The organism is Quyinboa sediminis, from assembly GCF_042219855.1.
GTDB lineage: Bacteria > Bacteroidota > Bacteroidia > Bacteroidales > UBA5342 > JBHJHP01.
Map to the genome: position 1 here is coordinate 1,211,097 of NZ_JBHJHP010000001.1, position 57,671 is coordinate 1,268,767.

The following is a 57,671-nucleotide window of genomic DNA, read 5'->3' on the forward strand; positions in this document are numbered from 1 at the left end:
TTTTGAAACAATTAAAGCCTCACTTTGGTATTTGAATTATTATACATTAAAAACCTCATATCGTATTCACCTGCATTTGACACTTAATATAACCGGGCAGACTTGAAACAGTCTGGTATTGAATTACGATGCTGTATGTTTTACGGCTACAAAAAACAAAACATTCAGACGTTGAGGCTGTAAGCACCATCCATCAATACATGCCCCTTATATTAACAGCAACAGAATTCATGCTCCAATATGCATTTGATTAGTGCTATATTATGGTTCTTTTCAAACGCTTTATGTAAACGCATATTTTACTGAGAATATTAATATTACATAACATGGTGTTAAAAAGTAATAACAGGATTCGGATTCAGGCAGAACTGAAAGATATACCCGGCATATACCGGGTTAGCCCTCCCAAGGGTACTTTTTTATATTAATCCATAACACTTTCATAAATATGGGTTAAACGACTCGTTATACAATTACTATCAAGTAAATTGCCCTGAAGTGGTGTCTGATGTAAAAAGTTGCAGTCAGACACCACTTTTAAAATTACAGTCCCCAGGAATCCGGTTCAACCTAAAAGCAAAAAACATGGCTACAGATACAGATACGAACAATGCTGATAACACACCTGAACGCAGTAAGCTGGACGAAATTCTTAAAGCAGCGGAACAATGCATGCAGGATAAAGACTTTTTAAAAGCCACCGAACTTTATGAGCAGGCGCTTGACGTGGACGGAAATACTTCTGATACGCACAAACCGGCAGGATTGGCCTATTATAGTTTATACAACAGTGTAAAGGATCAGAAAAAACAGAAAGAGTATCTTCAAAAAGCAATCTTTCATTATGAAGCTTATACCAAAACAACTGTTGATGCTGACCGGTTTACTGATCTGGGAAACTGCTATTATCATCTGGGGTTATTGGAAGACAATTCACAAAAAAGAGAAAATTTCGATAAGGCTCTTGAAAATTATGACAAGAATATCCGTCTGAATTCAAATGCAAGCTGGGCCTACTTTAACAAAGCACTTGTGTTTGTGGAGTTAAGCAAACTTGAAGCAGATCAGACGTTTAAAGCAAATCATCTGAGTGTTGCTGTTAAAAGCAATGAGAAGGGAATATCAGTTGTTGGGTATGATGCACTAAAACTGGCCAATAATATAGAATTGCAGCTTCGTCTGGCAGAATATGAAAGTGAACAAAAGGCAGAACTTGTAAAAAAAGCGGAATCAGACTTCAACCTAATATTAATCAACAGTAAGAATTCAGGACAAATACTAAACTCAGTAGCTCAACGACTGCAAACGGGATCCGAAAATTTTCAAACCTCTGAACACAAACTGATTATTTTAAACCTTGCCAAAACCGCATCCATGGCCGCAATAGAAACGGATGCGAAAGATACGCTTTTTCTCAATCAGCTTGGATTGATATTCTTTGCATTATCAGAAATATCAAAAGAAGAACAGCGTTCATACCTTGAAAAAGCATATAAAACGTTTCGCAGAGTTATTAAAGCAGACAAAAACAGAGCAGACAGTTACATCAATATTGCAAAGTATTATGAACGTCTTGCCTCTTCAGAACCAGACAGAACCCGAAAAACAGAATATTTACAACATGCAGCCAGCTATTTTGATGAGGCCTGTTTAAAAAATGGCGGCAAGCCAGAAACACTGAATGACAAGGGCAATGTTTATTTCGAACTTTCTAAATATGTTCCTGATACCCAAAAGGAACAAACGCTTTGCGACGCTATTGATATTTATGCACAAATTATAAAAAAGGACAAAACATATGTCTATTCATATTTTAACTCCGGTTTATGCTTTTTCAGGTTGAGTCTGCTTTACAGTGAACCGGATAAAAAACGCAACCATCTCCAGAATGCCATTGTGCACTATACCAATGCAAGCGCCGTTTCGCCGGATTATACTCTGGCAAAAACGGAAAAGGCGCAACGCCTGCTGGATCTGGCATTATATACAGAGATAAATGAAAGTGTAAGCCTAATAAATGAAGCATTAAAGATTTATACGGATTTATCTTCCCTTAAACCAGAACATGCAACCTATCTGATAAATAAAGGCGAATGCTATATGCGCCTGGCTCCGCTTGCTGATAAAAGCAATATGGAAGTTACACTTAAAAAAGGAATTGAACAGTTCAGAAAATCACTCGATACAAAAGAAAAATCGTTGGATGGATTATATTATTGGGGAATGAATATTCAATATCTGAGCTACAGGGATGATGAGGTTAAAGCCTTTGAAGAATTTGCAAAACAAAACCATTCTGCCCGGGGATTCTGGGAACTGGGAAATATGTTCTATTACTCTTTAAAAGATAATGAAAAAGCCGTAGGGGCTTTCCGGATGGCTCTGTCACATCTGCTACATGAAAGCATCACCGACTTTCCTAATATTAAAAGCTACATTCTTTTTGATCTGGGCAACGCCATGGTCAATCTTAACCGTTTTGAAGAAGGAATCCAGTGCTTTGAAGAAGCCTTGAACGCATTTGACGGAGACTATATTTATGCGTTTCACAATATCGCCCATTATACCGGACGTATGGGAAAGCACAAGGAAGCGAATGAAAAATGGTACCAAACGATGCAGATGTACCGTAAACAGTTAAACAACGATTTTAACTTTTCGGATCAAGCCATCAACTGGTATTATCTTGGTTCGCTCTATAACGAAATTGATAAAGATTTTGACCGTGCAGAAGAGATGTTCGCCAAAAGTGCGATGAGAGATCTTAATAACACGGCCATGCTAAAGGATTGGAATGCTCTTCTTCATGAAAAAAACCGCAAACTTTTGAAACCGGATCTTTCACTTCACTGGAAGATTAAAAAAAATATTAATGAAGCAGAACGTATCAGCAGGGTAAAGTTGTGTAATGAGGATACTTTTTTTGATCTTGCCTTTATGCACTTTTCTGACGAACAGTACCAAAAGGCAGAAGCCTGTGTCAGAAAAGCGCTTGCCATAAATCCGGAATCGACGGGTAATCTCAACCTGCTTGGCCTTATATGCATCAACAACCACAGTTTTGCTGATGCGGTGGAACATTTTAAATCGGCCCTTAAGCTTGATGCCTATAATATGGATATCAGAAATAATCTGGCCACGGTTTATATCAAACAAAAGGAGTTTGACAAAGCTGAAAACGAATATAAATCCATTATAAAAACTGACTTCTACAATGTGGATGCGCACATCGGCTTAGGTGATGTATTTCTGATCCAGGCTGAAGAACGTGAGAGTGACCAGGATTTGTTTGAACTTTCAGAAATGCATTTTCGAAAAGCAATCTCTTATGGAAAGTCCAAACAGGGATCGCGCCGGCTGGGAGTTCATGAACCACAAAATGGCAATAAACGTTTGTACAAGGATCTTGATCTGGCTGATATCTACTATTCTCTGGGTTATTTAAAGATTAAACTGTTTGAGAAAAAAAGTTTTCTTGAAAAGAGCGTTGACCGCTATCTGCTGAATGAAGCATACCGCTATTTTAACAAAGCTTTAAAGTCGAATCCGGAACACTATAAAGCTGCGCGTGCCAGAGCCAAAGTACGTGAAAAAATTACAGTGGGCCATAAAGATCATTTGATTGACAAATTCGGACCATGGCTCGTATCCGGACTTGCCTTCTTTATTTTTGTTTTTGCCCAGCTGCATTTTTATTTTCCGGAGACATTGTCAAATCCTGAACCTGAATATTATACCCTTAACGAGAGTTCTCTGAATTATCTGACAACTGTTCAGCCGGTTGATTCAGTCAGCCGGAACAAATTAAGCAGTCTAGCAGCCGTTCATTTCAGCGATAAGAACAGGTTGATTCAGGAGATATCCTCCATCCTTAAAAATCATAAGATTTCAGTTGATCAGCTGGAGAGCATAAATACAATAAAGCCGACATATTCTGATAAAGGGAATAAACTGACGACAGGTCACTATATCCTCATCTCGTTTTCAACACTGCTTCTTATTATTGCCGGTTTATACCTGCCACAGTTGCTGAAACTAAAGATCGGCTCCATTGAACTGGAGAAAAATGTAGCCAGTGAGACCACAGGAATAACCAGTTTTAAAATATCAACACCACATACCAAATAAAATTAATAGTATAATGATCCGTTTTAAATATAGCTATAACTTATCGGGATAAACCTCTGATTCAGGACTTACTTACTGGTTATTTATTACGATTATTTTTTTAACCTGTCTGTATTCACCTAAACTGAGTTGATAAAAATAAACTCCTGAGTTTAGTCTTGAACCATCAACATCCATTTCATGCATTCCAGCGGGCATGTGAGTATCAAGCAATGTCAGAATCTTTTGTCCCTTAATATCAAAAATTTCCAGGGTTGTTTTTCCGGAAACTTTGCTGTTCCATGCAATCATGGAATGATCCGAAAATGGATTTGGCCTGTTTTGAAACAAATGAATCAATTCCGACAGTTGAGTGGTTTCATCAAGTGCAGATGAAACCGATCGTTCAAATATGGGTCGCAAACCCCATGCATTCAGTATTCCGGTTTGTCCTTCTTCGGTATCCTTTACAGTTAAGGTCCATTCACCATTTGGATCCATGCCGTTAAAGGCAGATAAGTCATTATATGGTTTGAAATTTCCATAAAATGGCGCTGTTCCATCTGTAATATTATCCGTTTCTGAATCTGAGAGCTTGGTCCAAATGAAATTCTCACCCTGATCTGTGACATGATAAACAACCGGCACTTTAACATCATGGTGTGACAGGTATATTTCAAGATCACTCACTCTTGAATGGATAATAGAATCAAGCATCAGTTCCAACCCTGTTATCTGGTATTCCACAACTGAATTATTGGACTGTGACATAGCTTCACTCTTTATTATTGTTCCCACAACATCTAAATTAATGGTACTTGTTGTTTCTACATTATCAGGTATCATGAAACCTAAGCCATTTTCCATGAATGTTCCTGAAGGATGCTTAAATCCACCATTGGTGGTTTTCAGTATAGTTCCTGCTTCTCCTCCAACCCAACCCGTGTTTTCATCAAGAAAAAATACGGCACTCAAAAGATTGGAAGCAACACCGGTGATCTGTTTATGCCAGGTTTGTCCTCCATCCATTGAGTGTAGAATCATTCCCTGATCACCTACCACCCATCCCTGGTTCTGATCAATGAAAAAGATATCGTTGAATGATTTATCCACACCGCTCTCTACTTCCTGCCAGGTTTCACCGCCGTCTGTTGTCCGCATGATAACACCCAATACACCTGCCATCCATCCATGCATATCATCAATAAAAAATACGGATGCAAAACGAAATCCCTGAGATACATTGACATCATACCACTGCCAGGTTTCTCCACCATTTGTGGTTCGTATCACAGAAGAATCCAATCCTGCGGCCCAACCTATATTTTCATCAATAAAAAACACATCATGCATCGGGTTTCTGGATGGATTGGTCTGTGCAACCCAGGTATTACCACCATTAGTTGTATGGGCTACTTCACCCCAATTGTCTCGGCTCACGATCCAGCCGTTGTCTTCATCCACAAAATAAACGGACGTTATCAGTCCTTTAACGGGACTTGTTTGTGTCGCCCAGTGTTGCCCTCCATTGGTGGTGTGTAATATCATTCCATATCTGCCAACGGCCCATCCCTCATTCTCATTAATAAAGAACACATCATTGAAAGAGTTCTCCATTTCCTTTTGGATGGTCCAGGTATGACCGCCATCGGTAGTATGCAAAATATCACCATCATCTCTGGTATCCCACTGATAATCACTGGTAACGGCCCATCCTGTATCCTTATTTACAAACTGTACGGCTTGTACAAAGTTCCAGCACAAATCATTAACAATAGAAAAATCACTGTTCCAGCCATCATTTTTCAACATGATGCCATGATCCCCAACAATCTGATAGGTGTAATCCTCAAGGGAAATCTTATCAATATCCCACAGGCTGTAGGGAACTTCAGATTCCATTGGTTCCCACACCCCATCGGTACCTTTGAAAATAGTTCCGTAATCACCTACAGCATAACCCGGTTCCCCGAGTTGCTTAACAATACTGTATAATCTGAAGGCCAAAGATTCATTCTCGTTCGTCCAGCTTGTTACATCCCATTCTTTGCTTAAGATTGTGCCTGAATGGCCACACAGATAGGAAACAGATGTTTCTGACATATCTATGCCCGTCAAATCCCATGAAGTTCCTGCGAAACCATTTGTCCACAGCTGTCCCCCATTTGTGGTATAAATTAAAACACCCTGATCCCCAACCAACCAGGCTTCGTTGCAATGGTAAGCATTGATCTGATTAAAGTTTACCCTGTGTGGAGGACTAACGTTTTCCCATTCTGTTTCTCCGTCATAAGTGGATTTTATAACTGTTCCTTTATTCCCACAGGCCCATACACAAGCCTGCGATACAGCTGAAACAGAGTTTAGATTTTCGATTATACCACTGTTTTGCCTGATCCATGTTTCACCCTTATCCGATGTAAAAAAAACGATTCCTTTATCGCCTACTATCCAGCCATGACCGTCAATGGAATTGACATATATATCGTTCAGATTTTCTGTTGTACCGATATCAACTATTTCCCAATAGTCCCCCGGCATAACATGATGTATTACAGTTCCACCTGCACCGACAGCCCAATGTGACCCGCTCATCGAAACAGCATGCAGGCTGTTTCCCTGTGGTAAGGGATTCTGCCACATCCAACCGGATTGAGCAACTAAACAAAAGGATAAAATACACAGAAGAGGAAGGATAATCAGCCGTTTCATAACATGGGGATTTTGAGGTTAGACCAACTAATATCAGCATTACAATTTACGACATTTAATACTGAATGTCAATAAATTAACCTTTATACCCAAGGTATATTCAGAATACTTTAAAATGTGAATCATATGTCGTAAGACGTGAATCATTTGTCGTGAGACGTGAATCGTTGATCGTGAAACGTAAGATGTAAATCAGGTATTTTGTGTTTTGAAGTACAGCTGTATACAGCAATGAAAAACATACCAAATTGTTAATCCCTAATTTTTGTTGTCCGGATAAAGCCTCATAGATTCCTCGCTTCACTCGGAATGACAGGCATTTGATGGCTTTTGGCTGGAGGATGGGTTGATTTGCGACAAATTCGCAAACCAACCCATCCTCCAGCCCCATATGAACCTAAAAGACTGTCATTCTGAGCGCAGTAAAATGAAGCGAAGAATCTTTACGTAATATTGGTTTTTAGCCGGACAACAATGATTACCACTAATTCATGCTTCACTTCTCATTATTAATTGATTAAGAAAACCTGTCGGGATGCAGATAATCCATATTAAAATCTGTTTTGTTTCCAGCAATCACATCGTTGATTATTTGCCCTGTTACCGGCCCAAGACTCATGCCCATCATGGCATGCCCGGTGGCAAAAAGCAGGTTATGTAGTTTTTGGGTTCTTCCGATAAACGGTACACCATCAGGACTTAAAGGCCTTAATCCCTCCCATATATTCAGTTTTTCTGCTTCAGCAGAAGGAATGGAAGGGATGGCATGATGCGTCCTGTCCAGCATCGCCTGCACTCTTTTTAATCTTACATGGCCGGTCTCACCACTAAACTCCATTCCGCTACCCAGACGCAAACCATCTTTAAGCGGTGTTAAAGCCACCCGCGCTTCGGTCAGAATAACAGGAGTATGCAGTTTAACTGCGGAATCGACGAAGTCCATACTGTATCCCTTCCCTGCTATGACGGGAAGCCTTATCCCTGCCAGTTTAGCAAGGTCAGATGATTTGGCGCCGGCAGCTATCACATATTCATCGGCTTTGAACACTTTATCTTTTGCCATTATGGATTCAATCCGGCCTTTTGAAGTAAGAATACGATCGATCTGAATACCGTCTCTGATGCCAACACCATTTTCAAGCAACCTGTTCCTAAGCCACATCATATGCTTTTGCGGATGAATGTGAGCATCGCTCTTATATAAAACAGCACCGGCAATATTAAACTCAAGGTCCGGTTCAATATCCTTTAATTCACCCGACCTGTAAATTTTGGTTTCAATGCCCAGTAAGCCAGCCATCTCCGTCAGTTCGATCTCCTCCTTAAACCCTTCCTCGCTGACTGAAGCCATCAATAAGCCATTTTCAACAAGATCTGATTGTGCCTCATATTTTAAGGTCAGCAATTCATAGAGTTTTCTGCTCTGTTCGTTTAACTTATATAATGTGGGTGCAACTTCTCTGACCTGCTTTGAGTTAGCGGACCGGACAAATTTCATGAACCAGGGCAGTTTTTTAATATTCTTCGACAGGGGAAAGTAAACTGGGCCGGTTGGATCGAACAACATTTTCAGTCCCGCCTGCAACATGGATGGTGATGCCAGTGGAACAAAATGACTGGGCGTAATGTAACCACAGTTGCCGAATGAGCAGTTTGAATAATCATCTTTCGCCCGATCATCAATGACCTCAACTTCAAATCCTGCCTGATTCAGGAAAAAGGCACAGTGCAAACCCACTGTACCTGCCCCGATTATTATTACTTTCTTCTTCATATACACTTACAGTTTACCTGCCACACGAAAACCGTGTGCATACGGATCGTCATCATCAATAATTATATGGTTATATCCGGTAACCATGGCCCAGCCTTCTATTGATGGCACGATGGCATCGAACTCACCTATTTTCACATGTTCCTCTACCCGGCCTGTAAACTGACTGCCAATGATACTTTCATGTAAAAATGTTGAACCAACATCCAGTTTTCCTTTTGAAAACCACTGTGCCATCCGGGCAGAAGTTCCGGTTCCGCAGGGACAGCGATCAATGGCCTTTTCACCATAAAACACAGCATTGCGTGCATCGGCTTCCTTACTCATGGTATCTCCGGTCCACAATACATGGCTCAGACCCGAAATTTTCTCATTTTGCGGATGGACAAAGGTATAGAGCTCATTCAGCCGTTTACGTATATCGCGACTGAATGTGATCAGCTCATCTGCCGTAAAATTCTGCATCCCTGAGTAATTGGGCTGTTCATCCACAATGGCATAAAAATTTCCTCCGTACGCCACATCCACAGTCAGTTCACCCAAATGCGGACTCACGACCTTAAGGCCTGTTTTATATAAAAACGAAGGGATATTTACAATCTTTACAGATGTGACCTTCCCTTTTTCATTCTGCTTATAGTGAGCCAAAACCAATCCTGCCGGGGTTTCCAAACGCAATTTTCCGGGCGTTTGAGGAGTAATCAATCCCTCCTCAATGGCAATGGTCACGGTTCCTATGGTTCCATGTCCACACATCGGCAGGCACCCACTGGTTTCGATAAACAGAATCCCTGCATCGTTTTGCGGATTCTCAGGCGGAAAAATAAAACTGCCTGACATCTGCTCGTGCCCCCTTGGTTCAAACATAAGCCCGGTTCTGATCCAGTCGTATTCCTGCATAAAATGCTCCCGCTTCTCAAAAATGGACCGGCCTTTCAGGTTAGGTCCTCCACCGGCTACCACACGCACCGGATTACCGCAGGTGTGTCCGTCAATACAGAAAAATGTACGCCTTGCCATAAATTGAAATTAATTATTTTACCCCTCCAACCTCCCCTAAAGGGGAGGCTTTTAACCTTTTTACAGAGGGAGTTATATTTTATCTTTTGTCCAAACATTGTTCACGACCCGCATGATATTCAGCGGATTGCCATTTTTCAGTTCATCCGGCAGCAATGCATCCGGAAAATCCTGGTAACTGACAGGGCGGACGAAGCGCTTAACAGCCGATACACCAACCGAAGTAAAACGGGCATCCGTACTGGCCGGATAAGGTCCGCCATGCTGCATCGCTGCACAGACCTCAACTCCGGTAGGAACACCGTTCAGTAACAGTCTGCCGCATTTTTGCAACAAGACATCCACCACATCCTTCCGTTGAGCAAGCTCTTTTTCCGTCGCATGGACCGTTGCTGTAAGCTGGCCTTCAAGTGACTGTAGCACTTCTGAAAACTGTGCGTCAGTATCACAGGCCACAATCAGGCTGAACGGCCCAAAGACTTCTTCATGCAGCGTTGGCTTAGCCATAAAATCAGAACCTCTGACCATCGCCAGTACCGGCATTACCACATCCTGATCCACCTCATCTGCACCACGCTCTATCAGTTTTACCTCAGAGTGTGTAAACATTTTATCTGCATTGAGCCTGTAATTCCGTAATACACTGTCGCTGAACATTTTTGCGCCTGAGGCAGTCTTCACCTGTGATGAAACCTGTTCAATAAAGGCATTGAATCCATCCGTGCGTGTTGTAATAATCAATCCCGGATTGGTACAAAACTGACCCGCATTCTGATTCACTGAAGCTACAAGCTTAGCTGCTATGGTTTCATAATTATGCTGTAATGCTTCTTTCAGGATGACCACAGGATTCACACTCCCCATCTCTGCAAATACAGGAATAGGTTTATCGCGCTGTGCAGCCAGATTATACAAAGCTCTTCCCCCTTTTTGTGAACCGGTAAAACCAACCGCTTTGGTCATGGGATGCTGTACCAGCAACTGTCCCGACTCATAGGAAGCATCCTGAATAAAACCAAACACTCCTTCAGGTAATCCGGCTTTCCCAACTGCTGTGCTAATGGCTCCGGCCACCAGTTCGCCTGTACGGTGATGCGCCGGATGGCCTTTTACCACAACAGGATTTCCACCGGCCAGTGCCGATGCGGTATCTCCTCCGGCTACAGAAAAAGCCAAAGGAAAGTTCCCGGCACCAAAAACCACGACGGGACCGAGTGGAACCATCATTTTCCGGAGATCCGGTTTAGGAAGTGGTTCACGCTTCGGATCACCTACGTCAATTGTAGCTTCAAGCCATGAGCCTTCATCAAGCAGATCAGCAAACTTATTCAGTTGTCCGGTCGTTCGGCCCATCTCACCACGGACACGACCTTCCGGCAGAAAAGTTTCCTGCATCACAGTCTCAACAAGTTTATCTCCCAGATTATTAATTTCGTCACTTACTGACCTCAAAAAATCAGCCCTTTGTCTTCCCGACAGCGCTCGGTATACCGGAAATGCTGCTGTCGCCTTTTCAAGTTTTGAATTTATGATATCTTTTAATGTCTGCATCTTAAAATTTTGGTTTGTTTTTCAGCGCCTGTTCAATAATTCCAACAATCTTTTCCCGTTCAGAACCGGAGATCATCTGGCGTGGTGGTCTTACGTATTCGGTTCCGATACCGGTATAAACTTCAGCCAGTTTGATATACTGAACCAACTTAGGATGAATATCCAACTCCAGAAGCGGCATAAACCAATGGTATAATTTGACTGCTTCATTAAACTTACCGGCTTTTGCCAGTTCGAATAAAACAACTGTTTCCCTGGGAAAGGCACAGACCAAACCGGCCACCAGGCCATCAGCTCCAAGCATTAATGTCTCCAGGCACAGCGTATCAACTCCACCCATAATTTTAAAGCGTGAACCGAAGGCGTTGCGCATGCGAACCACATTGGTCACATCGCGTGTTGACTCCTTTACGGCTTCTATATTCGGAACATCTTTCAACTGCTCAAACATCGGAATGGTTATCTCAATTTTATAATCCACCGGATTATTGTATAAAAGGATAGGGAGCGATGTGGATTCAGCTACTTCCCTGAAATAAGCCACGGTTTCCTCTGCATCAGCCTTGTATAAAAGCGGAGGAAGCAACATCAATCCGTCTGCTCCGCCCTCTTCAGCAAGTCTGGCAGCTTCTATGGCCCTGACTGTACTTGACTCGGCAATATTCATAATAACCGGTACTTTCTTACGATAAGGCTGCAGGACCTCTACAAGCTTCAGTTTTTCCGCTGCACTTAAGGTACTGGATTCCCCCAGTGAACCGCCCACGATAATGCCGGAAACTCCGGATTCTACCTGATAATCGATGTTTTTAAGAAATGCCGGGATATCCAGCTCTCCGTTCTCTTTAAACTTGGTTGTAATTGCCGGATATACACCGGTCCATGTTGGTTTCATATCGAAAAGAATTTTTGTTATTTATTCTGGTTCAAAATTACGAAGGGATTAGAGATGAAAATTGATAATTATTATCCTGTTTTTGAACTATTTTATCCTATTTTTGTATTTTGATAAATATTAAAGGTAATTAAGGTCATGAAAGCAGTCCGGTTTATCATTCCAAAAACAAGCACAAATTCATTCAGAGTGCAACTGGATAAGCAACCTTATTTTTATGATACGATTCACTATCACCCTGAGCACCAGATTACTTATATTGTAAAAGGTGAAGGCACCTGCTTTATCGGGAACCATGTGGAACGTTTCACTGCCGGAGATGTGTACTTTATCGGAAAAAATGTACCTCATGTTTTTAAATCGGATAAAGCCTACTACGAAGGAACAAACGGAAAGACTTCCTTCGGCATATCCATCTTTTTAAAGGACGAAACGTTTGGTCAGCAGTTTTTTGAAATTCCGGAGATGGCGCACATTAAGCGGCTGCTGGATATCGCCTCAATGGGTGTAAAACTTTCAGGAGATGACAGGGATAAGGTGGCGCAACTGATTTTTACCACAAAGGACATGAACGGGTTTCAACGGTTTCAGGCTTTAATGGAAATTCTGGATCTGTTTGCTCAGTCTGACCACCTCGAGATTTTATCGTCTGTCCGTTTTGATGTTCCTTCCCGTGACAGTGATCACGAACGCATTAATGTGGTATTTAATTATCTGTCGGGTAATTTCACGCAGGAGATCTCCCTGGATAAGATCTCCTCCATAGCCAACATGACACCCAATGCCTTTTGCCGCTATTTTAAAAACCGTACCGGAAAAACCTTTTCAAATTTTCTGAATGAGATCCGCGTGGAATATGCCGGTCGCATGATCTCGGGCAGCCATGATTCCTTTGGGAACATTGCCCTGGAAAGTGGCTTTAATAACATCTCATACTTTAACCGTAAGTTTAAACAGATAACAGGATTAACGCCACTGATGTACAGAAGGAAGTTTGGAAGAGATGGATAGAATTAATCACGAAATAGGAATGGGGAATTTATCTAAGGGAGCCTTTTACATGACTCACCCCGGTTCAGACATTCAGTATGACCAGATCAAACCGCCCCTCTCTCCACCGATTGGCACCGGCACAAAGAGAGGAAATCAAATATCCTTAAAAGTTAATTTTTCTGCGTAACCCTGCGTTTTAATCTGCGTCCCGCGATAGCGGGTCTGCGTGAACCTGCTTCATTTCTCGCAGATTTTCGCTGATGTTTTACGCTGATTTTCGCAGAAGTTTTCTTTAGAATCCGAATTAAAAAGCTTTACTACAGCAACAGATAAAAAGAATTACAAAATCAGTCATTTTATTTTTCTGCGCCACTCTGCGTTTTAATCCGCGTCCCGCATTAGCGGGTCTGCGTGAACCTGCTTCATTTCCCGCTGATTTTTGCTGATGTTTCACGCTGATTTTCGCAGAAGTTTTCTTTAAAATCCGTATTAAAAAACTTTACTGCAGCAACAGATAGAAAGTATTACAAAATCAGTCATTTGTTTTTTCTGCATAACGCTGCGTTATTATCTGTGTCCCGCATTAGAGGGTCTGCGTGAACCTGCTTTATTTCCCGCTGATTTTCGCTAATGTTTCACGCTGATTTTCGCAGAAGTTTTTCTTTAGAATCCGTATTAAAAAACTTTACTGCAGCAACAGATAGAAAGTATAACAAAATCAGTCATTTGGTTTTTCTGCACCACTCTGCGTTTTAATCCGCGTCCCGCATTAGCGGGTCTGCGTGAACCTGCTTCATTTCCCGCTGATTTTTGCTGATGTTTCACGCTGATTTTCGCAGAAGTTTTCTTTAAAATCCGTATTAAAAAACTTTACTGCAGCAACAGATAGAAAGTATTACAAAATCAGTCATTTGTTTTTTCTGCATAACGCTGCGTTATTATCTGTGTCCCGCGTTAGCGGGTCTGCGTGAACCTCCTTTATTTCCCGCAGATCTTCGCTGATGTTTCACGCTGATTTTCGCAGAAGTTTTTCTTTAGAATCCGTATTAATAAAATTTATTGCAGCAACAGATAGAAAGAATTACAAAATCAGTCATTTGTTTTTTCTGCGCAACTCTGCGTTTTAATCTGCGTCCCGCGTTGCGGGTCTGCGTGAACCTATTTTATTTTTGTGGGATCTATCTGATGGAAACTTCCACGTTCAGAACCCGATCTTCACCTTCGTTCCGATCGTATTTACCGGTTTAAAGTTTCTGTACTTTGTATCGTAAATAGTGCGTAATCCAAAATCACTTTTTATGTTCTTATACTTCAACCGAAAACCCACACCGGTTTCAGAGTTTAAAAACACGGGGTGGATCAATAACTGCGGAACGGCATACCCTGCACTGTTTTTATTCAATGCAGGTGAGATATACTGCCCGTAAGCATAGACGGAAGCCAGATCATTCAATGAATAACTGAGCGATACATTCAAACCCAAATGAAAATCAGGATAATCAGCATCAAAAATGGTCATATGTTTTATCAGACCTCCACCCAAAGAGAGATCCAGATTTTCAATGCCACTGTAATCCAGTTTGAGTTTATAATATTCATACATGGAAAAAGCCGGTGCAAAATCGGTCGACATGCCGTAAGAAAACTGCAGATTCTTTTTAACAAACACTGGTTTATACTCCATATTCGGACCGGTATGTTCAGGAAACAGGGTCAAGGACAATGTCTGAACATTTTTCATTCCGTACGAAGCCGAAGGATAAAATGAAGAGAGGTCGGTTTTAATGCTGCTGCGAAGGTTTTGCTCCAGATTGGATTGCACCGCATTTACCTCGCTTTGTGCCAACACATCCGACAAGCTCATTTGAACAATAATGAACAGCAGTAAAAGATAAATTCGTGATATGTAAAAGATATCAGGTTTATTCATTTTAACAGGAACACGTATCAGGTTAACGGAACTGTGTAGTAAAAGTAACGCTTTTTAGATTTAGGGTGCGGGGGTAATTCAAAAAAATATCATCATTTTAAATTTCATACGGTAATAAAAGATGCTCTGTGACCATTGATCCACATTTATGTCATAATAGTAAAACTAACCACAGAGAAACACGAAGATCATTCATCCGGGTCACAACAGCATCCCTTTATCGGGATCTGTACCATTCAGTTTAATTTTGTAAGGCCACTGTGCATCAGGCGTCTCATCCTTCTGGCGCCCCCAGCGCATGGGTAGCGGCCAGTGTTCTGTTGGTGCACCGCTTACCACCAACCAGAGATATTCTGTATGTTTGGGAACCTTAAACGTCAGCTTACCTGAAGCGGTTTGGCCCATATCCCCGTAAACCCGTTTCCCGTTTCCCAGGGAAGCCAGAAATCCGTAACGCCAGCCGGCCAGTTCCGGTTTTACGCTGCTGTATCCACTGGTTCCTGCCATGCCTTCAAAAATCAGTTCAACCTTTGTTCCGGCCTCAGGCACATTCAACTTTATGCCGTTATAACCATAATTCTGCGGACAATTGGCTGAATCGATCCTGAACCAACCCTCTCCGGCATCTACCAGTTTTGTAAAGTGCTGATTGGCATATTGATGGGCCACCTTTTCCACCCTCTGAAGATCCCAGGTAATAAAGCGTCGTGAAGCATCAAATATCTCATCGTTAAACTGTTCCTGTGTCAGTTCATTCAAGCGTTTATAGGTCATCACCGGATCTTCTCCCTTTTCTGTATTCCGGCACAGCTCGCCGAAAAATTCCTTCCCGTGTTTTTCCGACCAGTATTCCAGCACATACGGTGAGTGATACATATTCTGCGGATGAAGAAAGGCATAATGCGTCCCTTTCATGAAATCCTTCAGGTGGTAGTTTTCAAAGGTCATCCATTCCGGATAAACATGCCACAACATATACTGTGCAGACATCTCCATGATGGCTCCCCGCGGTCCTTTTCCTGATTCCGCCCGGCTAAGATACTGGAAACAATGTCCCATTTCGTGAGCCAGTGCACCGTAAGGCGCCTTATTGATGCGGACTGCAGGCGTCCATAATATACCGATCTTATCCTCTTCGCCTCCACCAAATGCTGTTCCGCCATCGCCACCGATAACATATACAAGCAATTTAAAGGTGTCTGTTACAGAATGGCCTTTCTCAACCATTTTAAGCTCATTAACATAGTAATCGTAAAACCGCTCACATTCTTTTAAGGCAAACTGCGCATCAAACCGCCGGGTAGTATCCGGATTAGCCATAGGATCATCACCATATTCCTTATGCCAGAATATCGCAACATTTTCAGACTGAACCATATGCTGAAAGCAGAAGTCACTTTCGGGGTTTTCATAATCATTGCTATCCGGTATGGCGTACACCTTTTCAGGGATGTATAATACTTTTTCCAGTCCTGCCTGTTGGCTTTCAGATGCAGATTTTGGCCGGTTTATACATGAAACAAAAGAGATAAGAAAAACAAGAACAGCAAGAACTGATTGGTATCTTTTTACAGAACTACACAAGAATGATCGGTTAATAAGCATGATTAAAAATTTCGGATTTATACGTATGATACAAATATACGAATCCCCGAATGTAAGAATAGTACATATGTTGAAAATTACAGCACGATCAGTTTTTCAGTTCGCCACTCAACAAACCAAGTACTTTCACCATAAAAACCACGGAATTTCTCACCTGATCCGTCTGGTTCAGTGTTCCGGTTATATAGGTATCCAGTTTCGGACAATAGTACATAAATGAACCGGTGCTTCCTGAATGTCCGATCACCGTCAGCTTTGGTAATGTTGGGAACAATTCCCGGAAGTCAATTTTTCGTAAGCCGAACCCGTAATACATGCCTTTGGTTTCCGGTATCCAGCGCTGCATCCTTTCCAGTGTCTGACGGGAAACCAGTTCGCCGTCAAACAAAGCTTTTATGAATATCCTCAGGTCTTCTGATGTTGAAACAATTCCCCCACCGGCCCAGTCAGCGGTCAGACTGGTCATATGTCCGGCTTCAAAACCGGAGACATAAACTTCACTCATGTACGGTGTTTCCTGTAATGGTTCTGAACGATGATACATATAGGTATGATACATTTTGAGTGGTGTAAAAAATTCCTTTTTAAAATAATCTGCCAATGGCATACCTGAGTTATGTTCGATAATCATTCCAAGCAAATTATATTCTGTATCCGTATATGAATAGCCATTACCGGGTATAAAACCGGGCTCCATCTTTTCTTTTATAAACTGTATCGTCACTTCCGGGGACCAGTATTTTGCTGTATCCGCAAACATCAGCTCCATTACATTAGGCGATCCGTCAGTTGTAACGCCCTCAAAGTAATCCGGTAAACCCGAGGTATGCTGTAACAGCTGTGCAATGGTGATATCCCTGGAATAATCCGTTCCATTCATTACATGTAAGCCAGTAGTAATGTGTTCCGGCAAATAGTTGTAAATTTTATCAGTAAAATTCAGTTTACCTTCCTCCACCAGTTTGGCAATTGCTGTTGCAGTAAAGGTTTTACCAATGCTTGCTGTATAAAAAGGGTTGGCAGTACTCACTGCCTCCCCGTTTTTAAACATACCATCTGCAAAAAACCAGTCAATGTTGTGCGAATCAGAATAAACATGCAAAAAGGCATTTTGCACATCTTCCTTTTTTAGTTCCTTTTTAAACAGTTTTTCTGTTTTATGCTGTATTTTCACATAATCCTTTGCTGTTATAAATCCCGACAGCAGAAATGCAACTGTAGTTATATTCAAATATCTCATGGTTTCCTGATTTTAGCGTGATTAATTGTTTGAGTTAAAACGCATAGCCAATAGAAAATTCACCAAGGAATCCGTTTATAAAGTCATACTCATTTCTGAATACATCAATAGCTGCAACAGCACCATCAACATTATTGTTGATCTTCTGCCAGTCCATGGCATAACCATATCCCAGTGCAAAGGTAATATTAAAACCACTTTTCCATGACCATCGTTTACCAAGGTTGGCTCCAACGGTTATTTCCGGAATCTTAAAATCGAATGATCCGGCATCAAGCGTACCGTTACCCTGATAGGATCTGTAACGGTAAAAAGAACCAACAAAGAAAGAATTCATTCCACCGCACATATGATACCTGTAATTCAGAATAAATGCCATTCCACTCGTTTCAAGATTGGCATCTGAATAAGTTTTCGGGATCATTTCATAATCGATCCTGGCAACAATGCCGTGTTTGGGTTTAATTAAATACTCAAAATTTGCAGAGTAAATGCCGAGAGCTATTCCACCCGGACACATGTTTATGGCAAACCGTTGATCCTTATCCCTGGGTACAGAATCATTCCTCATACTGTAAAACCCGTTTTCTGCAAAGACATTAACTGTAAATAAACCTGTACATAACACCATTGCCAAAAGCAATTTAACTTTCACTGATCTTGTTTTCATTGTCTTATTTTTTTAATGTTATTTTAATTTTGACAATGCAAAGATGCAGGAATAAAACAGGCTGGTCGTCCGTATTTATATTTGCGTACGCATTTGTGAAAAACCGTACGGCTCATGAAATTCCGTACCAGAATTACTTTTTTCGCATGCGTTTCATCCATTCCCCCGGTGTTTCGCCAACGGCCTTTTTAAAGTAGGCATTAAACACGGTTTTGGAATTAAACCCGCTTTCAAACGCCATACCCAGAATGGTGAGATGCGCATTTCTGACATCTGCCGCCAGCGTTTTAAAATAATCCAGCCGGTAGTTATTTATGAATTCATTGTAGTTACTTCCGGATTGCTCGTTGATTAAATACGATAATTTATTTGGATGCATATTCACGGCATCTGCCAAAGCTGACAATGAAAGCTGAGCATCCAGAAAGGCATTATTCGCCTGAATGTAGTCAACCACATTCTTCATCTGCTCTTTTCGTTCTACGGAACCGGAATCAGGTATAGCGGATTGCCTGTTTAATTTTTCAGGTAATGAAAAATCCGTAAGATCAGAGATATGTAACGTATGAAAAGCTTCAAACGCATGTAATGGTTTTAGTAAAGGTTCCTGCCTGAAATTGATAATCTGTCCCCGTTTTTGAGCCACATATTGTTCAAGAAGTTCCATGGCTTCGGTTTTATGCACTGAATTTGCCAGTATATATAACTCGTAAGGTACCATTTGTTGTTTATTCTCAGCAACATCATGCCATTCCTCCAGCCTTTCAGAAGGAATGATGAAATTGTTATTCAGCACTTCAAATAACATCTGCTGCAATTTCGTTTCTTTCCGGGTTTTAAGAAAAGTATCAAAATCATCCCTCAGGTTAAGATGGGCAAGGCATATCAGTTTAAATTCTGCTGCCAGAATAAATTCAGGATTAATAACCAGTGCTTTATTAAAACTTTGCAAGGCCTTTTCAAATCTTCCGCTGTAATAATAGATGTCACCCAGAGTATAATGATGGTTTGCGGAAACAGGATCAACCACCATTGCCCGCCGGATGTAATCTTCAGCTTCAGCGAACTTTCCGTGTGCGATATGAAGTTCGGCCATTGCTTCAAGACCGTCCGTATAATTAGGATGCTGTTTCAGTGTTTCCTGCAGCTGATCGTAGGTGATCTGAAAGTCCCAGTCTTTCCAGAATGTACGCCCGATAAATGACATGCCGTATTCCGGCAAAGAAGTATCCAGATCCTGAGCAATCATAAAGCTCTGCCCCGCTTTTTCGAATCCTTCCTGCTGCGGCATATATCCCCAGGCAGCCAAAAGTCCGTAACTCTGTACAAGTCCGTAGTACGATCTTACAAATTCAGGATCATAACGAACTGATTCTTCATATAGCCTGGTGGCTTTTCGTATGCTTTCAGCATCCCATTTCAGCTGATAATAGTGTCCTTCCAGGTACAATTCATAAGCCTTGATATCTTTGGTCTGTTCCTTTACCAGGTGATCCTGAATATCAAAATGACCGAAATTATCACGAATCTGGTTTGCGATCAACAGGCTAACCTCATCCTGTAATGTAAAAATATCATGCATCTCTCTGTCGAAGGTCTCAGACCAGAAATGCGTGCCATCTAATGAATTTATCAACTGTGCCGTAATCCTAACCCTGTTGTTTGCCTTTCTCACACTGCCCTCCAGCAAAGAAGTCACTCCCAGCTGTTTCCCGATATCACGAATATCTGTGTTTTTCCCTTTGAAGGCAAAAGATGAAGTACGGGCAATCACCTTCAAACCGTTTACCTTGGTAAGTGCATTAATAATTTCTTCCGTTATGCCATCGCTGAAATACTCATTCTCTTTATCTGCACTCATATTTACAAAAGGCAGAACTGCAATGGACTTGTCGTTTACGGGTTGAGTCATTTAATGAAGCACAATAGATTACATCAAACTAGTAACAACATTATGCATCTATGGGTTCAGGTTCTGTAATAAAAATCCTCAATATATTATTTTACATTAAAGCGGCTCAAATATGTGGTGTAAACTGATCCAGATCGTAAATACCGATGGTTCTTTCAATTTCAGCTACTTTATCCACCATCATATCAAAGCCATCACCACCAAACTTCTGATGTTCTATCTTTTCAAATTCCTCTCCCAGCGCACCGTACTCATGTGCTGAAACCACAGATTTGAAAGCCGGGAACAATACGGTATCTTCCCTGGCTTCATGCGGCCGGTACATGCGATTGAACATCGTCATTAATGCAATGACTTCCTGCTTGTCATCCGTTTTCATATCCTGACCGGGCTGAGTCAGTTTCAGAATTTTTTCGGTCACATCTCTGCCTCCCCTGTGCTGCTTCAATAAAACCTCAACAAGTTCCGTCTCTTTGTTTGCCTTTCTCAAACGGGGAAAAAGATAATCCTCCTCCAGCTTTTCATGATAGTCTTCCACAAAATTCCGGATAATGTCAGCCGTTTGATTCACAAAAACCGGGTTGAAATATTCATCTTTACCCATCCGGATGACTGCAGTATCGTAAATAATCATCATGCGTTGCAACAAACCGTGTTCCCGCATCAGGTCCTCATTGGCAGATACTTCCTTTTCCTCCTCCTCATCATCCATATTCTTCACTTGTGCACTGGCATTTGTACCGGACATCCCAATTACGGCCGATCCCAGAACAAGTAATGAACCTCTTTTAATAAAATTTCTGCGGGGATTATCCTGCTGAATATTAAGCTGTTTCGTTTTCATATCATTAATTTTTATTTCGTTCCATTTTCTTCATCCACACATAATCAAATGACCAGCGCCCGCCTCCTTTAATAAGCAGGAATAAGGAACCAAGCCACATGCTGAAGTCTGTACGCATTTCGTGTGCCATGCTCCAGAACCCGTACGTTTTCATTTCGCGCAAAATAAAAGGGCCAAAACTCTCTCCAAATCCAATCGGAAATTTAGTCACAATAATTGCCACTGAAATGTTGATAAACATTATAAGAGCTGCAAGTCGCGATAAGAGCCCGATAAGCATCAGAAATCCACAAACTATTTCGAATACACCTACAAATGTGGCAAAGAATTCAGGAGAAGGAAATCCCATTTTGGCAAAACGTCCGGCGCCACGCACGGCAGGAAATAAAAACTTCTGTATACCTTCTGATAAAAATACGGAACCCACCATAAGACGAATGAGTATAACCCAGCGTGAAGAAGTATTCAGAATTCTGTAAAACATAAGACCATGATTTACATATGGTTCACTGCATTCAACAATTCAAAAACCGGTAATGTTAGCAAAAACCGGTTCATTTAAACTTTTTTAAACTAACATGAACCTTTTATTATTTTTCATAGAATCGGTAAACAGAGACCCGGATAAAAAACATATTCATCCGCTTAATTTCCACGTTCGTCGATTTATTATTTCCGAAAGATAACTTCCACCCTATTTTTGGATCATAACTTAATATTGACAGAAATGACACGTAGAATTTTTTCGTTATTGATGATCCTCACATTTACACTCTCCATACATGCCAGCGAACTGACCCAGAATATCAGGGGCAAGATTATCGACGAAGTCACAGGGTATCCCATTCCGGGAGCCAATGTAATTCTTATCGGAACAGAACCTGTTGTCGGAACCACAACTGATGCCAATGGCTACTTTAACATTCCGGATGTTCCCGTTGGACGTCAGTCCATCCGTATTTCGTTCATCGGATATGAATCCCGTACCATCAGTAATCTTCTTCTTAGCAGTGCCAAGGAGACTTTTATGGAAATCAAACTGACAGAAAAAGTAACAAGCATCAACGAGGTGACCGTTAAATCCTTTACTAAAAAGGAAGAAGCACTGAATGAAATGGCGATGATCAGTTCCCGGTCATTCTCAGTAGAGGAAACCGAACGTTTTGCCGGCAGTCTTGGTGATCCGGCCCGAATGGTTGCCAACTATGCCGGTGTAATGACACAAAACGATTCACGTAACGACATCATCATTCGTGGAAATTCACCAACAGGTGTACAGTGGCGCCTGGAAAATATGGAAATACCAAATCCGAACCATTTTGGTGCTTTGGGTACAACCGGAGGTCCGGTAAGCATGCTCAACAATAACCTTCTGACCAACTCCGATTTTCTCACCGGTGCCTTTCCTGCTGAATTCGGTAACGTGCTTTCAGGCGTATTTGACCTGAATATGCGGTCGGGTAATAATCTTGAACACGAATACACCGGGCAGATTGGGTTTAACGGATTTGAACTGGGAGCTGAGGGACCGTTTAAACGAAAAGAAAATGGCCAGAATGCCACCTATCTTGCCAATTTCCGCTACTCTACCCTTGAAGTACTCGATCTCATTGGTTTCGGCGTCGGAACCGGATCAGCCATTCCGCAATATAAGGACCTGACGTTTATTGTGGACCTGCCGGGAACCAAACTGGGACGGTTTAAGCTTATCGGGCTTTGGGGCGACAGCTTCATTGACCTGGGCCGTGAAGAGACTGATACGGCTGCCAATAATTATAATCCGCGCGGAACTGCTACTGATTTCGGTTCAAAACTCGGATTTATCGGCTTAAACCATACGTATTTTATCAATGAGAACAGCCGGTTTCTGTCCACGGTTTCATACCAGTATCTGGAATCCACTACCAAATTCGATTCCATCCAGCATGCTACCAATACAACGATACCGCAATACAGGGGCACGTTGTATGAGTCCAAAGCATCAGCAACAACTGAGTTCAAACAAAAGATCAATACCAAAAATAATTATAGCATTGGTGTGATATACGATCACTACTTTGTGAATTTTAATGATAGTGCCATGTCGTATAATCAGGGGCATTTTATCACCACACAGGATACAAGGGATGATTTGAATATGTTGCGCGCCTATGCACAGTGGCAACACAATTTCAACAACAGGCTCACCGGTTATGCGGGGCTTTATAGTCAGTATTTTGACCTGAACGGAGAATCATCGGTTGAACCAAGAGCCAGCCTGCGATACAGGGCAAATCACGGACAGACATTTACGCTGGGATATGGCCGGCATAGTCAGATTCAACCTAAAAGCATCTATTTTGCACAGACGTACCACTCATCAACAAACACGTATACGCAGACTAACCACGATGTAAAATTTTCAAAAGCAGATCATATTGTTTTGGGATACAACAATATGCTAAGTAATAATTTCCGGATCAAGGCTGAAATGTATTACCAGCATCTGTTCCATATTCCCATTAAAGATAATCCGCAGAATCCATACGAAGCGCAGTTTTCACTGGTCAATGCAGGTGATTTTTTTGCACTCCCCACGGAAGACAATCTTGTAAACAAGGGACTTGGTCGTAATTACGGGATAGAACTTACACTGGAAAAATTCTTGAGTAAGGGATATTATGTGCTCTTTACCACATCCATCTTCGATTCAAAATACAAAGCAGCCGACAATGTATGGCGAAATACGGCATTCAACGGCAATTATGTGTTTAACCTGCTGGGAGGCTATGAACGAAAGCTGAGTGAAAAAGTAATGGTTACGGTTGATTTGAAAACGGTGCTGGCCGGCGGACGCAGATATGTTCCCATAGATCTTACCCAATCCATCGCAAAACATGAAACTGTTTACAACTGGAATAATGCATGGAAAAACAAGTTCGATGACTACTTCAGAACCGATGTACGATTTGGAATCAAACTGAACGGTAAAAAAACAAGCCAGGAATGGGCCATCGATTTGCAGAATGTTTCAGGATATCAGAGTATCTTTATGCAGGGTTTTGATGCGGATAAAAAAGAGATATACGAAGTGTATCAGCAGGGCTTCTATCCGATGTTTCTCTACAGAATACAATTTTAAGCGATATGGATAAATTCATGTACAACAGAGGAAGGTATATCAGGACTGCCGCTATCCTGATTCCCGGAGTCAGCCTAATCCTTGCTTTGGTCTACTTTCTGTTTATTGATAACGGGAACAATGCCACCCTGGCATCAAACATCATTCACAGCATCATTATGACGTCGGGAATATGGCTGGGTTGTACGGTCATTATCAGTTATCTGTGGGCCAAGATTCCATGGGAACATCATCCGTTTAAACGTTTAATCATTGAAATTATTCTTATTACTACCTACACTGTTCTGTTTGGCATGTTCGTGCTTTGGATTGGCCGGCAAAAAGGTCTGATTTCCAAAGATTACATCAATATAGGCAGCGATATAGCCATTACATTACTCATTACCTTTTTTATCACAGCCATCCATGAATCCGTGTTTTTTTATCAGCAATGGAAATATAATTTCTCGCGTTCAGTCAGACTTGAAAAGGACAGCATTGAGGCCAGATATGAAACACTGAAAACACAAATCAATCCGCATTTTCTGTTCAACAGTCTGAACAGTCTGGCGAACATGGTATCAGAAAATGAACAGGCCACAGATTATATCAGCAATCTCTCCGATTTTCTAAGATATATCCTCAGCAGCCGCGATAAGGAACTTGTTCTGGTTCGGGAAGAAATTGAAATTCTCAGGAAATATGCTGATTTGCAGCAATCCCGGTTCGGTGAAAACCTGCATACCGATTTGCAGATAGATGCTGCGTTTTACCACTACTCCATTCCTCCGCTGGTGCTGCAAATGCTGTATGAAAACTGTATTAAACACAATATTATCTCTTCTGAAAATCCACTTGAAATTCGCATTTTCACGAATGATAACTATATTGTGGTGACCAACAATCTGCAGTACAGAAGCACTGTCACCTCAACGGGTCAGGGACTTCGCAATATAACTGAACGCTACAGGTATTTTACAACCTAAGAGGTTATTATTGAGCAAACGAAAAAACAATTCAGCGTCAAGGTTCCGCTTTTAATTGTCAAATCATGAACAGGATATTAATAGTTGAAGACGAAAAACCGGCAGCAAACCGGATATCAACACTGCTCAGGGAAATAGATCCGGATGCTGAGATCGCAGGATTCACAGATTCGGTTTCCGGCACCATTCAATGGCTGAACCAACATCCGCATCCTGACCTTATCTTACTCGATATTCAATTGGGCGACGGGCTGAGTTTCGATATTTTCAGAACTATTGAGACCGATAGTTTTATCATTTTCACAACCGCATATGACGAATACGCCCTTAAAGCATTTCAGCTGAACAGTGTCGACTATCTGCTGAAGCCCGTAAAAAAAGCAGATCTGGCGGCCGCATATGAAAAATTTATGCGCTTTAAAGGCACACCACAGATATTTAAAGTAGAGGAAATTGTAAATTTTATTGAAAAACAGAAAAGCAGCTTTAAGTCACGCTTTATCATTAATATCGGTAATAAACTTGTTACGGTTGAAACCAAACAAATCGCCTGCTTTCACACGCTTGAAAAAAACACCTTTCTCACTACTTTTGAAGGAAAGAATTACCCGGTGGACTTTTCACTGGACAACATAGAAAAAATGGTGAATCCCGATCTTTACTTCAGGATCAACCGACAAACACTACTCCATTTTGATGCGATAAAAACCATTCACGTGATGTCGAAAAGCCGTATCAAACTTGATCTGAACATAGAACTGGATAGCGATACCTATGTCAGTTTTGCCAAATCTCCGGAATTCAGAAAATGGCTGGACAGATGAGTTAAGTTAACAGGTTACGGGTTAGGAGTTTAATAAGTTACTAAATGAACAGTGAAGAATGAAGAATGAAAAATTATTCTGTGCTTCTGTAAGCTGTAAACAAGGTTACTGAGGGTCCTGATGCTAATCAGGATGTATCGAAGAAACCTTAATTTAATTACGAATGAGGAGTTGAATGAACAATGAACAATAAGGAATGGACGCTGATCTTCCCCTTCAGGGGACCGAGGGGTAGCGTTGGAACGAAATTAATTAGGAATTGCAAATGAATGAAAAATGAAGAGTGAAGAATGAAAAATTACTCTGTACTCCTGTAAGCAGTAAACAAGGTTACTGAGGGTCCTGAAGTTAGTCAGGATGTATCGAAGAAACCTTAATTTAATTACGAATGAGGAGTTGAATGAACAATGAACAATAAGGAATGGACGCTGATCTTCCCCTTCAGGGGACCGAGGGGTAGCGTTGGAACGAAATTAATTAGGAATTGAATGAAGAATGAAAAATTACTCTGTACTCCTGTAAGCAGTAAACAAGGTTACTGAGTGTCCTGATGCTAATCAGGATTTATCGAAGAAACCTTAATTTAATTACGAATGAGGAGTTGAATGAACAATGAACAATTACGAATGAACGCTGATCTTCCCCTTCAGTGGACCGAGGGGTAGCTTTGGAACGAAATTAATTAGGAATTGAATGAAGAATGAAAAATTATTCTGTGCTCCTATAAGCCCTAAACAAGGTTACTGAGTGTCCTGATGCTAATCAGGATGTATCGAAGAAACCTTAATTTAATTACGAATTTTTGTTGTCGGGCTAAAAATCAATATTACATAAAGATTCTTCGCTTCATTTTACTTCGCTCAGAATGACAGTCTTTTAGATTCATATGAGGCTTGAGGTTGGGTTGGTTTGCGAATCTGTGGCAAACCAACCCAACCTCAAGCCCAACAGCCAGCAAATGCCTGTCATTCCGAGCGAAGCGAGGAATCTCTGATGCTTTAAACGAACATCAGTAATTAGAAATGTGAATTGCAAATGAATGAACAATGAAAAATGAAGAATGAAAAATTATTATTCATTATTCATTTTTAATCGTTCATTTTCAATCTATTCTTCGGCTTTAGTGGCCAGTTCTTTTTTATGGCGTTTCAAGCCGAGGGCGAAAACGAATGCAACAACTATCAGTAATGCCAGATAGTGAAATGATCGGTTAAAACCCTGTTCGCCGACCGAAGCAATTAAAGCACCGATAACTGCAGCGCCGGTCAGTTGGCCCAGGCTGGTAAAGATGGACAACATGCCCTGAGTAATGGCCCGGTCGGTTTTACCGACTTCATTCAGCATAATGTACCGCAGGGAACTCCCCGCAAGAATGGAAAGGCCTAAACCAATGAGCGCACCAGCTGCATAAAAAATGGTTTTATCGGGTTTGAAAAAATACAGTAGATAAAAACCGGCCGCTGATAATAAGAGACCGAGTAAGATCACCCATTTGGATCCTACCTTGTCAATCAACCTGCCAAACAGAGGGGAACCAACTGCAGAAGCGAGTACAATAGGTACCAGCATAAAGCTGGCCTGTGAAGAATCGACATTAAACACTTTTACCGTAAAATCCGGTATAAATACAAATACCGATTGCATTGCACCACTGACAATGGCAATTAATCCAACGATTCTGATCTGCCTGTTTTTAAACAAATGCGTTTTGACCACAGCATTGGGCTTATTATGTTCTGTAAAAAACAACAAAACGAGAAACACCACGGATCCGATCAAAAAAGGCAGGACCTTCCATTGTTTAAGACTGGCCAGAAATCCATTGCTTTCAAGGTTATTTACTGCATAGGCAAAGCTACCCAGCATCAGCGCCATCAGTATGATGCCCGGATAATCAATTTTACTGTCTTTGGATGTTCTTATATTAGGCAACAGTTTTATACTGTAAAACACCAAAACAGCCGCTATAGGGATATTAATCAGGAACAAGGCATGCCACGAGAAGAATTTCAACAATGTCCCGGCCAGGATCGGACCAATAATAAATGCAAATCCAAATACAGCACCGAGTAAACCAAGTATTCTGCCCCGTTTCTCAACCGGGAAAAGGTCACCCACCACTGCGGAAGCCACAGGAAAAATACCACTCGCTCCAAAGCCCTGCACCGCACGCCCGATAATCAGAATGGTAAAATTGTCTGAAACAGATACGATCAACGATCCTAAAGCAAATATCAGCAAGGACAAGACATAAATATTCCGACGACCAAAGTTATCTGACAGCTTTGCAAACAACGAAATTCCTGTAAGGTTAAACAACACATATATGGAAAAGATCCATCCCAGCAGTCTCGTTTGAATCGCTATGGTGGATTGAATGGCCGGTAATGCCGGTCCTACAATAGAAATGTCCAGTGCGCCCATTAAAACACCGGTGAAGAGTAAGGCGATAATTTTGTTATTTCCTTTTTCAGCCATGTAAGTAAAGTCTACCCCAAACAAACAGTTAATACATCATATGGTTTAGTTGTTCAACTTCTTTTATGAATGTACAGTGTCCGTGTAAGTCAGAACATAAAATGGTTTTGATTGATAATAAATTATAAAATATTGATTTTTAATATTTTGAAAAAAGGACTAAAGTCCTTTTAGTGGTGATATTACTAGTAACCCCGGCATTACCGCGTGCCGCCTTAAGCTTCAGCGGTGGCGCAATGCCGGGGTTACTGAAAAGGTGCTCTACAGGGTTTTAACCCTTAGGTTAGTATTTTTAAATGGCAATATTTTTTTAAATTACAAATTTAAACTATAACCCAGAACCGGCCAGTAACAACAGTTTATCTACTGTTTTCCAGTTGCGCGCTGTTGCTGCTACTTTTAACTTACTTTCAATAAAATTAGTTGTGAGTTTTGCTTTTCCAAAACCGTTGGGCAGATGAGCGGATAACAAACGGTCCTTAAGAACATAAAATTCATCCTTTAAAGGAACTTCTGACAGTTTTTGTATGGCATCCTGTTGGGGCTTTGACTTTAAAAACATAAAATAAATGCGATTTTCATCTATTTCTGCACCTGGTTTATACGGCGATTCCTCAACTGCATTTTTGAGATCTTCAGGTGTCAGTACCATGGTTTCAACATCCAGGCTAAAGGTCTTTTGAAGCAGTTCATATATCTCATTTTCAAGCTCATTTACCGGTTTATCACTGCTTTTGAAAATCACATTCCCGCTTTGAATATATGTAGTTACATCCTTAAACCCGTTTTTTTCGAATGCAACTTTTAAATCAGCCATTTTGATTTTATTATGGCCTGTAACATTTACGCCTCTCAGCAATGCAATATAAGTTTTCATACAGCAATGTTTCTAATAGGAACAGTATATAAATTGATAGGGTTCATCTAAAACAGGCAGAAAAAAATGCTTAGGATTTACATCATCAAACTGAAGAAGCATAAAAAAAGGCAGTAGAAATTCCACTGCCTTTAAAACTCTATGTGTTAGTCCATTAAATTAACGGGATATTGGCTTCGGCGCATTCCCTGATCATATCATCCGGCCAGATGCTGGATTGAATCTCTCCTACATGCGCTTTTCGCAGGTAAAACATACAAAGGCGACTCTGCCCTATACCGCCTCCAACCGAAAGTGGCAGTTTATCATTTAAGAGTTGCTGATGGAAAAACAATGATTTACGGTCATTCTGATCTTCAATTTCCAGTTGCCGTAAAAGCGCGGTTTTATCCACACGGATTCCCATGGAAGACAGCTCGAATGCACGTCCCAGCAGGGTATTCCACACCAGAATATCACCATTCAGACCTTTAAAACCGGCGCCGGTTTCTGTACTCCAGTCATCATAATCCGGTGCACGGCCATCGTGTTTTTCACCGTCTTCAAGTTTTGATCCGATGCCGATAACAAATACTGCACCATGCTCCCGTACGATCTTTTCTTCACGCTGTTTTGGTGTCAGATCAGGATATTTCTGCTGGAGTTCCTCCGTATGCACAAAATGTATTTCTTCGGGCAAAACCGGTTTGATATGAGCATACTCCTGGTAAACGAAAGTCTCTGTGCGCTTTATAACGGCATATATTTTTCGTACAATATATTTCAGAAAATCCAGTGTTCTCTCTTCAGACGACATCACTCTTTCCCAGTCCCACTGATCCACATACAAAGAGTGCAGGTTTCCCAGTTCTTCATCCGGCCGGACAGCGTTCATATCGGTATAAATACCATAACCCTGTTCGATATCCAGTTCTCCAAGCATCAGCCTTTTCCACTTAGCCAGGGAGTGCACTACTTCGGCCACCGTTTCATCCATGTCTTTGATGGGAAAAGCGACAGGCCGTTCAATACCATTCAGGTCATCATTAATTCCGGTTCCCCGCTTAACAAATAAAGGCGCTGTTACTCTACGGAGGCCCAGCTCAGCAGCCAGATTCAACTGAAAAAAATCCTTTATACGCTGAATGGCCGTTTCAGTATCTTTCAGATTTAAAAGGGGTTTGTACCCTTCGGGTTTAATCAAATAACTCATAATCTTTTATTTTAATTTGGGATCAACAAAAATAAAACTTTAAACCGCCAGCAGCAAAACATATATTACAGTTAACATATGCTTTCGGGCATCTTTCTTATTTTTGCAGCCGGATGCGAAACATACAGAACAATATCATCAACCTGTACCTCATAAAGGTGTCAAAATGGTTTATGCTGACGCAGCCTATCCTGATGCTTTACTTCAAGGATACAGGCCTGACAACCGAACAGGCATTCAAACTTAAGGCTATCTATTCAGCGGCTATAGTTCTACTGGAACTTCCCAGCGGCTATTTTGCCGATGTGCTTGGAAGACGCCTTACGCTTATTATCGGTGCCATTTGTGGCACACTGGGTTTTTTGTTCTATAGTCTTGGCAACGATTTCTGGTTTTTCCTCATCGCCGAGCTTACCCTTGGAATCGGCCAGAGCTTTATCTCAGGTGCTGACAGTGCCCTGATGTACGATACATTGCTGGTTACCGGCAGAGAGAAAAAATTTACACTGTTTGACGGCCGGACAACGGCGATCGGGAATTTTGCAGAAGCCGGATCAGCCATTCTGGGCGGTATCATTGCCGATATCAGCATTCGCTATCCATTCTTTATCCAGACCGGTATTGCGTTTATTGCGGTTCCTGCTGCTTTCCTTCTGGTTGAACCAAAATTTGAGCATCAATCCGATATCAAACGTGGCTTTATGGATATAATCCGTATTCTGAAGTCATCAATTTCTCATCCCATGCTGCGAAACAGTATTCTGTTCTCTTCGTTCACCGGACTGGGAACGCTAACTATGGCATGGATTGTACAGTTATACCTGGACGAAGGTTTGCATTTTTCCTATGGCCTTATCGGAACTTCAACCGCAATCCTCAACCTGATTGTCGCTTTGTTTGCAGCACTGGCCTATTATCTTTCCCGAAAAGTGAATAACAAGACCCTTCAACTTGGAATTTTGTTTTTCATTCCAACCGGTTTTTTTCTCACCGGATTGCTGAATAATTATATCACAATCGGCATTCTGGTGCTGTTTTACTTGGTACGAGGTGTAGCTACACCGGTACTTAAAAACTACATCAATGTCCATGCATCCTCCACGGACCGTGCAACAATTTTTTCCATCCGTAGTCTGGTAATACGGATACTTTTCGTATTAGTAGGACCATTATGCGGCTGGTTAATTGATAGTTATGGTTATCCAACCATGTTTATTACCATCGGATTTATGCTGCTGTTTTTAAATATGGCATTTGTCTTTCCGGGTTTGTTGCGTGACCGCTGATTATTCATAATCCGTGTGAACCACGGTCTCCACTCCGAAACTGTAGGGTGTCGGCATTACTTTAAACCGCTTCTCAAATTTATCGCTGTTAAACACATAATCACGATCATACTGATACAGCATTTCCGGCATCTCCTTCATAATCGGAACAAACCATCCCATTATTTTTATGATAAACTTACCAGCTACCTGGTATTTTGCTTTTACCCCAAACTCACTGGCTATCATCTCTATCCATTCCCTTCCGGTTGGCGGATTTCCGGCTGTTGGCAGATGCCATACCTGGTTGAAGGCATCGGGTGTATTACCAAGCAGAGCCGTAGCTCTTCCTGCATCCGGGGTATAGGTAAAGGAGTGTTTATAATCCACGGATGCCATCCAGTTGGCCCGTTTCCCCTTACTTAAGGGTTTGAATACCATTTCGTTCAGCATACTTGTATTGTCTATCCCGGGGCCGTAAAAATCAGCAGCACGCGCAATCAGAGCATTCAGTTTTCCGGTTGCCACATTTTCCATGATCATTTTTACCAGCTTTGCTCTGACTTTCCCCTTTTCACTTGTTGGATTCATTGGTGTTTCCTCCGTCATTCCATTCAGTGATTTCGGATCATACATGTAAACGTTATCGAAAAATACCAGTTTAGCCTTCTCTGCAATGCAGGCTTCAATCACATTTTTCATGAAAGCCGGCCAGGTTTCCTGCCACACTTTTGCATTGTAAGGGAAGCCAACCGTTACATATACAATTTCTGATCCTTTCACCGCTTTTTTAAGCTGATCCTGATCCAGAAGATCTGCAGTCATCAAGGTATCCGTTGGATTTACTTTTTCCGGATGACGGTTGACCAACCTGATATCTTTTGTGTACTTTAAAAGTGCTTTTGCCAGTTCCACTCCAATAGCACCACCGGCTCCTAAAATTGTTTGCATTCAAATCGTTTTTAAGTTCAATTTTTGTCTGTTTCAGCGGGATTGAATCTTTAATTGCAAGTAAGCTAAAGTTATGAAATTCATTGATTTGAAACGCAAATTTTAATGATTTTAAAGAGTTATATCAGTTTATTATAAATAGCGGAATTTTAATCCGGTGACGCACGGCATCCACCGTTGTTCCGAATACCAGGTCTTTGATTCCCTTATGCCCGTGAGCACCCATAATCAGCAAATCAATATCCTTGTCTTCAATGATCCTGGAAATCTCAACTGCTGCATTGCCAAAACCAATCTGTAACTTTGCTTTATAACCGTTTTCCTTTAAACTGTTCTGGTACCGCACAAGGCTTTCATTATCCAGCTGAGTTTCGTAATCCATGGTGTTTTTACCAAGATAACGTGCTGCCGCACTTTCCACTACGTGAATAAAGGTATAGGTGGCATCTTTCCCTCCCTGATACACCGCATTTTTTATCAGTTTCATATCGCTTCCGGAAAAATCAAGGGCAATACCAATATGCCTGTAGTTAATATCCTCAGCTTCTGCAAATTCCAGGGCACGCCCATGAGGCAACTGACGTCTGCGTTTTGGTACTGATTTAAAAAACGGATGAATAAAAATGTAAGCGAGTAACAGCAGGCTGGCAACAGCAACCGGTATCACAATGGTATATATCCATACCGGATTTTGAGATTCTTTGATCCAACCGGAAATTTCATCCATGACCAGTTTGATATTAAGGTAAACAATTACAGAAGCACTGAGCCAGGCCAGAACCTTTACCCACCATTTCAGTGCAAACTCTTTCATTTGTGTTTTATCCGAGGTAAAATGAATAAGTGGTATGACTGCAAATCCAAGTTGAAGACTCAGTACAACCTGGCTTAACACCAGCAGTCTGCCTAAGGCCGCATCACCAAAATAGATGATGGTAAACAAGGCCGGAATAATAGCCAGTAAACGGGTTATTAAACGCCGTAACCACGGTCTTATTCTCAGGTTCAAATGGCCCTCCATAACAATCTGGCCTGCCAGTGTACCGGTAATGGTTGAACTCTGTCCTGCAGCAATAAGTGCAATCGCAAAAAACGTCGGGGCAGCTTTGCCAAACAGATTATTCAAAAGTTTAGAGGCGTCCTGTATTTCAGCTACCTTAAAATAACCATTATAATGAAATGCAGCAGCAGCCAAAACCAGGATGGCAGCATTCACAAAAAATGCCAGGTTCAGTGCGATAGTTGTATCAAAAAGATTCAGTTTTATGGCACTTCTCATGCCCGTTTTATTTCTGTCAAATTTTCGGGTTTGAACCAGGGATGAATGGAGGTACAGATTATGTGGCATAACTGTCGCTCCAATTATTCCAATGGCAATATACAAGGCACTTCCATCCAGTTCCGAAGGAATGAATCCCTTTACAACATCACCGTAAACAGGGGAAACAATAAACATCTCTACCAGAAAAGAGAGACCAATGATGAACACCAGTGATACAATAAATGCCTCCATCGATCGAATACCTTTGTTAAGTAAGAACAGCAGAATCAAGGTGTCAAAAGCTGTTATGCTGATACCCCAGATCAGCGGTAACCCAAACAGCAGGTTCAAACCAATGGCCATACCGACAATTTCGGCCAGGTCGCAGGCTGCAATAGCAATTTCAGCAAGGATATAAAGGGGGATATTTGCCCATTTCGGATAGGCATTTTTAGAAGCCTGGGCCAGATCCATTCCACGAACAATGCCCAGCCTTGCACTCAGGGACTGTAGTAAAACAGCAATCAGATTTGACATTAAAAGTACCCATATCAGTTTATATCCAAATGCCGAACCACCTGCAATATCGGTTGCCCAATTCCCAGGATCCATATAACCGACGCTGACAAGATAAGCAGGTCCTATAAATGCAAGTATTTTCCTCCATCCTTTTTTATCGGTTCTAACCGAGGAATGAACTTCACTTAAAGATTCTGATTTCATATGTTATGTTTTTATTATCTTAGATATTTATTAGACTATTCTAACAATTATGTACTGCTATTGTTTATATTTGTAGAAAACAAACAGAAAAATGGCTTCACACACAGAAGAAAACTATCTTAAAACGCTCTTATCCCTATCCTGGGGAAAAGAGCAGGTATCGTTGTCGGATCTGAGCAATGATTTAAAAGTGAAGCTGCCCACAGCTAACAGTATGATTAAAAACCTGAAAAGCCAGGGGCTTGTAAACTATGAAAAATATAAGCCGGTCTCACTAACCGGGAAAGGCACAAAAATGGCTGCCCTGGTTTTACGTAAACACCGGTTGACAGAGATGTTTTTAACTGAAGTGATGGGATTTGGATGGGAAGAAGTGCATGAAATTGCAGAGCAGGTGGAACACATCAGTTCTCCGGCGTTTTTTGATAAAATGGACGAGATGCTGGGTTCACCGAAAACCGATCCTCACGGCTCTCCTATTCCGGACAGAAAAGGGAATATTATTCATTCTGCATTTATTCCGCTAAGCGCGTGTAAACCGGAACAAAGCGTTAGAATATCTGCGATATTAAACGATTCCGCAGAATTTCTCGGACTTTTAAACTCTAAGGAACTCGCGCTTGGAACTGAAATGACCATTATTGCTGTTGAGGCATTCGATGGTAGTATCACTGTCAGTTATAATAAATATCATAATGTTACCCTTTCAGAAAAAGTAAGTCAGCAGATTTTAGTTTCGGTTGAGTAAGCGTGCAACTTAAATTCACTCTCTCATTAATAAAAGCAAAAAAGACCCCGGAAATCCGGAGTCCTTTTTATATTGATCAAAGTTATTTTGCATTATTCCTTAATAAACTTCCGTACAGCCCTTGCACCATTTGCATCTTCCAATGTAACCATATACACACCCTTGGTAAGATCTGCTACGTTTATCTGGCGACTTACATTACGGAATTCTTTAACCTTCGTACCTGACAGGCTATAAACATTTACATTATAAGATGCATCGGAGAAGATCTTCAGATTATCCTTTGCATATGAAGCGACACCAACTGACGAGGTTAATCCCTGAATTGCATTATCAGGATTTTCTTTAATCACTACACTGTCAACTTCCCAGCTCACATAATTTGTACTATTAGGATCGCCTTGCGAATATTTATAAACAAAGGCAAAATGTACATTGTTACCATCTGCCATAGAAACATCCACGTTTTCTGCTTTAGTCCATATTTCCGATTCCGCAAGAGCCGGAAATGTTGCTCCTGTAACTTCAGTCCATGTTGCGGTTGACGGATCACCTATTCCGGCATAATCTGTTGAATAATATAACTTCAGGAAATTATCTGCATCGCTTTCAACACCGTACTTACGCCAGGTTTTGTACGAAATCACCTCATCTGATGTACCTGTCAGATCGAATCCCGGTGTGATCAGATAATCTATTTCTTCATCTCCGGAGTTATATCCGTTAGCTGCAGCATAACCATTTGTATAATACCACTTTTTAGTATCGCCGGAAACACTGTACGTATAAAAACCGCCTAAGTCTGTATTAAACTCTTCAGTAAATGGAAGAGAACCTGTAAATGGATAAACTTTGTACATCATTTCTGTTGAAGCAGAAATCTCACCCTCTGTATCTTGTGCTCCAACAACAAAATAAATTGTCGAACCCGCTGCCTGGGCAGGAATAGTACCAGTAAATACATCACCCGATCCTCCATTGGTCATAAATACCGGATTAATCGTCTGACCTGAAGCAGTCCCCCACAAAAGACCAGTTTTTGTCAGATCCAGTTCCTCATCATCCGTTATTGTTGCACTTACCGTAACCGCATCTGATGCTGTAATATCTTGTGCTGGAGATAAGGTAATATTCGAAATTGAAGGCGCACCATTTACAATTTCCACAAAGGAAAAATCATCCCAATAAACAACAGCCGTTCCATAAACCCTGACTTCAAAATAAAACTCATTAGCTGTTGCCGGGGCAATAACGGTTGTTGAATATGTACTCCATACACCGCCATTATTATCAAAATAACCGCCATCGGGACCTTGTAATACATCTGCATTTGTAGCATTGTCATTTACACCATCCTTCGACCATTTAGACCAGATTCTGGCATCAGTTCCGTCACCAGTATTTATATCAACTTTATACCAGACCGTTAGTGTATAACTTTTCCCAGGTGTAATTCCGGTAATTAACTGCCCCAGATCCGTAGTTACACCCGTTGCAGAATGTTTTGCAGAAAAAGATCCACCGTGTATATTGTCTGCATCTGCCTCTTTTGTAATCCCTTCTACATGCGTCCAACCGGTTGGAGTATTATCATCCTCCCAGGATTCAAAATCACCGTTGACTAAAAGATTTTGTGCCTGTAAGCCCATTGTGACAAATAAGGCTAGAACTAAAAATAACCTGTTAAAGTGTTTCATGTTTTATTTGTTTAGTTTAAAATATAAATTCCTGTCTGATTGTACATTCAACATTTACAAAACAGAATTAGTTTAAGCCATAAACATGAATAATATCAGCTATTGAATTTAAGCTGAGTGTCCGCAATCACCATGTTCGTATTTATCCTAATTCCATTGTCCAGAATTACGCAAAATGCGGGGCAGTTATGCCATCAATTAGCGCTTTTTACTGAACTTTAAATATCAAGCAATTTATGTTAATATGCAATATCAGCGGTATTACATAATTGTTATGTTTTAGTTTAAATCTTTATCCGTAGGCTCACGTATACCGACCTGCCCGGACGATATATATTGCCCCAGTCCAGATGCGTTTTATACGTTTTATTTAAAATATTGTTTACACCTGCCCCGATTTCCACACCAGACAATTGCAGCTCTGTCTCATATAAAAGACGCAGATTAATCAGGTTATAACCCGGTGTTTTCGTCTCTCCGTATGCTATGTTGATCCTGTTTTGGGCTGCGGCTATTTCATTTTCTGCCTGCAGGGTAAACCGGTTTTTCTGCACATAAACAGTTGTATAATTTTTAAATGGTTCGATCAAAGGAACCGGTTCACCAGTTGACAACCGGCCATAGGTATACCTGAATGTTGATACAACGCCAAAGAATTTTGCAGGAAGCCACTGCATATATAATGAATTACCGGATATCAGTGCTCCATCAATATTCTGATACATTCTTGTTCCGCTGGCATAAAGATTCATTTTAGGGATGGATGGATTGGTTATTCCCATGATGTAGTTGTGTATAAAATGCAAGCCGGCCTCCCCTTTCAGTTTAAACCTATCGGATGTATAACTCAGCTTAAAGCTGGCATCAAAAGCTGCTTCATTTTTCAGATCAGGATTTCCGATATAATCATATCCGTCGTAAGCATTAAACAGATAAAAACCGTATAGCTCACTTATATCCGGTATCCGTTCACTATAACCACCTCCAACGTAAATCATCCATTGTTTGTCCGGGTTCACTTTTAATGTGACATTGCCACCTTTTACAACCCTGGCATCGGGTTTTGAAACATCATAACCAAATACTGTAAACTGTCTCTGACCCGGAACTGAAATTACAGATGTTGTACTATAGTCGAGCCTGACATCCGCAATGAGTTTCAGTACTTCGCTGAAATTATGCGCATAACTGGTATATAGTCCCGACACAAACCGTTGCATATCCGGCCAGGTCTCCACATACATCGGTGGTTCACCGGGAGAGCGAAAGTTACGCATGTGCATGGTCATTTCAGCCCTGGCCTGGTTCAGATAATTATCAAGTTTCACAAATAAATGACCATTGTTTCCTACCCGATAATCCGCCTGTGCATATGCACCAAAAGTTTTACTCCAGCCCGGCATATCCATGCGCATCACCACGGTATCGCCAGTTTCGAGGTAAAATACAGAATCACGTTGCGAATCATCCATTTGATGATACACCGCATTCCCATACAGTTTGACTCTCAGCAGATCAAGTTTTCCCTGGTTCCATAATTTATAATCCAGGCTGTAAATCTGACCCGTTGCCTGAGACACGTCCATCGGCAGTGCCGGATAGCCTACATTCCGTGCATCATCATATAAAATATCGCCCCTTATAATCTGATTTTCTTTTAACTGATAGGCGACGGCACCATGCATATTTTTCTTGGAAAACTGCGAAAAAGGGACAATGCTACCATTACCATCACGGTATTCAGAGTGGTTTCTCGTGGTTGTACTGAATAAGAGTGCCCATCTGTTTTGGTTCAGATAAAAGGATATATTGCCGTCAATTCCTTTTGAGTTTCCGGTATATAACAACCCGCCTTCAGCGCCGTATGATTCTCCGGCACCCGGTATTGGTTCCTCGGTTACCATATTCAGTGAACCACCAATTGTACTTCCCATTCGGTTACCTTCTGATCCGGACAAGACCTGGATTGAGGACAGATTCACAGGTTCTATATACGATGTAACCGGGTCCATTTTATCGGTACAGGCGCCAAACATATGCATCCCGTCGATGGTAACATTTATCCGGCCGGCTCCCATTCCATGAATCAGAGGTTCCATGGCGTAGGCACCACGGCGGATAAGAGAAACGCCGCCAAGTCGTGCTGTAATATCATCAATGGATGAGAACTGCGATGTCTTGTAAAAATTCAGCATCAACCTGTCATTAACAGGTTGAAATGCTGATATCTTCACTTCATCAATTAAAAGCGTATCATTAGTCCTGTATGTCTGATGCTGTGCAGCTGCTTTAAACAGGACAAAAGACAGAAATAAGAGGAATGTAAGTTTATGCATAACCGGGAACTTACTGAAATGTAATATCAAAATAGGCATTATCCTTCACCATTCCGCTACCTTTCTTTATTACCAGGTTTACACGCCACCAACCGGTCATGGTAAAATTCACCTTGCCCTTATAGTGCCCGTTACCTGTGAATACAGGGTTTTCGTTATTGGGTGATCCATGATCCATTGAAGGCATTTCAGGTTCAATTTCCAGTGTCAGATCATCTGCTGCAGGGAAGCTCATCATATTTTGTTTATAATGTACCGCAAATTCGATGTCGTTCATTCCTACTACCGGATCCATAGGTGAAAGCAGTGACACGAAATAAACAGTACTGTCAATACCTGACACAACCATTATTTTGCGCACTTCATCCAAAGCTCTGACTTTAGGGAGCTGCAGGTTAATAGTATCCCTGAAACCTCCATCGTCAATCGTAAGCTTTAACGACCAGCCCATATCGTCTGTGGAAGGCATTATAAATACGATTGCACCGTCATAACTTCCATTCTGTTCAGATTGAACAGGGTTCTCTACAGGTGCTGCATGTACCTTTGTCATCATATCCATTAAAGGATGAAACTGCATCACGGCATCATTAACAACAGTTTGAGTTCCGGTTTCAAAAAGAGAAATATGTAGTTTATTATAGCCCTCAAACAGTGAATCAACGGCCATGATTTTTACACTGTAATCTCCTGAATGGCTAATCCCTTCAGCAATGGTGATCATTTCTGTCTGGTTAACCGGATCTGTGTTATTGTCTTCACATGAGGATAAAACCATTACAGATGGCAACAACAATGCACCTACATATCTTAAAAGTTTGTTTTTCATTTTTGCTATTATCTCAGTTAAAAAAATCAGTGATTGCAACACATAACCTGCAATCCTGTATCATATAAAATTTACAGTTATACATTTATGAATGTATGCTTTACGGATGTTGCCCAAACTAACGTTTCAGGCGTTTTACGGGATAATACGTTCAGGTGGATGAAAACAGTTGCGCCGGTAAAGGTAGGAATAAAGAAATTCAAGTTTGGTAAACAGATGTTTTACCACTTGTTGTTCCGGCTTTAATTGCTTTATGCTAATAATATATTCATCAAAATGCGACTTTAAATTCAGCTTGCCTGCAGGTGAATTCTGTTGGTTTTTTTCAGGTTGAGGGGCCACTTTTTTTATCTCTTCCTTAAGATGACAGCACCCGTTACAGGTATTCACTTCCTGATCCCGTTGTACACATAAGTTCTCAACAATATATTTATGATTCAGATAATATTCCAGCCAAGGTACTACCGGAAGAAATACCTGGAGTAAAAATACAGAGAGTAATATGCTTGCATACCAGCGGGTCATGCAACATAAACACGATGTTTTATAAATTGTTTAATCTCTGCCAGTTAAACTTAATCTGTTGAGAAAACGGGTGGCTTCCGGACATACCTTAAGCCACCCGGAGTACTGACAACTGCTCAATTAATGTATCAGGATCTTACCTGTAATAAACCGGTTTTCTGATTTTAACCGTACGATATAGGCTCCTTTTGTCAATTCTTCCAAAGAAACAGTCAACGTTTCAGGTATTACAGCTTTTATCAGCTTACCGTTCAGATTATAGATTTCCACTCTGCTGACAGTTTTGTCCTTAAGGACAATACAGTTACCTAGTTGTTTAAACTGATCGTGTTCCTGTTCTGTTCTGATGGCACCTGAAATGGTTTCCTCAAAAAGTTTAAATTCATCAAAAGCGATATCTTCCTTTCCACTGTTCAGGTTCACTGAAATTCTGAGTGCCAGGGTATCTCCCCAGACAAAGAAAGACTGTTCAATCTTAACCATGGTTCCTTCTTCAGATGAAATGCAGGTACTGTCGCCTATGGCATCAAAATCCGTATCCCAGTACATCAAAGCATTATAAGCAGAACCGTCATTACCGAAAACCAAAAGATTTTCCCAGTCTGAATCGTCAACTTTATACTGGAGTACAACGCCGTCAGTCCGGTCAATTTCACCTCCATCCTGAATTACTTCAGCAAACAAACCTTCAAAGCGCACTTTTACCATATTCTTAATGTCAATACCTGACCAGGTTAACTGTGAAGGGCTGTCACTGCCTTCCCAGCCGCCGTCGTCAATGTCCTGACCGGCAAAAAAGATGCTGTCTGTTCCGCTGTAGTGAATATCAATACTGTCGTTTGTCACCCGCTGGAAATAGTCTGATTTTCCATCGTTTCCTTCGCCACCCATGGTGACCTGGTACAAATCGGAAGTTAAAAAACTCTCATGGAAAAACTGTGCATTCATAAAAGGTGAATACGCCAATAACACAATTAAAAGTAAATGAATTGCTTTCATGGTTTAGTAATTTAGTGATTAATAACATGTTGGGTTAGGGCCCTAAAGTACAACGTTATGAAAATAAGTTTAGAAAGTCAATGCCTTGCACTATATTCTGCAACATATATAGCAACAAATATAATTAGTGATGTTCAGTATTTTGACGCTTAGTGTTTGTCTGCACAACTCTGTGAGTTTCATCTGCGGTACTCTGTGATAACTTTATTGTTTCTCGCTGATTTTCGCGGATTATTTTACGCGGATTTTCGCAGAACCTTCTTTTGAACAGCTTATATTTTGGCTTTGAGTTTCAGAGATAAATCTGTTTAATTTAATACTTTTCTGCGCGACTCTGCGTGTTTCATCTGCGGCACTCTGCGAGAACTCCTTTTATTTCTCGCTGATTTTAGCTGCTATGAAAAAGAAAAAGACGCCCAAATTGGGCGTCTCGACTACACATTATCTTGATACATGATACCAGATATTAAATTTCCATAAACAAGCCTTCCGGATTTTCAATATACTGCTTCAGTTTCACAAGGAAACTTACAGAATCTTTTCCATCAATGATCCGGTGATCGTAGGATAAGGCCACATACATCATCGGACGGATAACCACCTGACCGTTTTCAGCTACCGGACGTTCCACAATATTATGCATGCCCAGAATAGCAGATTGCGGCGGATTTATTATCGGTGTGGAAAGCAGGGACCCAAATACGCCACCATTGGTGATTGTGAATGTTCCGCCCGTCATCTCTTCAATAGACAACTTTGCTTCACGGGCTTTTTTAGCCAGATCTGCAATCTCCTGTTCTATCTGCGGTATGGATTTTTTATCAGCATCCCGCACCACAGGGACCATCAACCCTTTTGGCGTGGAAACTGCAATGGCCACATCAGCAAAATCAGGCAAAACAATCTGATCCTCCTCAATCCGCGCATTTACCATGGGGAAGTGTTTCAGTGTTTTTGCAACAGCTTTGGTGAAAAAGGACATAAAACCGAGCTTTATACCATATTTCTCGATAAACTGTTCATTATATGTCTGTCGCAGACTGATGATCCTGTGCATATCCACTTCGTTAAAAGTAGTCAGCATAGCTGTTTCATTCTTTACCGCAACCAAACGCTTGCTCAGTTTCTTCCTTAGCTGAGACATTCGCTGACGCTCTTCCTTGCGCCCTTCGTATTCCACATTGCCGGTTGGCAACGGTGCTTTCTTTTCATTGAGAACCATTTTAACTTCCCTGCTGCTGATCCGTTTAAGGCCATTAATGATATCTTCAACAGATACACCGGCTTCTTCCATCATAGCCTGAGCCACAGGCGTCACCTTAACATCGTTGGTTTCCGGAGATTTTTCCTGCGCCGGTTCAGAAGCTGTTTGCTTTTTCTCCGGTTTTGATTCTTTGACCTCCTCTTTTTCTGCAGGTTTCTCCACCTTTTTCGTTTCAGGTTCCTCTTTTTGTTCCTTTTTCGGTTCTTCTACCGCTTCCTCAGAAACAGCGCCTTTCGCCTCAGTATCAATTTTACAGGCAATATCACCCGGTTTGGCCATTTCACCCTCTTTTATAAGAATGGTAATTTTTCCACCCTGTTCTGCCAGAAGCGGTAATGTGGCTTTATCGGATTCAATCTCGGCTACCTCCTGGTCCTTTTTAACCTGATCGCCATCTTTGACATTCCACGTTGCCAGCTCAACTTCTGTAATGGATTCACCCGGTGAAGGTATTTTAATTTCTAAAATCATAGTAAATGGTTCTTATATTGAGAATTTTGACTGATCGTGTAAGAAATAATGTTGTTTAAGTATTTCCTTGCGTGAAGCACCTTCCACGCACTGCAATGCACAGTAATCATTATTCAGTTTACAGGTACACTTGCGGAAAACTTTATCAATAATTTCCTTCTGCCCTACTTTATGCAGGCCTTTCAGTCCGGTAGCAGGACTTCCGCTTTTACGGCGTGCAACAGGAATGAGCTGTACATCACGCAGATTTTCGCGGATATAATACCATGCTCCCATATTCTCCGGTTCTTCCTGAACCCAAAGATGTAATAAGGCATTGGAATACTTACTGATTATATTTTTTATAGCTTCCTCAGGAAACGGATGCAGCTGTTCAATACGAATCAGTGCTACTTTCTGTGCATCAAGATCCTGTTTTCTTTCCAATAGATCGTAATAAATTTTTCCGGTACAGAATACCACGCGAGTAACATCTTCCGGTTTATTATTATCGCAGTCTATCACTTCCTGAAATTCACCTTTGGTTAAATCGTCGTAAGTAGAAACAGCTTTGGGATGCCGTAAAAGGCTCTTTGGTGTAAATATGACCATAGGCACCCTGAAATCCCTCAACATCTGACGACGGAATGCATGGAAGAGATTGGCCGGTGATGTCAGGTTCATAATCTGCATATTGTTCCGTGCAGCCAGGGCAAGAAAGCGTTCAATACGTCCGCTGGAATGCTCCGGTCCCTGACCTTCGTAAGCATGTGGCAGCAACAGTACCAGGCCGTTCATATTGCCCCATTTCTCCTCACCGGAGCTTACAAACTGGTCGATGATGACCTGTGCCACATTGGCGAAATCGCCAAACTGCGCCTCCCAGATGGTCAGTGTATTCGGATCAGCCAGAGCATAACCGTATTCAAAGCCCATAACACCATACTCATTCAGGGGAGAGTTATACACACTGAAACGTCCACCTTTCTTTCCAACATTTTGTAAGAGCTTAAAGCGCTTCTCACTTCCCTCTACTGTAAGTTCAGCATGACGGTGTGCAAATGTTCCACGAACAGAATCCTGGCCACTTAAGCGTACGCCAAAGCCCTGTTCAATGAGTGTACCATACGCCAGCAGCTCTGTCATTCCCCAGTCGAAAACACCGTTTTCAACCATGTTTTTACGATCGTTTACAATCTTTACCGCTTTACTGAACAGATTTATATCATCCGGTAAAAGGTTGATGCGGTTGCCGATATCCACCAGATCGTCCTTCTTTACCGCTGTTTTCACAGGTTTAAAGAAATCTTCCAAATCCGGATAACGGAAATCCTTCCAGGTAAGTGGCATAAACTGCCGGATATCCAGTTTTTTTGATTCCCTTGCAACGGCAAGCTTATCCTCCAGCATCTGGTTGTAATCCTCATTCATCTTTTCCAGCTCATCGGCAGTACAAACGCCCTCTTCGATAAGCTTTTGTCCGTAAATATCCTTCGGATTCGGATGGCTGGCAATTTCTTTATACAACAACGGTTGCGTGAATCTCGGTTCATCACCCTCGTTATGGCCATACTTTCTGTAGGACAGGATATCTATGAAAACATCTGAATTAAATTTCTGTCTGAATTCCGTTGCCAGTAAAGCCGTATAGACAATGGCTTCCACGTCGTCACCGTTGACATGAAAAACCGGGGCACGGGTAACTTTTGCCACATCGGTACAATAGGTACTGGAACGTGCTTCAAGGTAATCGGTAGTGAACCCTACCTGGTTATTGATTACGATATGCACTGTCCCACCCGTCTTGTATCCGGGCAACTGTGCCATCTGCACTGTTTCGTAAACCACACCCTGTCCGGCAATGGCGGCATCACCATGAATGGCAATGGGCACAACGCTGTTGACATCGCCGGCATGCTTGTTGTTTATCTTTGAACGTGTAATGCCTTCCAGTATTGGCAAAACAGCTTCAAGGTGCGATGGATTAGGGACCAGGTTAACCAGGGTTTTATATTTGTGGTGAATCTGAGCTTCACGACCATATCCCAGGTGATATTTCACATCTCCAAGTGAGATGCGTCCCTCATACTCTTCCCCTTCAAATTCACGGAATATATGTTCCGGTGGTTTCTGCAGAATATTTGCCAGTACATTCAGTCTTCCACGGTGAGCCATACCAATAGTATATTCTTTGGCTCCCATCTCCACACCTTTAAAACCGATGGCAAAAATAGCCGGAATAAGTGCTTCGGTTCCTTCAAGAGAAAACCGTTTTTCACCTATAAATTTCTTATGAATAAACTGTTCAAAATCGACAGCCTGCATCAGCTGCTTGTAAAATGCTTTTTTCTGGCGGGGTGTAAAACTGATCCTGTTCTGAGACTTTTCCATACGTTCCTCCAGCCAGGAAACGACTTCGGGATGTCGCATATACAGGTATTCAACACCAATGGATTTACAATAGGTATTTTTAAGATGTGAAATGATATCCTTCAGTTTGGCTGATCCCAGACCAATATGATTACCGGCATAAAATTCCCTGTCAAGGTCATCCTCTACCAGTCCGAAGTTTTCTATATCAAGTGTAGGAAAGTATTTCCGGCGTTTTCGCACAGGATTGGTTTCTGTAAACAGATGCCCCCGCTGACGGTAGGCCATTATCAGGTTCAACACCTTAAACTCTTTATCGCTTAAGGCATCGCCTTCTACGGCAACCGGATCTTTATACGCTTTTAAAGCAAAATCGAAACCTTTAAAAAAGTCTTTCCAGGAATTTTCAACACTTTCAGGATCTTCCAGGTATTGCTGATACATTGCATCAAGGGATCCTATCTCACTATTAGCTAAATAACTGAATGGGTCGTTGTTCTTTTGTGCCATTGACACTGCTGTTTTTTTGTATAAAACAATCCACAGTATAAAAGGTTTTATAAAATATTTTTTAATTAAAACCTGTTGAAAACTGTGTGAAAAAAATCACTCAATAAGATTACATTATCGCGGTAAATATACTATTTTTGAGCTTTAAGATGACTAAAATAATTCCAAACTGCAACCTCCTAAGCAAATCAGGGCACAGTAAGTCCCCGAAAGGGTTTCGGTTTTATTTTTCCGACAACGAAAAACAAACAATAAATTTCAGATAAACCAATGTTACACAACGTAATGTTGGTTTTTTTTTGACTTAAAAACTGAAAAACACAAGGAATACATGAAACACAAAAGTTTAGTATCAATTACGGATTACTCCAAAGAGGAGATTCTGAGAATTGTTGATCTGGCTGCTTATTTTGAGAAAAATCCCAACCAGAACCTGTTAAAAGGGAAAGTGATTGCCACTTTGTTTTTTGAACCATCCACCCGTACACGGCTGAGTTTTGAAACAGCCATTAACAGACTGGGAGGAAGAGTTATCGGATTTTCGGATTCCAAGTCATCCAGCACCTCAAAAGGCGAAACACTCAAGGATACCGTTAAGATGGTCAGCAACTATGCCGATCTCATTGTGATGCGTCATCCGCTGGAGGGCAGTGCCAAATTTGCTTCAGAGCAGGCATCCATTCCGGTGGTCAATGCGGGCGACGGTGCGAACCAGCACCCATCACAGACCTTGCTTGATCTGTACTCAATCCAGAAAACCCAGGGTACACTTCAGGATCTCAACATTTTTATGGTAGGTGACCTCAAATATGGCCGCACGGTGCATTCCCTGCTGATGGCCATGGCACACTTCAACCCAATCTTCAATTTTATCTCTCCGGATGAACTGAAAATGCCGAAAGAGTATAAAAACTATTGTACGGCAAAAGGACTGCGTTATTTTGAACATTCCGAATTTACAGAGATCATCAGTGAAGCCGATATTTTATATGTGACCAGGGTTCAGCAGGAACGTTTCAATGATCCTATTGAATATGAAAAAGTTAAGAATGTTTATGTGCTGCGTCGCAAGATGCTGGAAAACACCAAGCCCAACCTCAGGGTTCTGCATCCATTACCCCGTGTGAATGAGATACACGAAGATGTGGACAGCAGTGAAAAAGCATATTATTTTGAGCAGGCACGCAACGGGGTATTTACCCGTATGGCAATTATTGCTTATGCCCTTGGACTTGTATAACCGAAAAAATGACACAAATGGCTAAAAAAGAATTAAATGTAAGTGCATTACAGAACGGAACTGTAATCGATCATATTCCGGCTCAGAATCTGTTTAAGGTCATTAATATTCTGGGACTCGACAAAGTAAAAACCATGATTACCTTCGGCACCAATCTGGACAGTAAGCAACAGGGTAAAAAGGGGATTATAAAAATATCGGAGTATTATTTCAAGGATAACGATGTGAATAAAATTGCGCTGGTAGCTCCACAGGCTAAACTTAACACCATTGAGGATTACCAGGTAACAGAAAAGAAAGTGGTTGAAGTTCCCGATGAAATCACCGGCGCTGTTCGATGCATGAATCCGGCCTGTGTGACCAATCACCAAAGAATTACGACCCGGTTTTATGTCACCGACAAACAAAATATAAACCTGAGGTGCCATTACTGCGAAAAGATAACGGACCAGGAAAACCTTAGATTTATAATGGAAGAATAGGATTTTTTCATTCCGAACAATATCTTTGCAACTCATCAAACGATTATGGCTAAAATCAACTGGAAGCCGGGAACAATGATCTATCCCTTACCTGCAGTAATGGTAAGCTGCGGTTCAACCCCGGACGAACATAACATTATTACAGTTTCATGGACCGGTACCATCTGTACCAATCCACCCATGTGTTATATTTCGGTTCGACCCGAACGGTACTCCTATCCGATCCTTGTGAAAAACATGGAGTTTGTGATCAACCTGACCACCGAGGATATAGCAAAAGCTACCGACTGGTGCGGTGTGCGCAGCGGTTCGGAGTATAATAAATTTAAAGAAATGGGATTAACCATGGGAAAAGCATCAGTGGTTAATGCTCCGGTTATTGAAGAATCGCCCATTAATATAGAGTGTAAGGTTAAAGATATTGTGCCGCTTGGGACTCACCATATGTTTATTGCCGAAGTGGTTAATGTGATGGCCGATGATGCCTACCTGAATGAGAAGACCGGCGCATTTAAACTTTCTGCTGCCAAACCAATTTCGTACGTTCACGGGCATTACTACGGTTTAGGTGAAGAAGTGGGCAAATTCGGTTTTTCGGTTCAGAAAAAGAAAAAAGAATAATACGTATTTTAGTCACCTGGTGATTATTTACAAAACGGAATTATTCACCGGGTGACTATTTTGCAAAACTCATCCGCTGACTTTCAAGCGTAAATCAACCCAACTATTTTCTCCAGCCCTTCCCTGTCAATCGCATCAAAACTGTTCAGTTCTCGGCTGTCCACATCCAGACATCCTGTAATTTTTTCTCCGTTTTTTAACGGTACCACAATCTCTGAACTACTGAGGCTGCTGCAGGCAATATGTCCCGGAAATTCCTCCACATTCCCCACCAATACAGTTTCCATTCTGTCGATACCCGCCCAGCAAACACCCGTGTGCTGTTTCAGCCTGAGACAGGCCAGCGGTCCCTGATACGGCCCCACATGAAGCTGCTCTCCATCCAGAAGGTAGAATCCGGTCCAGAAGAAATAGTCCATTTTATGGTGCAATACTGCAGCAATGGTTGCCATTCTCGACACCGGGTTGTTAACCGGTTCAACCAGTTCCTTAATCTGCAGGAACATCCGCTCGTACCGAGCCGCTTTTGTTTTTGCGTTCATCCCGTAATATTTGGAGCAAAATAAGTACAATTCCCATCCAATTGCAAGCCTGTTTTACCCTGTTTATCAAGTTGCAGGAGAACCAAAACAAAAAAAGTGTATTTTTACCTGAGTCAAAAACATTTACCATGAAACCACTTTTAACTTTTTTACTTGTGATGTTTTGCCTTAATGGCATGGCACAAAACTTTACCCTGTCTGAATCCGGATCAAAAAAAGCTGAAAAGAAGGCCTCTGCAGAAGCTGTGATGTATGGCAAAAAAGGATTTGTTTGCAAGGACGGAAGCGACTTAAAACAGTCGCTGCTGGACTTTTACAAAGACGTGAACCTTAAGGATGAGAAGGGAGTCCCGAAATACATCTGGGGCATGGGCATTTCAAAGGCTTCTACCGAAGAAGAGGCATACAAAGGCGCTTACAAGGATGCCATTGATAATGTGCCGGGTGTTATGATCACCTATTTTCAGATGTGGACCATGTCGTCGGGAGCAACTGACGAAGAGCAGCAACAGGTACAAAAAGCAATAGAGAATGCAAAAAAAGCGATAGAGCAAGCCTGTGCATCCGAGGAATATAACGTAAAGGTTCACCTGGTTAATACAATGTCGAATACGGTACAGGTTCATGTAAGAACACTTACAGATCAAAATAAAATGAAAGAAGTTGCCCGCCTTGAGATCATGAAGGAGCTTAAAAAGTCTACCGACTGGGATGAGCCCAAAATGCGTTCTCTGCTCACATTTAAAATGTAACAGCCAGATATGAATTACAGTGTTTTTGCCATTGTCATACTGGCCGGCATCGGTATTTTTTACCTGTATAAAAATGCACACACCAGCAACTGGCGTCTGCCGGAAAAACCCTTTCCCGAACAGTGGCGAAAGATTCTGAGAGATTACGTGGAATATTACAGGTCGCTGGACAAAACAGATCAGGATCGTTTTGAATATAAAGTAGTTGAATTTTTACTGAATTACAGGATTACACCGGTGGACTGCACCATCGACATGACAGACCGGCTTCTGGTTGCTGCCAGTGCCACTATTCCGGTTTTTTCTTTTCCCAGCTGGCGGTACAACAACCTGAATGAAGTCCTTATCTATCCGTCATCCTTTAACGATGGTTTTCAGATTTCAGGCAAGGATACCAATATACTGGGGATGGTTGGAACCGGCTTTATGGAAGGTAAAATGATCCTGTCGAAAACAGCTCTTAAAAACGGTTTTTTATACAGCAGTGACAAGCGGAATACGGCGATTCATGAATTTGTCCACCTAATAGATAAGGCAGATGGTACTACAGATGGAATTCCACAACTGCTTCTGGAAAAACAGTATGCTCTGCCCTGGCTGAACCTTATATCCGGTGAAATAGAAGCCATTACCAGCGGCCGGTCTGATGTAAATCCGTACGGTGCCACAAACCGTGCTGAATTTCTCTCTGTGGCCAGCGAGTATTTTTTTGAGAATCCGGCCATGCTCTCAAGCAAACACCCTGAACTATACAAGCTGATGGAAGAGATTTTTAACCAGGATCTTAAAAATCAAAAAAAAGTTTTAAAGACAGTGATTCACCGCAATGATCCATGTCCCTGTAACAGCGGGAAAAAATACAAGCGATGCTGTGGTAAAAACAGCTGAAGGCGCACAAATATCAGGTAAAGGCATTCCCTACACATCTCAATTTTTATTATTTTTATGCCAGTTTTGAGTAAAAGCAATAAGGGTCAGGTCAATTATGAAATGACAGATGATTTTATTCCCGCGCCTACCCTTTAATTCCCTGAAGGGAAGATCCCACAGGGAAGGATTTCATCTTTTCCGCGTGTAGCGGAGGCTTTAGCGGAGGAACATGAGGGCAAGTGTGCGAATTAGCTGGTTATTTTTGATTTTTGACACAACAAGAAGAACAAACTGATATAACATATCAGTATACAATATTTTGATACTTCAGGCTTTTTATGTTTTTAATCGCTCATAATAAATAATGGAAATTGACATATAAATTGATGAACCAAAAAAAATAAAAATGACCAGATTTCTGAAATTCATTCTGCTGGTGTTTCTTTTCAGTGGATGCCATTCAAAAAAAGAAGAAGAAAAAGTACCAAAACCAACTGTTTACATTATCGGCGATTCCACGGTTAAGAACGGACAGGGAGACGGCGCCGGCGGACTCTGGGGCTGGGGTGATCCCATTGTCCAGTTTTTCGATACCAGCAAAGTTGTAATTGAAAACCATGCCTTAGGTGGAACCAGCAGCCGAACCTACAGAACCAAAGGCCTGTGGGACAATGTGCTGAACCGGCTAAATCCGGGCGATTACGTTTTGATGCAATTCGGGCACAACGATAACGGCCCGTTAAATGATAATTTCCGTGCGAGAGGAACCATTCACGGTATTGGCGAAGAAACTGAAGACATAGACAACATGCTGACCGGCGAACATGAAACGGTTCACACTTATGGCTGGTACCTTAGGCAATACATCACCGAAGCCAAAGCCAAAGGTGCCATACCGATCGTCTTTTCTCCAATTCCGAGAAACGACTGGAACAGCGAAGGCAAAGTAATCCGCAATGATGATAATTACGGGAAATGGGCCCGTGAGGTTGCCGATTTCGAAGAGGTATGTTTTGTGGATCTGAATGCAAAAATGGCGGCTGCCATGAATAAGTTAGGCAAAGACAGCGTAACCGGTTTTTATTTTTTCAAACGCGACCACACCCATACATCAGCAGAAGGAGCTGTTTTGGCAGCCTCAAAAGTTGCAGAAGGCTTAAAAGAACTGGAGGATTGCAGCCTGAAAGATTATCTGCTGGCAAATCCTGTCATTAAATTCCCTGTAAAACGTAATGTCTGGATCATCGGTGACTCTACGGTAGCCAATGGCCGGGACAGCGTTATCGGCTGGGGACGGGAATTGTATGCCTACATGGACACTACGCGGGTAAATGTCATCAATAAAGCCCGTGGTGGACGAAGCAGCCGAAGCTACCGCTACGAAGGACTATGGAAAGAGGTTCTGGATCAGCTTAAAAAAGGTGATTTTTTACTGATCCAATTCGGGCATAACGATGGTGGTCACCTTGATAAGCCCAAATTCAGGGGCTCACTGAAAGGGATGAGCGATTCTGTGATTCAGATTACCCGCCCGGACAGCACCATGGAAATTGTACACACCTACGGCTGGTACATGAAAAAATATATATCTGAGGCTCAGGACAAAGATGTAAGTGTTATTGTAATTTCCCAGATCCCCAGAAACATATGGCACGATGGAAAAGTGGAACGTGTAGATGATAGTTACGGATTATGGGCAAAGGAAGCTGCTGAAGCTGAAGGTGCATTTTTTATCGACCTGAATAATGCTGTGGCAGAGATTTACGAAACCATGGGACCTAAAATGGTGAGTGAGTATTTTCCAAAGGATCATACGCATACCAACGAAGCCGGTGCCAAACTTAATGCATTGACCCTTGCCGAGCAGATTCGTGAGTTGAGGGACTGCAAACTGAGAGGTTATGTGGAGTTGAAATAGTATCAGGTATCAGGTAACAGGTATCAGGTAACAGGTATCAAGATATAAAATTTAAGATATAAGACGTAGGACTAAGGTTATTGTAAGTCATTCATTTATAGAATGAAGGGTTTATTTTACCCCTCTGACAGCCACCTTTAAAATAAGGGGGAGACGATAAGGAAATACCGTGGCAAGCCACGAGAAATAATTCAATTAAACATCTGAAAATATGAACATTAAAATTGTAACCGCATCCCTGACCGGGTTATTATTTATCACCGTTTCATTGCATGCACAACAGAAGCAAACAGACTCCAATACGCCGCTTCACCTGATGCAGCCGGATTATGAAACTCCGTACCAAAAACCACAGGAGGCAGATATTGTTAAGGTTCTGGACCGCGTGTATGCTTATCTCAGTGCCACCACCCCAACCATTCTTGAAGATAAAACAACGGGGAAGGAAATTCAGGATCAGGCAGAAATTAACCTGAACACTATATTTAAGCCCGGCGATTTCCGGCTTATCAGCTATGAATGGGGTGTTACCTATGCTGGCATGCTTCTGGCCTCAAAGGCTACGGGTGATCCTAAATATGCCGGCTACACGTTTCAACGCATCCGCTTCCTGGAAGATATCCGGCCGTGGTTCTTGAAACTTGACCAAGATAATCCCGGAAAGCACCATGCCATGTACAGGGTTCTGCATCCCCATGCCCTGGATGATGCCGGCGCCATGTGTGCCGCAATGATAAAGGCTGAACAAGACGGCTACGATGGTGATCCTGATCCGATGATTGAAAACTTTATTGATTACATTCACAACAAACAATTCCGCCTGAACGACGGTACGCTGGCCCGCAACAGGCCACAGCCCAACTCACTCTGGCTGGATGACCTGTTTATGAGTGTTCCGGCGCTTGCCCGGATGGGGAACTACACGGGGGAAACCGTTTATTACGATGATGCCGTAAAGCAGGTATTACAGTTTTCGGAACGCATGTTTAATGCTGAGAAAGGGCTTTTTATGCATGGCTGGATCCAGGAAATGGATGAACACCCACAGTTTCACTGGGCGCGTGCCAATGGCTGGGCTATTATGGCCATGGTAGAGTTACTGGATGTGTTACCGGAAAATTATGAGGGCCGGGAGCAGATTCTGGATCTGTTACAGAAACATATTTACGGCCTTGCCAGATACCAGTCCGGACAGGGTTTCTGGCATCAGTTAATAGACAGAAACGATACCTACCCTGAAACATCGGCGACCGCCATTTACACCTATTCCATAGCCAAAGCAATTAATAATGGCTATGTTGACGCCAAAGTTTATGGTCCGATGGTTTGCCTGGCGTGGAATGCAGTAGCCACTAAAGTCAATGCCAAAGGACAGGTTGAAGGAACCTGCGTGGGTACCGGCATGGGCTTTGATCCTGCCTTTTATTATTTCCGACCCGTTAATGTGTATGCCGCCCACGGATATGGTCCGGTGTTACTGGCTGGAGCCGAAATGATAAAACTGGTGAACACACACAAGATTGAAATTAACGACAGTGCACTGATGTTTTACGATTAAAGCATTTTAAAACAATTTGAATAAAGCAGTGCTGATTTAGTGCTGCTTTTTTATGTGATTTAATAAAATGAATTAAAATGCTTCAGTGATGCAATATCCAATCAGTATTTTACTTACTTTTGAGATGTAGATAACAGTACAGGCGGGAGTAGCTCAGGGGTAGAGCATCAGCTTCCCAAGCTGAGGGTCGCGGGTCCGAATCCCGTTTCCCGCTCATTATTCTTAAAGTTCATTCTAAAAATAATATTGTAGATTGCTGAGGGTCGCCGTTCCTCCCGATGTGTCGGGACCGTTTCCCGCTCTTTATTCTTAAAATTCATTCTAAAAATAATATTGTAGATTGCTGAAGGTCGCGGCTCCTCCCGATGTGTCGGGACCGTTTCCCGCTCATTTCAATTCAGTTCATAAGTTGCTCATTTACAAGATAGTTAGGTACGGACATCTGTCAAACAAAACCGACACCGTGTTTTATTCAGAAAATCTTCTCCCCTGTTTTTTCTCAGCGAATATAACCGGCATCTTCTCCTTCAACGTATTTCATTTGAACCTGATTCATTTCCTGTTCAGTTTATAATTTAAAATCTTTCCATATTGCAATCCTGCCAGCATGAACTGCTTGCTTATAATTGAATTTTATCTATATTTAAAATTGATTTTGCCTGCAATTCTTTAGGAAGTATGAACGCTATTTGATTTAATTCCGGAAATAATTCATTTTCCGTGAATACATCCTCAGTATTCTTATGTAACTGAGTTGGCGAAGCAGTGAAAAAATGGTAGTTTACAATAAGGATTTTGATTTGAGTAATAAAGGATCCGTCCGCGAATAACGATATAAAACTTTGATTATCTTTAAAAAAATAAAATCGACAAAAGTTCGGCTTTATCGACCAATACGGTACGATATACCGAATTTATATCGGTATATATACTAGTTAGGTGCAACCGTCATTAAATTGACTGTCAATTTTAATTTAGTTGCTGCTCTTAGCTGGTTAGACGTTAATTTGCCAACGCTTTATTTAAATGGTGCTTAGAGTTGGCGGACACCGGATTAACGTCTCCCCTATGCTGGTCTTCACGTTTGAGTAGTTAGGGTGTGATCTTTAAACTCAAAGTTGTCGCAGCAACTGTCCTTAGTACCAGGAAAGTTTCGTGTTTTGGGTTTTCAGGTTAATGACAGGGAAATTGAGCGGGAAAGATGACCAGATCTTACAATCTCAATGCGGGCTGACAAAGAAACAGCAGCACCTAACACACGGTCATACTGCATGGCAGTACTTTTAAATAAAATAATTCAACGTTCGCTGCAAGCGCTTTTCGTCCTGACAGTTCCTATCCTATCGGACAGAAACTGCCACGACACCATACCGCGGGAACGTTAGGTGCAACCGTCATTAAATTGACTGTCAATTTTAATTTAGTTGCTGCTCTTAGCTGGTTAGACGTTAATTTGCCAACGCTTTATTTTAATGGTGCTTAGAGTTGGCGGACACCGGATTAACGTCTCCCCTTTGCTGGTCTTCACGTTTGAGTAGATAGGGTGTGATCTTTAAACTCATAGTTGTCGCAGCAACTGTCCTCAGTACCAGGAAAGTTTCGTGTTTTGGGTTTTCAGATTAACGACAGGGAAATTGAGCGGGAAAGATGACCAGATCTTACAATCTCAATGCGGGCAGACAAAGAAACAGCAGCACCTAACACACGGTCATACTGCATGGCAGTACTTTTAAATAAAATATTACAACATTCGCGGGTTATCGCTTTTGTCCTGACAGTTCCTTTCCCGTAGGAAAGAAACTGCCACGACAGCATACCGTGGGAACGTTGTACACCATTTAACTTCTCGTGTAATTCAAACTTTTCAGAATAAAACATTTTAAAAATGAAAATACAGGCTAAGATTTTGTGGACTATCATTTTATTTGGACTAGGATTTTTAGCAGGTTATCAGTTTTTTAGAATTTCAAATGATAACATCATCACTCCTGTGTTTGATATAGAGACAATATATTTGCCAGAGTCTTCAACAAGATTGTATTTGAAAAAAATAAATTGGGGAATAACTGGCGATAGCCAAATTATGGCAATCTCAAATTCATCGAGTAAAAATATTGATGTAAATAATAAAAATGATTTTATTTTAGAAGGACTTTGTCAAATATTTTACAAGATTGAAAGTGATACTTTATTCATTTATTCTACAAATAAATTTAAGGAACCAAGTAATTTCAATTCTACAATTAATATAAAACAAATAAAACTAGAAAACACTGAATTTCAAAGTCTATTTAAAGAGGCTAATAAAGGAATTAAAATATTTTAATAAAAAAACGGTGTACAACACGCGGTCATAGTGCATGCGGTTGTGTTTTAACCAGCAAATTCACATTCCGTATGCCGTCGTTTTCGGCTTGACAGTCTCCACTTCGTGGGACAGTCAACCGCACGACACCATACCGCGGGAACGTTGGCAGCAATAAAAATAGAAACATGATTGAAATAGACATACAACCAATTCAAATCCCAGTAATTTGGGGAGAAAAGACTTTTAAAAAAACACAATGGAGTGAAATAAACTTAATAGTTGGGCCCAATGGAACAGGTAAATCCTTATTGGCTGAAAATTTGAAAAATCAGTTAAATAAAAAAGGATATAAAGCAAGAATTTTGAATGCTGAGCGACTGGCAGGTTTAGAAAAAAATGATTATAGTTATTTCACTTCGAGCAATTTTAGAAGAGGTTTTGATATTTCACATTTTGGCCAATTTAAAAGTAATGGAGATAATTATGGTTTATCTACCTCGGCATTTGTATTATTAAAAGAAAGACTGGATATCAGGATTAAAGTTGAGGCACTTCTATCTGACATCTTTAAAAAAACTATTCGATTGATTGAGGAAGGTGGTTTTATGAAGCCAAAAATACAAGACTTAAATGGTACAGCAGAATATAGCCTCAAGGAACAAGAATGTCATGGATTAAAGGAATTAATTACACTTTTTACTTTTCTATATTCTGACCAATATGAATGTTTAATTTTTGATGA

At 41.4% G+C, this 57,671-nt stretch carries 42 protein-coding genes and 1 tRNA gene (1 of these 43 only partly in view); 17 read left to right on the forward strand and 26 right to left on the reverse strand.

The genetic code is table 11. The annotated features are described in order from the left end of the window. The first annotated feature begins 585 nt into the window (after nt 1–585). Nucleotides 586–4,128 carry a tetratricopeptide repeat protein gene (locus ACE1EF_RS05030; RefSeq protein ID WP_375719529.1) on the forward strand — a complete coding sequence of 1,181 codons (3,543 nt, stop codon included), beginning with the start codon at nt 586–588 and terminating at the stop codon, nt 4,126–4,128. Nucleotides 4,129–4,200: 72 nt separating this feature from the next. Here the strand turns inward: ACE1EF_RS05030 and ACE1EF_RS05035 are convergent, their stop codons facing one another. From ACE1EF_RS05035 to ACE1EF_RS05055, 5 genes are all read right to left on the reverse strand, one after another. Continuing rightward, nucleotides 4,201–6,819 (reverse strand): YCF48-related protein, encoded by a 2,619-nt coding sequence (locus ACE1EF_RS05035; RefSeq protein WP_375719530.1) that lies wholly within the window; start codon nt 6,817–6,819, stop codon nt 4,201–4,203. A gap of 517 nt (nt 6,820–7,336) precedes the next feature. After that, nucleotides 7,337–8,593, reverse strand: a complete 1,257-nt coding sequence (locus ACE1EF_RS05040; RefSeq protein WP_375719531.1) for an NAD(P)/FAD-dependent oxidoreductase — start codon at nt 8,591–8,593, stop codon at nt 7,337–7,339. A gap of 6 nt (nt 8,594–8,599) precedes the next feature. Then, a complete protein-coding gene (locus ACE1EF_RS05045) occupies nt 8,600–9,613 on the reverse strand; it encodes a 4-hydroxyproline epimerase (RefSeq protein ID WP_375719532.1) in 1,014 nt (337 codons plus the stop codon). A gap of 72 nt (nt 9,614–9,685) precedes the next feature. Continuing rightward, a complete protein-coding gene (locus tag ACE1EF_RS05050; protein WP_375719533.1) occupies nt 9,686–11,164 on the reverse strand; it encodes an aldehyde dehydrogenase (NADP(+)) in 1,479 nt (492 codons plus the stop codon). Nucleotide 11,165: 1 nt separating this feature from the next. Next, nucleotides 11,166–12,059: a dihydrodipicolinate synthase family protein gene (locus ACE1EF_RS05055; protein ID WP_375719534.1), complete on the reverse strand. Its 894-nt coding sequence runs from the start codon at nt 12,057–12,059 to the stop codon at nt 11,166–11,168. A gap of 138 nt (nt 12,060–12,197) precedes the next feature. Between ACE1EF_RS05055 and ACE1EF_RS05060 the strand changes: the two genes are divergently transcribed. Further along, nucleotides 12,198–13,070 (forward strand): AraC family transcriptional regulator, encoded by an 873-nt coding sequence (locus tag ACE1EF_RS05060; RefSeq protein WP_375719535.1) that lies wholly within the window; start codon nt 12,198–12,200, stop codon nt 13,068–13,070. Between the two features lie 1,183 nt (nt 13,071–14,253). Here ACE1EF_RS05060 and ACE1EF_RS05065 read toward each other — a convergent pair. From ACE1EF_RS05065 to ACE1EF_RS05095, 7 genes are all read right to left on the reverse strand, one after another. Beyond that, on the reverse strand, nt 14,254–14,982 hold the full coding sequence (locus ACE1EF_RS05065; RefSeq protein WP_375719536.1) for a hypothetical protein: 729 nt from the start codon (nt 14,980–14,982) through the stop codon (nt 14,254–14,256). A 201-nt stretch (nt 14,983–15,183) separates the two neighbouring features. Beyond that, entirely contained in the window at nt 15,184–16,587 is a 1,404-nt protein-coding gene (locus tag ACE1EF_RS05070) for a DUF6055 domain-containing protein (protein ID WP_375719537.1), read from the reverse strand. A gap of 88 nt (nt 16,588–16,675) precedes the next feature. Beyond that, complete coding sequence (locus ACE1EF_RS05075) at nt 16,676–17,827, reverse strand: serine hydrolase domain-containing protein (RefSeq protein WP_375719538.1); 1,152 nt, start codon at nt 17,825–17,827, stop codon at nt 16,676–16,678. A 34-nt stretch (nt 17,828–17,861) separates the two neighbouring features. Continuing rightward, nucleotides 17,862–18,497, reverse strand: coding sequence for a DUF3575 domain-containing protein (locus tag ACE1EF_RS05080; RefSeq protein ID WP_375719539.1), 636 nt, complete (start codon nt 18,495–18,497; stop codon nt 17,862–17,864). Between the two features lie 133 nt (nt 18,498–18,630). Further along, entirely contained in the window at nt 18,631–20,409 is a 1,779-nt protein-coding gene (locus ACE1EF_RS05085; protein ID WP_375719540.1) for a helix-turn-helix domain-containing protein, read from the reverse strand. A gap of 106 nt (nt 20,410–20,515) precedes the next feature. Continuing rightward, entirely contained in the window at nt 20,516–21,253 is a 738-nt protein-coding gene (locus ACE1EF_RS05090) for a hemerythrin domain-containing protein (RefSeq protein ID WP_375719541.1), read from the reverse strand. 4 nt (nt 21,254–21,257) lie between these two features. Beyond that, nucleotides 21,258–21,737 (reverse strand): DoxX family protein, encoded by a 480-nt coding sequence (locus tag ACE1EF_RS05095; protein WP_375719542.1) that lies wholly within the window; start codon nt 21,735–21,737, stop codon nt 21,258–21,260. Nucleotides 21,738–21,980: 243 nt separating this feature from the next. Between ACE1EF_RS05095 and ACE1EF_RS05100 the strand changes: the two genes are divergently transcribed. The 3 genes from ACE1EF_RS05100 to ACE1EF_RS05110 all read left to right on the forward strand — a co-directional run bounded on the left by ACE1EF_RS05100 (nt 21,981) and on the right by ACE1EF_RS05110 (nt 26,163). Then, nucleotides 21,981–24,374 carry a TonB-dependent receptor gene (locus ACE1EF_RS05100; protein WP_375719543.1) on the forward strand — a complete coding sequence of 798 codons (2,394 nt, stop codon included), beginning with the start codon at nt 21,981–21,983 and terminating at the stop codon, nt 24,372–24,374. 5 nt (nt 24,375–24,379) lie between these two features. Beyond that, the gene (locus ACE1EF_RS05105; protein WP_375719544.1) at nt 24,380–25,339 is read left to right on the forward strand and encodes a sensor histidine kinase; all 960 of its coding nucleotides are present in this window, start codon (nt 24,380–24,382) and stop codon (nt 25,337–25,339) included. Between the two features lie 65 nt (nt 25,340–25,404). Continuing rightward, the gene (locus ACE1EF_RS05110; protein WP_375719545.1) at nt 25,405–26,163 is read left to right on the forward strand and encodes a LytR/AlgR family response regulator transcription factor; all 759 of its coding nucleotides are present in this window, start codon (nt 25,405–25,407) and stop codon (nt 26,161–26,163) included. A 1,107-nt stretch (nt 26,164–27,270) separates the two neighbouring features. On the opposite strand, the gene ACE1EF_RS05115 is transcribed toward ACE1EF_RS05110, so the two are convergent. The 3 genes from ACE1EF_RS05115 to asnA all read right to left on the reverse strand — a co-directional run bounded on the left by ACE1EF_RS05115 (nt 27,271) and on the right by asnA (nt 30,710). Next, nucleotides 27,271–28,641: an MFS transporter gene (locus ACE1EF_RS05115; protein WP_375719546.1), complete on the reverse strand. Its 1,371-nt coding sequence runs from the start codon at nt 28,639–28,641 to the stop codon at nt 27,271–27,273. Nucleotides 28,642–28,969: 328 nt separating this feature from the next. Further along, a complete protein-coding gene (locus tag ACE1EF_RS05120; RefSeq protein WP_375719547.1) occupies nt 28,970–29,518 on the reverse strand; it encodes a DUF1697 domain-containing protein in 549 nt (182 codons plus the stop codon). A gap of 154 nt (nt 29,519–29,672) precedes the next feature. After that, nucleotides 29,673–30,710: an aspartate--ammonia ligase gene (asnA, locus tag ACE1EF_RS05125; RefSeq protein ID WP_375719548.1), complete on the reverse strand. Its 1,038-nt coding sequence runs from the start codon at nt 30,708–30,710 to the stop codon at nt 29,673–29,675. A gap of 113 nt (nt 30,711–30,823) precedes the next feature. On the opposite strand from asnA, the gene ACE1EF_RS05130 reads away from it, so the two are divergent. Continuing rightward, on the forward strand, nt 30,824–31,996 hold the full coding sequence (locus ACE1EF_RS05130) for an MFS transporter (RefSeq protein ID WP_375719549.1): 1,173 nt from the start codon (nt 30,824–30,826) through the stop codon (nt 31,994–31,996). On the opposite strand, the gene ACE1EF_RS05135 is transcribed toward ACE1EF_RS05130, so the two are convergent. Further along, nucleotides 31,997–32,926 (reverse strand): NAD-dependent epimerase/dehydratase family protein, encoded by a 930-nt coding sequence (locus ACE1EF_RS05135; protein ID WP_375719550.1) that lies wholly within the window; start codon nt 32,924–32,926, stop codon nt 31,997–31,999. Nucleotides 32,927–33,050: 124 nt separating this feature from the next. Then, complete coding sequence (locus tag ACE1EF_RS05140; RefSeq protein ID WP_375719551.1) at nt 33,051–34,910, reverse strand: Nramp family divalent metal transporter; 1,860 nt, start codon at nt 34,908–34,910, stop codon at nt 33,051–33,053. A 91-nt stretch (nt 34,911–35,001) separates the two neighbouring features. Between ACE1EF_RS05140 and ACE1EF_RS05145 the strand changes: the two genes are divergently transcribed. After that, complete coding sequence (locus ACE1EF_RS05145; RefSeq protein ID WP_375719552.1) at nt 35,002–35,658, forward strand: metal-dependent transcriptional regulator; 657 nt, start codon at nt 35,002–35,004, stop codon at nt 35,656–35,658. A 92-nt stretch (nt 35,659–35,750) separates the two neighbouring features. Here ACE1EF_RS05145 and ACE1EF_RS05150 read toward each other — a convergent pair whose 3' ends face one another. The 7 genes from ACE1EF_RS05150 to ACE1EF_RS05180 form a co-directional block, all read right to left on the reverse strand. Continuing rightward, complete coding sequence (locus ACE1EF_RS05150; RefSeq protein ID WP_375719553.1) at nt 35,751–37,355, reverse strand: T9SS type A sorting domain-containing protein; 1,605 nt, start codon at nt 37,353–37,355, stop codon at nt 35,751–35,753. A 284-nt stretch (nt 37,356–37,639) separates the two neighbouring features. Continuing rightward, nucleotides 37,640–39,691: a TonB-dependent receptor plug domain-containing protein gene (locus ACE1EF_RS05155; protein ID WP_375719554.1), complete on the reverse strand. Its 2,052-nt coding sequence runs from the start codon at nt 39,689–39,691 to the stop codon at nt 37,640–37,642. Between the two features lie 10 nt (nt 39,692–39,701). Continuing rightward, a complete protein-coding gene (locus ACE1EF_RS05160) occupies nt 39,702–40,520 on the reverse strand; it encodes a FixH family protein (protein ID WP_375719555.1) in 819 nt (272 codons plus the stop codon). Between the two features lie 135 nt (nt 40,521–40,655). Beyond that, nucleotides 40,656–41,045 (reverse strand): hypothetical protein, encoded by a 390-nt coding sequence (locus tag ACE1EF_RS05165; RefSeq protein WP_375719556.1) that lies wholly within the window; start codon nt 41,043–41,045, stop codon nt 40,656–40,658. 120 nt (nt 41,046–41,165) lie between these two features. Beyond that, nucleotides 41,166–42,044 carry a T9SS type A sorting domain-containing protein gene (locus tag ACE1EF_RS05170; protein WP_375719557.1) on the reverse strand — a complete coding sequence of 293 codons (879 nt, stop codon included), beginning with the start codon at nt 42,042–42,044 and terminating at the stop codon, nt 41,166–41,168. A 466-nt stretch (nt 42,045–42,510) separates the two neighbouring features. Beyond that, on the reverse strand, nt 42,511–43,779 hold the full coding sequence (gene odhB / locus ACE1EF_RS05175; RefSeq protein WP_375719558.1) for a 2-oxoglutarate dehydrogenase complex dihydrolipoyllysine-residue succinyltransferase: 1,269 nt from the start codon (nt 43,777–43,779) through the stop codon (nt 42,511–42,513). A gap of 12 nt (nt 43,780–43,791) precedes the next feature. After that, on the reverse strand, nt 43,792–46,638 hold the full coding sequence (locus ACE1EF_RS05180) for a 2-oxoglutarate dehydrogenase E1 component (protein ID WP_375719559.1): 2,847 nt from the start codon (nt 46,636–46,638) through the stop codon (nt 43,792–43,794). 331 nt (nt 46,639–46,969) lie between these two features. On the opposite strand from ACE1EF_RS05180, the gene pyrB reads away from it, so the two are divergent. Genes pyrB through ACE1EF_RS05195 form a run of 3 tightly spaced genes read left to right on the forward strand, consistent with a single transcriptional unit; the run spans nt 46,970 to nt 48,981 of the window. Next, nucleotides 46,970–47,878 carry an aspartate carbamoyltransferase gene (gene pyrB / locus ACE1EF_RS05185; RefSeq protein ID WP_375719560.1) on the forward strand — a complete coding sequence of 303 codons (909 nt, stop codon included), beginning with the start codon at nt 46,970–46,972 and terminating at the stop codon, nt 47,876–47,878. Nucleotides 47,879–47,895: 17 nt separating this feature from the next. After that, complete coding sequence (pyrI, locus tag ACE1EF_RS05190; protein ID WP_375719561.1) at nt 47,896–48,360, forward strand: aspartate carbamoyltransferase regulatory subunit; 465 nt, start codon at nt 47,896–47,898, stop codon at nt 48,358–48,360. 45 nt (nt 48,361–48,405) lie between these two features. Further along, nucleotides 48,406–48,981, forward strand: coding sequence for a flavin reductase family protein (locus ACE1EF_RS05195; RefSeq protein WP_375719562.1), 576 nt, complete (start codon nt 48,406–48,408; stop codon nt 48,979–48,981). 83 nt (nt 48,982–49,064) lie between these two features. On the opposite strand, the gene ACE1EF_RS05200 is transcribed toward ACE1EF_RS05195, so the two are convergent. Beyond that, nucleotides 49,065–49,523 carry a GAF domain-containing protein gene (locus tag ACE1EF_RS05200; RefSeq protein ID WP_375719563.1) on the reverse strand — a complete coding sequence of 153 codons (459 nt, stop codon included), beginning with the start codon at nt 49,521–49,523 and terminating at the stop codon, nt 49,065–49,067. Between the two features lie 128 nt (nt 49,524–49,651). Here ACE1EF_RS05200 and ACE1EF_RS05205 point away from each other — a divergent pair, with 128 nt between their 5' ends. The 5 genes from ACE1EF_RS05205 to ACE1EF_RS05225 all read left to right on the forward strand — a co-directional run bounded on the left by ACE1EF_RS05205 (nt 49,652) and on the right by ACE1EF_RS05225 (nt 54,835). Continuing rightward, a complete protein-coding gene (locus ACE1EF_RS05205; RefSeq protein ID WP_375719564.1) occupies nt 49,652–50,275 on the forward strand; it encodes a hypothetical protein in 624 nt (207 codons plus the stop codon). Nucleotides 50,276–50,284: 9 nt separating this feature from the next. After that, nucleotides 50,285–51,163 (forward strand): zinc-dependent peptidase, encoded by an 879-nt coding sequence (locus ACE1EF_RS05210; RefSeq protein WP_375719565.1) that lies wholly within the window; start codon nt 50,285–50,287, stop codon nt 51,161–51,163. 388 nt (nt 51,164–51,551) lie between these two features. Further along, on the forward strand, nt 51,552–53,063 hold the full coding sequence (locus ACE1EF_RS05215) for a rhamnogalacturonan acetylesterase (RefSeq protein WP_375719566.1): 1,512 nt from the start codon (nt 51,552–51,554) through the stop codon (nt 53,061–53,063). A 211-nt stretch (nt 53,064–53,274) separates the two neighbouring features. Continuing rightward, the gene (locus ACE1EF_RS05220) at nt 53,275–54,621 is read left to right on the forward strand and encodes a glycoside hydrolase family 88/105 protein (RefSeq protein ID WP_375719567.1); all 1,347 of its coding nucleotides are present in this window, start codon (nt 53,275–53,277) and stop codon (nt 54,619–54,621) included. A gap of 142 nt (nt 54,622–54,763) precedes the next feature. Next, a tRNA-Gly gene (locus ACE1EF_RS05225) sits at nt 54,764–54,835 on the forward strand. 1,400 nt (nt 54,836–56,235) lie between these two features. Here the strand turns inward: ACE1EF_RS05225 and ACE1EF_RS05230 are convergent. Beyond that, entirely contained in the window at nt 56,236–56,499 is a 264-nt protein-coding gene (locus ACE1EF_RS05230) for a hypothetical protein (protein ID WP_375719568.1), read from the reverse strand. A 7-nt stretch (nt 56,500–56,506) separates the two neighbouring features. Here ACE1EF_RS05230 and ACE1EF_RS05235 point away from each other — a divergent pair, with 7 nt between their 5' ends. Both ACE1EF_RS05235 and ACE1EF_RS05240 read left to right on the forward strand, forming a co-directional pair. Continuing rightward, on the forward strand, nt 56,507–56,947 hold the full coding sequence (locus ACE1EF_RS05235) for a hypothetical protein (RefSeq protein WP_375719569.1): 441 nt from the start codon (nt 56,507–56,509) through the stop codon (nt 56,945–56,947). Nucleotides 56,948–57,114: 167 nt separating this feature from the next. Next, nucleotides 57,115–57,671 carry the 5' portion of an ATP-dependent nuclease gene (locus ACE1EF_RS05240; RefSeq protein ID WP_375719570.1) on the forward strand. 1,315 nt of this gene lie beyond the right edge of the window, so 557 of the gene's 1,872 nt are visible here — the first part of the coding sequence; the start codon lies at nt 57,115–57,117; its stop codon lies beyond the right edge, outside the window.

Excerpts from the sequence above, each read along its gene's own strand:
- ACE1EF_RS05030 (WP_375719529.1), top strand. The coding sequence starts at position 586 with ATGGCTACAGATACAGATACGAACAATGCTGATAACACACCTGAACGC.
- ACE1EF_RS05035 (WP_375719530.1), bottom strand. The coding sequence starts at position 6,819 with ATGAAACGGCTGATTATCCTTCCTCTTCTGTGTATTTTATCCTTTTGT.
- ACE1EF_RS05040 (WP_375719531.1), bottom strand. The coding sequence starts at position 8,593 with ATGAAGAAGAAAGTAATAATAATCGGGGCAGGTACAGTGGGTTTGCAC.
- ACE1EF_RS05045 (WP_375719532.1), bottom strand. The coding sequence starts at position 9,613 with ATGGCAAGGCGTACATTTTTCTGTATTGACGGACACACCTGCGGTAAT.
- ACE1EF_RS05050 (WP_375719533.1), bottom strand. The coding sequence starts at position 11,164 with ATGCAGACATTAAAAGATATCATAAATTCAAAACTTGAAAAGGCGACA.
- ACE1EF_RS05055 (WP_375719534.1), bottom strand. The coding sequence starts at position 12,059 with ATGAAACCAACATGGACCGGTGTATATCCGGCAATTACAACCAAGTTT.
- ACE1EF_RS05060 (WP_375719535.1), top strand. The coding sequence starts at position 12,198 with ATGAAAGCAGTCCGGTTTATCATTCCAAAAACAAGCACAAATTCATTC.
- ACE1EF_RS05065 (WP_375719536.1), bottom strand. The coding sequence starts at position 14,982 with ATGAATAAACCTGATATCTTTTACATATCACGAATTTATCTTTTACTG.
- ACE1EF_RS05070 (WP_375719537.1), bottom strand. The coding sequence starts at position 16,587 with ATGCTTATTAACCGATCATTCTTGTGTAGTTCTGTAAAAAGATACCAA.
- ACE1EF_RS05075 (WP_375719538.1), bottom strand. The coding sequence starts at position 17,827 with ATGAGATATTTGAATATAACTACAGTTGCATTTCTGCTGTCGGGATTT.
- ACE1EF_RS05080 (WP_375719539.1), bottom strand. The coding sequence starts at position 18,497 with ATGAAAACAAGATCAGTGAAAGTTAAATTGCTTTTGGCAATGGTGTTA.
- ACE1EF_RS05085 (WP_375719540.1), bottom strand. The coding sequence starts at position 20,409 with ATGACTCAACCCGTAAACGACAAGTCCATTGCAGTTCTGCCTTTTGTA.
- ACE1EF_RS05090 (WP_375719541.1), bottom strand. The coding sequence starts at position 21,253 with ATGAAAACGAAACAGCTTAATATTCAGCAGGATAATCCCCGCAGAAAT.
- ACE1EF_RS05095 (WP_375719542.1), bottom strand. The coding sequence starts at position 21,737 with ATGTTTTACAGAATTCTGAATACTTCTTCACGCTGGGTTATACTCATT.
- ACE1EF_RS05100 (WP_375719543.1), top strand. The coding sequence starts at position 21,981 with ATGACACGTAGAATTTTTTCGTTATTGATGATCCTCACATTTACACTC.
- ACE1EF_RS05105 (WP_375719544.1), top strand. The coding sequence starts at position 24,380 with ATGGATAAATTCATGTACAACAGAGGAAGGTATATCAGGACTGCCGCT.
- ACE1EF_RS05110 (WP_375719545.1), top strand. The coding sequence starts at position 25,405 with ATGAACAGGATATTAATAGTTGAAGACGAAAAACCGGCAGCAAACCGG.
- ACE1EF_RS05115 (WP_375719546.1), bottom strand. The coding sequence starts at position 28,641 with ATGGCTGAAAAAGGAAATAACAAAATTATCGCCTTACTCTTCACCGGT.
- ACE1EF_RS05120 (WP_375719547.1), bottom strand. The coding sequence starts at position 29,518 with ATGAAAACTTATATTGCATTGCTGAGAGGCGTAAATGTTACAGGCCAT.
- asnA (WP_375719548.1), bottom strand. The coding sequence starts at position 30,710 with ATGAGTTATTTGATTAAACCCGAAGGGTACAAACCCCTTTTAAATCTG.
- ACE1EF_RS05130 (WP_375719549.1), top strand. The coding sequence starts at position 30,824 with ATGCGAAACATACAGAACAATATCATCAACCTGTACCTCATAAAGGTG.
- ACE1EF_RS05135 (WP_375719550.1), bottom strand. The coding sequence starts at position 32,926 with ATGCAAACAATTTTAGGAGCCGGTGGTGCTATTGGAGTGGAACTGGCA.
- ACE1EF_RS05140 (WP_375719551.1), bottom strand. The coding sequence starts at position 34,910 with ATGAAATCAGAATCTTTAAGTGAAGTTCATTCCTCGGTTAGAACCGAT.
- ACE1EF_RS05145 (WP_375719552.1), top strand. The coding sequence starts at position 35,002 with ATGGCTTCACACACAGAAGAAAACTATCTTAAAACGCTCTTATCCCTA.
- ACE1EF_RS05150 (WP_375719553.1), bottom strand. The coding sequence starts at position 37,355 with ATGAAACACTTTAACAGGTTATTTTTAGTTCTAGCCTTATTTGTCACA.
- ACE1EF_RS05155 (WP_375719554.1), bottom strand. The coding sequence starts at position 39,691 with ATGCATAAACTTACATTCCTCTTATTTCTGTCTTTTGTCCTGTTTAAA.
- ACE1EF_RS05160 (WP_375719555.1), bottom strand. The coding sequence starts at position 40,520 with ATGAAAAACAAACTTTTAAGATATGTAGGTGCATTGTTGTTGCCATCT.
- ACE1EF_RS05165 (WP_375719556.1), bottom strand. The coding sequence starts at position 41,045 with ATGACCCGCTGGTATGCAAGCATATTACTCTCTGTATTTTTACTCCAG.
- ACE1EF_RS05170 (WP_375719557.1), bottom strand. The coding sequence starts at position 42,044 with ATGAAAGCAATTCATTTACTTTTAATTGTGTTATTGGCGTATTCACCT.
- odhB (WP_375719558.1), bottom strand. The coding sequence starts at position 43,779 with ATGATTTTAGAAATTAAAATACCTTCACCGGGTGAATCCATTACAGAA.
- ACE1EF_RS05180 (WP_375719559.1), bottom strand. The coding sequence starts at position 46,638 with ATGGCACAAAAGAACAACGACCCATTCAGTTATTTAGCTAATAGTGAG.
- pyrB (WP_375719560.1), top strand. The coding sequence starts at position 46,970 with ATGAAACACAAAAGTTTAGTATCAATTACGGATTACTCCAAAGAGGAG.
- pyrI (WP_375719561.1), top strand. The coding sequence starts at position 47,896 with ATGGCTAAAAAAGAATTAAATGTAAGTGCATTACAGAACGGAACTGTA.
- ACE1EF_RS05195 (WP_375719562.1), top strand. The coding sequence starts at position 48,406 with ATGGCTAAAATCAACTGGAAGCCGGGAACAATGATCTATCCCTTACCT.
- ACE1EF_RS05200 (WP_375719563.1), bottom strand. The coding sequence starts at position 49,523 with ATGAACGCAAAAACAAAAGCGGCTCGGTACGAGCGGATGTTCCTGCAG.
- ACE1EF_RS05205 (WP_375719564.1), top strand. The coding sequence starts at position 49,652 with ATGAAACCACTTTTAACTTTTTTACTTGTGATGTTTTGCCTTAATGGC.
- ACE1EF_RS05210 (WP_375719565.1), top strand. The coding sequence starts at position 50,285 with ATGAATTACAGTGTTTTTGCCATTGTCATACTGGCCGGCATCGGTATT.
- ACE1EF_RS05215 (WP_375719566.1), top strand. The coding sequence starts at position 51,552 with ATGACCAGATTTCTGAAATTCATTCTGCTGGTGTTTCTTTTCAGTGGA.
- ACE1EF_RS05220 (WP_375719567.1), top strand. The coding sequence starts at position 53,275 with ATGAACATTAAAATTGTAACCGCATCCCTGACCGGGTTATTATTTATC.
- ACE1EF_RS05230 (WP_375719568.1), bottom strand. The coding sequence starts at position 56,499 with ATGTTTTATTCTGAAAAGTTTGAATTACACGAGAAGTTAAATGGTGTA.
- ACE1EF_RS05235 (WP_375719569.1), top strand. The coding sequence starts at position 56,507 with ATGAAAATACAGGCTAAGATTTTGTGGACTATCATTTTATTTGGACTA.